Source organism: Streptomyces sp. CLV115 (genome assembly GCF_038448545.1).
In the GTDB taxonomy this organism is placed as follows: domain Bacteria; phylum Actinomycetota; class Actinomycetes; order Streptomycetales; family Streptomycetaceae; genus Streptomyces; species Streptomyces sanglieri.
Genome location: NZ_JBCEWQ010000051.1, coordinates 1 through 51,036, shown reverse-complemented (window position 1 = coordinate 51,036; position 51,036 = coordinate 1). Strand labels below are relative to the sequence as shown.

The following is a 51,036-nucleotide window of genomic DNA, read 5'->3' as shown; positions in this document are numbered from 1 at the left end:
GAACGGACGCTTCCTTTGTACTCACCCGCAGAACACTCTCTGGGGCTTTCCTCCGGGCTTTTCCCTTCGGTCTTGCGTTTCCGACTCTATCAGACTCTTTCGTGTCCGATTCCCGGTCGAAGCGGGACCCTACTTTTTCGCTTTCCAGTTCTTCGCTTTCGCGTTTCCCTTTCCGGCGGTTCCAACCTTACCAGACTCTTTTCGTTCCGTTTCCGGTCCGAATTTGAATTCCGGTGGCCTTTGGAGTGACCTTGCCTTTCGGCGGATCCGACTTTATCAGAAGTTCTGAGTCGGAATTTCCGCCCCGTCCTGGACGCCCGGCGCACACGAGTGTGCGCGGTGCTTCCCGGTCAGGCGGAGCCGTAAACGTACTGGAGCGGGGCGCCCCGATGCAAATCGGGGGCCCCGCTCCGGAGTTCGCGCCTGTCGGCGTCAGACCTCGACGACGACCGGAAGGATCATCGGGCGCCGGCGGTAGGTGTCGGAGACCCACTTGCCCACCGTGCGGCGGACGAGCTGCTGGACCTGGTGCGGCTCCAGCACGCCGTCCTGGGCCGACCTGTTGATCGCTTCCTCGATCTTCGGCACGACGGCGCCGAACGCCGAGTCGTCGATGCCGGAGCCGCGGGCGTGGATGTCCGGTCCGCCCGTGATCTTGCCGGAGGAGCTGTCGACCACGATGAAGACGGAGATGATGCCCTCTTCGCCGAGGATCCGGCGGTCCTTGAGAGAGGTCTCGGTGACGTCGCCGACCGAGAGGCCGTCGACGTAGACGTAACCCGCCTGGACCTTGCCGACGATCTTGGCCCGGCCGTCGACGAGGTCGACGACGACACCGTCCTCGGCGATGACGATGTGGTCCTTGGGCACTCCGGTGAGCGCGCCCAGTTCGGCGTTGGCCCTCAGGTGGCGCCATTCGCCGTGGACCGGCATCAGGTTCTTCGGCTTGCAGATGTTGTAGAAGTACAGCAACTCGCCGGCCGAGGCGTGGCCCGAGACGTGGACCTTGGCGTTGCCCTTGTGGACGACGTTGGCGCCCCAGCGGGTCAGGCCGTTGATCACGCGGTAGACCGCGTTCTCGTTGCCCGGGATCAGGGACGACGCCAGGATCACGGTGTCACCCGGGACGATCCGGATCTGGTGGTCGCGGTTGGCCATCCGGGACAGGGCCGCCATCGGCTCGCCCTGGGAACCGGTGCAGACCAGCACGACCTCGTCGTCCGGCAGGTCGTCGAGGGTCTTGACGTCGACGATCAGGCCCGCGGGAACCCGCAGGTAGCCGAGGTCACGGGCGATGCCCATGTTGCGGACCATCGAGCGGCCGACGAAGGCGACCCTGCGGCCGTACTCGTGTGCCGCGTCGAGGATCTGCTGGATGCGGTGCACATGGCTGGCGAAGCTCGCCACGATGATGCGCTTCTGGGCGTTGGCGAAGACCGTGCGCAGGACGTTGGAGATGTCCCGCTCGGGCGGCACGAAGCCGGGGACCTCGGCGTTCGTCGAGTCGGAGAGGAGGAGGTCGATGCCTTCCTCGCTCAGCCGCGCGAAGGCGTGCAGGTCGGTGAGCCGGCCGTCCAGCGGGAGCTGGTCCATCTTGAAGTCGCCGGTCGCGACGGCCATGCCCGCGGGGGTGCGGATGGCGACGGCGAGGGCGTCCGGGATGGAGTGGTTGACCGCGATGAACTCGCAGTCGAACACGCCGATGCGCTCGCGCTGGCCCTCCGCCACTTCGAGGGTGTACGGACGGATGCGGTGCTCCTGGAGCTTCGCCTCGATCAGCGCGAGGGTCAGCTTGGAGCCGATGAGGGAGATGTCCGGCTTCAGGCGCAGCAGATACGGGACACCACCGATGTGGTCCTCGTGTCCGTGCGTGAGGACGATGCCCTCGATGTCGTCGAGACGGTCCCGGATCGTGGTGAAGTCCGGCAGGATCAGGTCGATTCCGGGCTGCTCCTCCTCGGGGAAGAGGACTCCGCAGTCGACGATGAGCAGGCGGCCGCCGTACTCGAAGACCGTCATGTTGCGGCCGATTTCGCCGAGGCCGCCGAGCGGGGTGACCCGGAGGCCGCCCTTCGGGAGCTTCGGCGGGGTGCCGAGTTCGGGATGCGGATGACTCAAAAGACTCTCCTTACCACGCACGCCACGTACCGCTTGGGCACGTGGCGCGCATGTCATTCGTGCACTTGCTGTTGTCTGTTTTTTCGCTCTTGCGAGTGTTTCTCGCGTATTCAGTTGTGAAGTCTGTGATTACAGCTCTACCCCGCCGGCGGCGAGATCGATCTTGAGCTGGGCCGTTTCCTGCTCGGTGAGCTCCACCAGCGGGAGGCGCAGCGGGCCTGCCGGCAGTCCCTGGAGGGCCAGGGCGGCCTTGGTGGTGATCACACCCTGGGTGCGGAACATGCCGGTGAAGACCGGCAGGAGCTTCTGGTGGATCTCCGTGGCCTTCTGGACGTCGCCGCCGACGTGGGCCTCGACGAGGGCGCGCAGGTCGGGGGTGACGACATGGCCGACGACGGAGACGAAGCCGACGGCACCGACCGAGAGCAGCGGCAGGTTGAGCATGTCGTCGCCGGAGTACCAGGCGAGGCCGGAGCGGGCGATGGCCCAGCTGGCGCGGCCGAGGTCGCCCTTGGCGTCCTTGTTGGCGACGATGCGCGGGTGCTCGGCGAGCCGTACCAGCGTCTCCGTGTCGATCGGCACACCGCTTCGGCCGGGGATGTCGTAGAGCATCACCGGCAGGCCGGTGGCGTCCGCGATGGCCGTGAAGTGGCGGAAGAGGCCTTCCTGCGGCGGCTTGTTGTAGTACGGCGTCACCGCGAGGAGCCCGTGGGCACCGGAGCGTTCGGCCGTACGGGCGAGCTCGACGCTGTGGCGGGTGTCGTTGGTGCCGATGCCGGCGACGACGTGGGCCCGGTCTCCCACGGCTTCCAGGACCGCCCTGACGAGCTGGTCTTTCTCCGCGTCGCTGGTGGTCGGGGACTCGCCGGTGGTGCCGTTGACGACGAGGCCGTCATTGCCTGCGTCCACCAGATGGGCGGCGAGCCGCTGGGCACCGTCGAGGTCGAGTGCGCCGTCCGCCGTGAAGGGCGTGACCATAGCGGTGAGGACCCGCCCGAAGGGGGTCTGCGGAGTGGAGATCGGAGCCATGGGTAACACGCTACTCGCTGCTCAGGGCCCAATGCCCCCTCGGGGGGACAAGCGATAGGAGCCCGGCACTGCCTGCTCGGGGGTTCAAGCAGTGCCGGGTCCGTTTGATCAGCCTAGATGAACTTCACGAAACGCCGCAATACGGACACCGCTTACGGGGCTACGCGTCCGTTCTTGTTGAAGGCTGCATGGGTGAGCGGCATCAGGCGGGCCCAGTGCTCCTCCATCTGCTGTCCGACCATCTCGATCTCGCGCTGCGGGAAGGACGGCACCTTCGCCAGCTCGTGCTGGGTGCGCAGGCCGAGGAAGTGCATCAGCGAGCGGGCGTTGCACGTGGCGTACATCGAGGAGAAGAGGCCGACGGGGAGCACGGAGCGGGCGACCTCCCGGGCCACTCCCGCGGCGAGCATCTCCTGGTAGGCCTCGTACGCCTGGCGGTAGGAGTCCTCCATGACGCGGCCGGTGAGCTCCTGCTGGGCCTGGGTGCCCTCGACGAACTCGTACTTGCCGGGGCGGCCCTGCTGGACGAGCTTGCGGGAGGCGTCCGGGACGTAGAAGACCGGCTCCAGCTCCCGGTAGCGGCCCGATTCCTCGTTGTACGACCAGCCGACGCGGTGCCGCATGAACTCGCGGAACACGAAGATCGGGGCGCTGATGAAGAAGGTCATCGAGTTGTGCTCGAACGGGCTGCCGTGGCGGTCACGCATCAGGTAGTTGATGAGCCCCCTGGAGCGCTCGGGGTCCTTGGTGACCTCCTCCAGGGACTGTTCACCGGCCGTGGAGACGCGGGCCGCGAACAGGACGTCGGAGTCACCCGCGGCGTGTTTCACCAGCTCAACGGTCACATCGCTGCGGAAGCTGGGCTTTGCGGGCTCGGGGGTCTCGGTCACCGGCGGGGTCCTTCCAGTTGCGTCGCTCGGGCGGCGCCCACTCTACGGGCCACCACTGACAACCGGGCCGGAAGGGCCGTCCAGGGATTTCTTCGACGAATTCGGTGATTCGGGGCACCGATCGGGCCCGTTGTGCGTCTGACTCAATAGCAGCATCCACAACAGAGTTCAAGGAGACCTTCCTCATGTTCCGCCGGCGTGAATCCGTCCCGTTCTCGTTCGTGGCCGAGAGCGACCGATTCCGCAGTAACGTCACACCCCCGCCCCGGCAGCGCGCCACCGTCTCCCAGCTGGCCGGGCGTTCCCTCGTCGGGCTGACCATGGTCGCCGGCCTCGTCGGGGCGCTGGTCCTCGGCCTGCCCGCGCTCGGCCCCGCGCAGAGCCCCTCGCACGCCGAGCAGACCGAGGCCACCCACGGGCGCTGACTCGTACGGGGCCCCTGGGGTGGTCGGGCCGGTGATCTCCTCGGTAGCCTCACCGGGCACAGCAATCGAGCGTGTTTGTGAGTGAGGATCAGTCGTGCCCCTGCCCTTCCTGACGGCCGACCGTGCGTTTGACGCGAGCGCCGAGGACATCGCGCTGCCGTTCGACGACCATGACAGCTGGCGGCGTCCGTACCGTCCCGGCCCCTGGCGGGTCGCGGCGGCGGCCTTCCTGCTGCTGCTCGCGTCCTTCGTACTGCTCGCGGGAATGATCATCGCGTTCGCCGGCGCGGTGCCGGGTTCGGCGGTGTGCCTGGGCCTCGCCCTGGTGGTCATCCTCAGCGCACTGCGGCTGCTGCGGGTCGGTACCTGGGTCAGCAGGCACGGCGTGCGGCGGGTGGGCTTCTTCACCAGCGTCACCGTGCCGTGGAACCGGGTCGCCGCCATCCGCACGGTGCAGCAGCCCGTGAAGTGGCTCGGGTTCCCCCGCACCGTCCAGGGGCAGGCGCTGATCCTGGTACGCCAGGGGGGCGAGCCGGTTCCGCCGCTGTTCACCGACAACAACGCCGACTTCCTGACCCGGAGCGAGGCGTTCGACCGCGCCGCCGACACGGTGGAGGCGTGGGGAGACGAGTACCGGGGGGTCTGACCCCCGCAACGCCGGCGGGACGCCCGGCCCGGCCCCTTCAGGGGGTGCTGGGCCGGGCGTCCTTCGTGTGCAGGGCGATCGCGCGCTGCATGGCCTTGCGGGCCCGCGGGGTGTCCCTGGCGTCCTGGTAGGCGACGGCGAGGCGGAACCAGCAGCGCCAGTCGTCCGGGGTGTCCTCGGTCTCCTCGCGGCGGCGGGCGAACACAGCGTCGGCCGAGTCGCGGTCGATCCGGCCGGACGGGGTGCGGACCAGCTCGTCGACCGGCAGGCCGCCCTCCGCGTCGAGCTCCGCGGCCAGCGCGTTCGCCCGCGACACGAACTGGGTGTTCTTCCAGAGGAACCAGATGCCGATCACCGGCAGGATCAGCACCGCGACGCCGAAGGCGACCGTCAGCAGCGTGCCGTGCCGGATGAGCAGTACGCCACGGCTGCCGACGAGGGCGAAGTAGAAGACCAGGACGGCAGCGGTGACGAAGTAGGTGATCTTTGCGCGCATGGCAGGCTCAGTCAGTTCAGGTCGAGGAAGTTTTCCAGGCCGAACGTGAGGCCGGGAGTGGTCACCACGCGGCGTACACCGAGCAGGATGCCCGGCATGAAGCTGCTGTGGTGCAGGGAGTCGTGGCGGATGGTGAGCGTCTCGCCCTCGCCGCCGAGCAGCACTTCCTGGTGCGCGAGGAGACCGCGGAGCCGGATCGCGTGGACGGGGACGCCGTCCACGTCCGCGCCGCGGGCGCCTTCCAGGGCCGTGGCGGTGGCGTCGGGCTGCGGGGCGCAGCCGGCCTTCCGGCGGGCGTCGGCGATCAGCTGGGCGGTACGGGTGGCGGTGCCCGAGGGGGCGTCCACCTTGTTGGGGTGGTGCAGTTCGACGACCTCGACCGACTCGAAGTAGCGGGCGGCCTGCTCCGCGAACTTCATCGTGAGGACGGCGCCGATGGAGAAGTTCGGTGCGATGAGCACACCGGTCTCCGGGGAGCCGGAGAGCCAGGTGTTGAGCTGCGCGAGCCGTTCGTCGGACCAGCCCGTCGTTCCGACGACGGCGTGGATGCCGTGCCGGACGCAGAAGTCGAGGTTGTCCATCACCGACGCGGGGGTGGTGAGTTCGACGACGACCTGGGCGCCGGATTCCGTGAGGGTCGCCGGCTCGTCGCCGCGGCCCAGCGCGGCCACCAGCTCCATGTCGTCGGCGGCCTCGACGGCTCGTACCGCCTCGGATCCGATCCGGCCCTTGGCGCCGAGAACGGCCACGCGCAGCTTGCTCATTGCTCTGGTTCCTTAACGGTGGGGTTAGGAGACCGCTTCTTCGAGGCGGTCGGCCTGCTTGTCCTTGAGCGGGCCTATGACGGAGAGGGAGGGGCGGTGTCCGAGGACCTCGGCCGCGACCTCGCGCACGTCGTCGGGGGTGACCTGTGCCATCCGGGCGAGCATGTCGTCGACCGACATCTGGTCGCCCCAGCACAGCTCGCTCTTGCCGATGCGGTTCATCAGCGCACCGGTGTCCTCCAGGCCGAGGACGGTGGAGCCGGAGAGCTGGCCGACGGCGCGGCCGATCTCCTCGTCGGTCAGTCCTTCGGACGCCACCCGGTCGATCTCGTCCCGGCAGATCTTGAGGACGTCGTGGACCTGGCTGGGCCGGCAGCCCGCGTACACCCCGAAGAGTCCGCAGTCGGCGAAGCCCGAGGTGTACGAGTACACGCTGTAGGCGAGGCCGCGCTTCTCCCGTACTTCCTGGAAGAGGCGTGAGCTCATGCCGCCGCCGAGGGCGGTGCTGAGCACGCCCAGCGCCCAGCGGCGATCGTCGGTGCGCGCCAGGCCGGGTACGCCGAGGACGACGTGGGCCTGCTCGGTCTTGCGGTTCAGCAGCTCGACCCGGCCCGCGGTGCGCAGGGTCCGGGCGCCCTCGCGCGGGGCGACCGGCACCGCGTCGGTGCGGGACAGCGCGCCCGCCCGCTCGAACGCGCGGCGGACCTGGCGTACGACGGTGGCGTGGTCGATGTTGCCCGCGGCGGCGACGACCAGGTGCGTGGGGTCGTAGTGCTTCTTGTAGAAGCGGGTGATCCGGCCGCGGTCGAGCGCGTTGATGGTGTCGACGGTGCCCAGGACCGGGCGGCCGAGGGGGGTGTCGCCGAGCATGGTGTGCGCGAACAGGTCGTGCACGCAGTCGCCCGGGTCGTCCTCGGTCATCGCGATCTCTTCGAGGATGACGCCGCGCTCGGCATCGACGTCCTCGGCGGTGATCAGCGAGCCGGTCAGCATGTCGCAGACGATGTCGATGGCCAGCGGCAGGTCGGTGTCGAGGACCCGCGCGTAGTAGCAGGTGTACTCCTTCGCCGTGAAGGCGTTCATCTCGCCGCCGACCGCGTCGATCGCGGCGGAGATGTCCAGGGCGCTGCGCTTGGCGGTGCCCTTGAAGAGGAGGTGTTCGAGGTAGTGCGTCGCGCCGTTCAGCGTGGGGGTCTCGTCGCGTGATCCGACGTTGGCCCAGATACCGAAGGTGGCGGAGCGTACGGAGGGCAGGGTCTCGGTGACCACCCGGAGACCGCCGGGCAGGACGGTACGGCGGACCGTACCGATGCCGTTGGTGCCCTTGAGAAGCGTTTGGGTACGGGCGACGGCCCGCGCCTTCGAGGAGGCGCGGGCCGTCGTCACGGAACTACGGGACGTCACTTGGCGGCGTCGTCCTTCTTCTCGTCCTCTTCACCCTCGATAACCGGGATCAGGGAGAGCTTGCCGCGGGAGTCGATCTCGGCGATCTCGACCTGGACCTTGGTGCCGACACCGAGCACGTCCTCGACGTTCTCCACTCGCTTGCCACCGGCGAGCTTGCGGATCTGCGAGATGTGCAGCAGGCCGTCCTTGCCGGGCATCAGGGAGACGAAGGCACCGAAGGTGGTGGTCTTGACGACCGTACCCAGGTAGCGCTCGCCGACCTCCGGCATGGTCGGGTTGGCGATCGAGTTGATCGTGGCGCGGGCGGCCTCGGCGGCCGGGCCGTCGGCGGCACCGATGTAGATGGTGCCGTCGTCCTCGATCGTGATGTCGGCGCCGGTGTCCTCCTGGATCTGGTTGATCATCTTGCCCTTGGGGCCGATGACCTCACCGATCTTGTCCACCGGGATCTTGACGGTGATGATCCGCGGGGCGTTCGGGGACATCTCGTCCGGGACGTCGATGGCCTCGTTCATCACATCGAGGATGTGGAGGCGGGCGTCGCGGGCCTGCTTCAGCGCGGCGGCCAGGACCGAGGCGGGGATGCCGTCGAGCTTGGTGTCGAGCTGGAGCGCGGTGACGAACTGCTTCGTACCGGCGACCTTGAAGTCCATGTCACCGAAGGCGTCCTCCGCACCGAGGATGTCGGTGAGGGCGACGTAGTGGGTCTTGCCGTCGATCTCCTGGGAGATCAGGCCCATGGCGATACCGGCGACGGCGGCCTTGAGCGGCACACCGGCGTTCAGCAGCGACATGGTGGAGGCGCAGACCGAGCCCATGGACGTCGAGCCGTTGGAGCCCAGCGCCTCGGAGACCTGGCGGATCGCGTAGGGGAACTCCTCGCGCGTCGGCAGCACCGGCACGATGGCGCGCTCGGCGAGCGCACCGTGGCCGATCTCGCGGCGCTTGGGCGAGCCCACGCGGCCGGTCTCACCGACGGAGTACGGCGGGAAGTTGTAGTTGTGCATGTAGCGCTTGCGGGTCACCGGGGAGAGGGTGTCCAGCTGCTGCTCCATGCGGAGCATGTTGAGGGTGGTGACGCCCAGGATCTGGGTCTCGCCACGCTCGAACAGCGCCGAGCCGTGCACCCGCGGGATGGCCTCGACCTCGGCGGCGAGCGTACGGATGTCCGTGACGCCGCGGCCGTCGATGCGGACCTTGTCCTTGATGACGCGCTCGCGGACCAGCTTCTTGGTCAGGGCGCGGTACGCGGCGGAGATCTCCTTCTCGCGGCCCTCGAAGGCCGGGAGGAGCTTCTCGGCGGCGATCTCCTTGACGCGGTCCAGCTCGGCCTCGCGGTCCTGCTTGCCGGCGATGGTGAGCGCCTGGGCCAGCTCGGACGTCACGGCGGCGGCGAGCGCCTCGAAGACGTCGTCCTGGTAGTCCAGGAAGACCGGGAAGTCGCCGGTGGGCTTGGCGGCCTTGGCGGCGAGGTCCGACTGGGCCTTGCAGAGGACCTTGATGAAGGGCTTCGCGGCTTCCAGACCGGCTGCGACGACCTCCTCGGTCGGGGCCTCGGCGCCGTCCTTGACGAGCTGGATGGTCTTCTCGGTGGCCTCGGCCTCGACCATCATGATCGCGACGTCGCCGTCCTCCAGGACGCGACCGGCGACGACCATGTCGAAGACGGCGTCCTCGAGCTCGGTGTGCGTCGGGAAGGCGACCCACTGGCCCTTGATCAGCGCGACACGGGTGCCGCCGACGGGGCCGGAGAAGGGCAGGCCGGCCAGCTGCGTGGAGCAGGAGGCGGCGTTGATCGCGACCACGTCGTACAGGTGGTCGGGGTTGAGCGCCATGATCGTCTCGACGATCTGGATCTCGTTGCGCAGGCCCTTCTTGAAGGAGGGGCGCAGCGGGCGGTCGATCAGGCGGCAGGTGAGGATCGCGTCCTCGGAGGGCCGGCCCTCACGACGGAAGAAGGAGCCGGGGATCTTGCCGGCGGCGTACTGCCGCTCCTCGACGTCCACCGTGAGGGGGAAGAAGTCGAGCTGGTCCTTGGGCTTCTTGGAAGCGGTGGTGGCCGACAGCACCATGGTGTCGTCGTCCAGGTACGCAACGGCGGAGCCGGCGGCCTGCTTGGCCAGGCGGCCCGTCTCGAAGCGGATGGTGCGGGTGCCGAAGGTTCCGTTGTCGATAACGGCCTCGGCGTAGTGGGTCTCGTTCTCCACTAGCGTTTTCTCCGATACATAGCGTCTTCTCGCCCCCACGCCCGTGTGGCGGGGGACGGTAGCGGAGAAGCCCTCCATCGGCGGGCCGGTCTTCGATCGAAGCACCCGGGTCGATGAGTCCGGGGGCCACTACCGAGGACCGGCGGCGGGGAGGTCTGCTTCTCGCTCGTCTGTCGGTCGTTCTCCGACCAGGTTACTGAGATTCGGTTCTGCTTGGCATTTCCGGCCGTGCGGGCGGACCCGTCACGTCCGGATCCTGCCCGCGTACGCACAATCGTACGTACAGCAAAGGGAGCGGCCCCCCTCAGTGGTGGGAACCGCTCCCTTCACGGCGAACTACTTGGCGCCGCCGGCCGCACCGCGGCGGATGCCGAGGCGGTCGACCAGGGCACGGAAGCGCTGGATGTCCTTCTTGGCCAGGTACTGAAGGAGGCGGCGACGCTGGCCGACCAGGATCAGCAGACCACGACGGGAGTGGTGGTCGTGCTTGTGCGTCTTGAGGTGCTCCGTCAGGTCCGAGATCCGGCGGGAGAGCATGGCGACCTGGACCTCGGGGGATCCGGTGTCACCCTCCTTCTGGGCGAACTCGGACATGATCTGCTTCTTCGTAGCGGCGTCGAGCGGCACGCGTACTCCTCTTGATGTTCGATGCGCCCCACGAGTGCCCCTGGTCTTGATCGCAGGGGAGCTTCCATGACTCGGAGGCGAAGGTCCGATGAGCGCAGATCCCAGGATGATCCGGGAGCGCGTACACAAACGGCCGTCACACAGCGTACCAGTCCCGCGCAGCCGGTCCGGCCGGGCGGGTGCGCGGGGTCAGCTGGTGAGAGCGCGGATCGATCGGTAGAGGTCGAAAACGGCGAGGCACAGGGGGATCAGTGTCAGGAGCACGCACGCTTCGGCGATCTCCAGGAAGCGCCCCCAGAACGGGGTCACACCCTTGCGCGGCACGATCAGCCCGATGGCGGTGATCAGGGCGGCGGCGCCCGCGACGGCGGCGGCGAGCCAGATCGTACGGATGTCGAGCGCGGTGCTGTCCCCCATGGCGGCGTCGCGCAGCATTTCGACCGGCGGGTTGAGGGAGAGGCCGAGGCCCAGGAGCACGAGGGCGCCGAGACCCGCCGCCAGCGCGCACCCGACCTGGGCGGTGTAGCGGAACAGGTGGGAACGCATCAGCATGGCCACCCCGGTGGCGAGCGCCAGCAGCTGGCCCCAGATGTTGTCCGAGAACCCCAGGACGGCCGCGGCGCCCACGGCCACCAGCGCGCATCCGCCGACCAGGCCGACGAGCAGTTCATGGCCGCGCCGCGCCTGGGCGGCGATGCGGTCGGCGTCGACCGGGCCCTGCGGGGCCGGTTCGGACGTCCCGTAGTCACCGACGGTGGTACGGGGCGGCTCGAAGCCGATGGGGAGGCGGGCGAAACGGGTGGAGAGACCGGGCAGGAAGGCGAGGACGCCCACGGAGAGCGGCGCGCACACCGCGGCGGTCTCGGCGGGCTCCATGCCGGCGATGATCGCGGCGAAGGTCACCAGTACACCGACGGCGGCGGCGAACACGAAGGCGACGAAGATGCCGTCCCCGCCCGGGGCGGCGATCATGAGGATCACCGCGACCACCAGCACGGCGGCGCAGGCGAGCAGGAACTGGAGCCTGCCGATGCCCTGCCCCGCGCCGAGCGGCAGCAGCCCGGCGCCGGAGACCGCGGCGTTGGCGAGCGCGCCGATGCCCAGCGCCGTGCACGATCCCCGGTCGTCGTACACCCGGGCACGAACGCAGGCGAGCGCGAGGGCGAGCACGGCGACGATCGCGGCAAGGGCGCCCGGCAGCCCGTGCATGTCGTGCCTGGGTCCGGAGTTCCACAGCACGAAACCGAGCAGGACCAGCAGGAGCGACCCCGCGAAGAGCCCGGCACCGCGCATGAGGCTGTCGCCCCACAGGGTGCGGTCGCGGGCGACGGCGGTGGCGACCGCGTCGGAGACGTCGTCGAAGACCGCGGGCGGCAGCGACTCGGAGAAGGGGCGCAGGGACAGCAGCTCGCCGTCGAGGATGCGCTGGCCGGCCAGGCTGCGCCCGCTGTCGAGGACGGTGCCGTCGCGGCGTACCAGGTGATAGCCGACCGGAGCGCCCTGGGCGGGGCTCTGTCCCGACAGCCGGAGGATCTCCGGGTACAGGTCGGCGACGGGGATGTCCTCCGGCAGCGCCACGTCGACGCGGCTGTCGGGCGCGACGACCGTGACCCGGCAGAAGCCGGTTCCGTTGCCGGCCGGAACTCCGGGACCGGGCCGACCTTGTCCGGTGGCTGCCGTCTGGGCCGTCATAGTCACCTGTTGCTCCCCCTCATCGTTCTCCTGACACGAACCGGGGACCGCGGACCTCGCTGAGGGCCGCCCCGTGATCCCCGTCGGGCGCGGGACGACAACCACGGCGCCTCGCCGCGTTGCCGGGACGCCCGGTCGCATCCACTGCTCGGGGCGCCCCTCCGCCTTGCGGTGCACCGCATCCGACGACGCACGCCGATCCACCGGGGCCCCGGAGCGGCCTACGCGCCCCGAACGGCCGTTTCCTTGCGGTAGTTAGCGAATGCTTACGTGCGTTGCGACACCCTACCGCTCTCGATGTCATTCCATACGCCAGTAGGATCCTCCCGCGGATGGAGCCCGTCGCCACGGGGGCGCCGATACGAACAGTTCTGTCCGGCAAGGGAATTGGTGAGCTGTGAGCCAGATTGTCGTCAAGCGCCCACCGCGGGCCCTGCCCTCCGAAGTGCCGGACGAGCAGGTGCAGTTGCAACCTCCGCCCGAACTGCCCCGCGGTCAGCAGGAGGGGGTGATGATGCAGTTGCTGCCGATGCTCGGCATGGGCGGCTCCGTGGTCTTCTTCTTCATGACCCCGAACCCGATCATGCGGATCATGGGCATGATCATGATCGCCTCGACGGTCGCCATGGCCGTGGCGATGATGGTGCGCTTCCGGCGGGGAACCCAGGGGCAGCTTGCCGACATGCGGCGGGACTACCTGAAGTACCTGACGCAGACCAGACGTGCCGTGCTGAGGACGGCCCGGAAACAGCGCGACGCGCAGTTCTATCTCCACCCGTCCCCGGACCAGTTGTGGGCGCTCGTCGCCGAGGGCAGCCGGGTCTGGGAGCGCCGCGTCAGTGACGCCGACTTCGCGCAGGTGCGCATCGGCCTGGGCAGTCAGGAACTCGCCACTCCGCTGATCGCCCCCGACACCGCGCCGGTGGACGAGCTGGAGCCACTGACCGCGGGGGCGATGCAGCAGTTCCTGACGACCCACAGCACGCTCGACGGCCTGCCCATGGCGGTCTCGCTGCGTGCCTTCTACCACCTGACGATCAGCGGCGAGGCGGAGTCCGTCCGTTCCACGGCCCGCGCGATGGTCGGTGCGCTGGCCTCGCTGCACTCCCCCGAGGACCTGGTCGTCGCCGTCGCGACGGACCGGGACGCCGCCCCGCGCTGGGAATGGGCGAAGTGGCTTCCGCACGTCCAGGCCCCGGATCTCCTCGACGGTGCCGGCGTCCGCCGGCTGATCACCACGAGCGTCGGGGAGCTGGAGGAGATGCTCGCGCCCCGGCTCGACGGCCGGCCGCGTTTCCAGCCCGACGGCCAGCCGCTCATGGACCAGCCCCATGTCGTCGTCGTGCTCGACGGCCGGTCCGTGTCGCCGGTGTCCGCGCTCGCCGCGGCCGAGGGCCTTCAGGGCGTGACGGTCATCGAGGTCGTACCGGGCGAGGTCAACGGGGCGCGTGGTGGCCTGTCGGTCGTGGTCCAGCCGCATCTGCTCCAGCTGGAGTCGGGGCACGGACTGGTCTACGACGGGGTTCCCGACCTGCTCAGTCATGAGGCCGCCGAAGCGCTGGCCCGGCAACTGGCGCCGCTCCGTGTGGCCTCGGGCGGGGACGACGACGAGCCACTTCTCGCCAATCTCGAATTCACCGATCTGCTCAACCTCGGAGACGCCGCCTCGATCGACGTCGCCAGGACCTGGCGGGCCCGCTCCCAGGCGGAACGGCTGCGCGTCCCGATCGGGGTCGGCGAGGACGGCAGCCCCGTGATGCTGGACCTCAAGGAAGCGGCGCAGGAGGGAATGGGGCCGCACGGACTCTGCGTCGGCGCCACCGGCTCCGGAAAGTCCGAGCTGCTGCGCACGCTCGTGCTCGGCCTCGCCGTCACCCACACCTCGGAGACGCTCAACTTCGTACTGGCGGACTTCAAGGGTGGCGCCACCTTCGCCGGCATGGCGCAGATGCCCCATGTGGCGGCGGTGATCACCAACCTCGCGGACGATCTGACGCTGGTCGACCGCATGGGCGACTCCATCAGCGGTGAGCTCAACCGCCGGCAGGAGATGCTGCGTGACGCGGGCAACTACGCCAACATCCACGACTACGAGAAGGCGCGTGCCGCGGGTGCCCCGCTGCAGCCCATCCCCTCTCTCGTCCTGGTCATCGACGAGTTCAGCGAACTGCTGACCGCCAAGCCCGACTTCATCGAGATGTTCGTGCAGATCGGACGCATCGGCCGTTCGCTGGGCGTCCATCTGCTGCTGGCCTCGCAGCGCCTGGAGGAGGGACGGCTGCGCGGTCTGGAGACCTATCTGTCGTACCGGATCGGCCTGCGCACGTTCTCGGCGGGCGAGTCCCGGGCGGCGCTGGGTGTGCCGGACGCCTACCACCTGCCCAATGTCCCCGGTTCCGGCTACCTGAAGTACGGCACGGACGAGATGGTGCGCTTCAAGGCCGCGTACGTCTCCGGGGTGTACCGCTCGGGCCCCCAGACGGCCGTCCCCTCGGGCCCCCTGCCGGTGGACCGCAGGCCGGTGGTGTTCACGGCGGCTCCGGTACCGGTCCGCTACGTACAGCCGAGCCCGCAGACCGGCGCCGCCGTACCCGACGCCCGTACGTCGGAGGACGACGCCCTGGCCGACACGGTGCTCGATGTGATCGTGCGCCGGCTGGAGGGCCGGGGGGCCTCCGCGCACCAGGTGTGGCTTCCTCCGCTGGACAACCCGCCGTCGCTGGACGAGCTCCTGCCGGGGCTCTCCGCGGTCGAGGGCCGCGGGCTGACCCAGCCCGGATTCGAGGGTTCGGGCCGCCTCGTCGTGCCACTGGGTGTGGTCGACAAGCCGTACGAGCAGCGGCGCGACACCCTCTACCGGGACTTCTCCGGTGCGGCGGGTCACATGCAGATCATCGGCGGTCCGCAGTCCGGCAAGTCCACGCTGCTGCGCACGCTCATCGCGGGTTTCGCACTCACCCACACGCCGCAGGAGGTCCAGTTCTACGGACTCGACTTCGGTGGCGGCGGCATGGCCTCGGTCTCCGGTCTGCCGCACGTCGGCGGGATCGCCTCCCGGCTCGACCCCGAGCGGGTGCGGCGCACGGTCTCCGAGGTGTACGGGATCATGGCGCGGCGCGAGGAGTACTTCCGCAGCGCCGGCATCGACTCCATCGCCACCTTCCGCAGGCTGCGGGCGCGCGGCGACATCTCGGTCACGGACCAGCCGTGGGGCGACGTGTTCCTGATCATCGACGGCTGGGGCAACTTCCGTACGGACTACGAGGCCCTGGAACCGGCGGCGTTGGACATCGCGGCGCGCGGCCTCGGGTACGGCATCCACCTGATCGTCACGGCGTCGCGTTCCATGGAGGTCCGGGCCACCCTCAAGGACCACCTGATGAACCGGCTGGAACTGCGGCTCGGTGACGTCATGGACTCCGAACTGGACCGCAAGGCCGCGGTCAACGTACCGGCCGGCGTGCCCGGCCGCGGTCTCACGCCGGAGAAGCTGCACTTCATGGCGGCGGTACCGCGGATCGACGGCATCAACTCCGACAGCGACCTCTCCGAGGCGACCGCGGCCATGAACCAGGAGGTCGCCCGGCACTGGACCGCGGCGTCCGCCCCGGCGGTCCGGCTGCTGCCCCGCGAACTCCCGGTGCACGAACTGCCCGCGGGTTACGCGCAGCCGGAGCGGGGCGTCGCGTTCGGCATCGACGAGAACAACCTGGAGCCGGTCTTCCTCGACTTCGAGCGCGACCCGTTCTTCCTGGTGTTCGGCGAGAGCGAGTCCGGCAAGTCGAATCTGCTGCGGCTGCTCATCAAGCAGCTGAGCGAGAGGTACGACGGGAACACCTGCAAGTTCTTCGTCATCGACAACCGTCGAGCGCTCCTGGACGTCACCCCCACGACGCACCTGGCGGAGTACGTGCCCATGTCCAACAACATGGAGCACCACGTGGACGCGCTGTACGACCTGATGAAGCGTCGTACGCCGTCGCCCGACGTCACGGCGCAGGAACTGCGCGAACGCAGCTGGTGGAGCGGCCCGACGGTGTACGTGGTCGTCGACGACTACGACCTGGTCTCCACCTCCAGCGGAAACCCGCTGGCCAAGCTCACGGAGATGCTGCCGTTCTCACGTGACGTCGGCGTCCGGTTCATCATCGCCCGCAGCACGGCGGGTGCCGGACGGGCCCTGTACGAGTCGTTCATGCAGCGCATCACGGAGCTGGGCGCGCAGGGCGTCATGCTCTCGGGCGACCCCATCGAGGGCGACGTCCTCGGCAACGTACGCCCGCGGCCGATGCCTCCGGGGCGCGGGGTCTTCGTCACCCGGCGGCGCGGGAATCCGCTGGTGCAGACGGGGCTCATGGACGGGCAGCGGTAGGACGCCGCGGGCGCGGAGGGCGGGGCGGCGCGGCTCGTCCTGTCCTCTTCGTACGCCTCATGCGCCTCGCGCGCACTCCGCGCCGGGAACTGTGCGTGGCCTCGCGCGCTGCCACCCCCTGGGCTGAGGTGATTCAGCAGTCCGGCGTTCGCGTCATGCGGGAGGCGCAGTCCGACGACCGCGCCATCGGTCGGCGGGACCAGCAGGATCGTCACGTCGTGGTGACTGAGCGGCTGACGGGCGGACGTTAAGCTTCCGCCAAGTTCGATTGTCAGATCGGTTTTCAAGTGAAAAATCGAATCCTCTCATCCAGCTCGGCGGAACAGGCAGCACGGGGGAAGGGGTCAGATGACCTGGGACGAATGGGAGCAGCTCAAGACAGCGGCTGCCGAGAAGAATTCCGCAGCGATGCAGCTGAATCGTGTGCCGGACGAAAGCGGCGGCTCACCTGCCCCTGGGGGCGACCTGAAGGTCAATCAGCAGGACCTCGCGGCCGTCGGTGACGCCGCTTTCAAGCTCTTTGACAATCTGGGCAAATACGGCCGTGACGCCTGGTCCATCAGTCAGACGGCCGCAAAGGATCTGAGCACCCAGGGCTTCGCGCTGGGAGGCGCGCTCGACCATGTGCAGGAGCGGTGGGAGGAGCAGCTCAAGACCCTGCTGGACGCCTGCGCGCACATCTCCAACCACATGGATTTCACCAAGGGTGCACACGCAGGTGACGAGTACTACATCTATGGCGTCGTGAGCAGCATTTCGACGCTGGACGACGGTTTCACGGAGAGGACGCAGCGCTGATGGACTTCGAAACGCTGCTCCATGGCAGCTTCAGCCAGCTCGGCCAGGCCATCACGGCCTGGAACGGGGTGGTCGGCAAACTCGAAACGCTGGAATCGGACGCACGGGACGATCTGAAGGCGAAGGCGGACAAAGCCAACTGGGCCGGTCTGAATGCCACGGTCTCTCGTGAATTCATCACCAAGACAGCGGGCGAATTCTCTGACGCCCACACTCAAGCGAAGACCATCCACGACATCCTCAAGGACACCTACGGCGAGCTGGTGAGCTACAAGGAGCAGCTGGATCAGGCCTTGGAGCGGGGTCGCAAGAGGAATCTCACGGTGACCCAGACCGGCGGTGGCGGCTTCACCGTGACGATGCTCATCCACCCGGACCGCGCCGCCAAGGGCCACGACGTTCCGGACCACTCCCCGCAGGACGCGGAGCAGCTGCGGGACGATGTGCAGCGCATCCTGAACCGGGCGACGGAAAGTGACACAACCGCTTCGACCGTCCTGCGCGCCATCGTCGACCAGGCCGAGGTCGGCTTCTCCGGCGCCTCGTACAGTGACCGTGACACCGCGATCGAAGCCGTGCGCAAGGCGGAGGAAGCAGCCAAGCTGATCAAGGAGAAGGGCGACGAGATGTCGCCCGAGGAGTTCCAGAAGCTGAACGGTCTGCTCAGCTCGTTCAAGAACGACCCGTTGTTCCAAGAGAAGTTCGCCACCCAGCTGGGCCCGAAGGCGACGCTGGAGTTCTGGGCGGACCTCTCAAGCCCGGACAGCCCCAATGACCTGACCCGCACGCAGCTCAACCAGCTCGGTGACTTCCAGAAGAACCTGGGTGATGTCCTGGGCGGCGCCACCCAGTCGGACAGCCCTGCCATGCGGCAGTGGGAGAACAACATGGTGAAGCTCGCGGGCGAGCGGTACCGCACTCACCAGGGTGACGTCTGGGGCTTCCAGATCATGAGCAACCTCATGCGCACGGGCGACTACGACGATCAGTTCCTCAACAAGTACGGCGACTCACTGGTTGCCAAGGAGAAGGAGATGAGGCTGCCGGACCACTACTGGAACCAGCCGCCGAAGCCGAAGCTGAACTTCATCGGTGACGAGGAGTTCGGCCGGGATCCGATGACGGGCTTCCTGACGGCACTCTCCAACAGCCCGGACGCCTCGACGGACTTCTTCAATTCAAAAGAGCCGCAGGACAACGCGCAGTGGGTACTGAAGGACCGTCCGTACTTCGACGACACTCCGCTGACTGATGGCCCGAACCCGGCCCAAGACGCGGCCGGCAAGGCCATGTTCGCGGCGGTGTCGGGCGTGTCCAGCCCAGATGCTCCGAGAACGGAATTCCTGCCGCACACTCCCGAGCAAGAGGAGGCCATGAAACGGTCGCTGAAGTTCCTCGCGGCGACGGGCAACGACTTCCCGCCGGAGATGCGAGACGACATGGCGCACGCCATGGGCAGCTACAGCAAGACCGTGCACGAGGCGATGAGCGATCCGCTGGGGTCGCATGGACTGGATGGCGACCAGCTCATGGAGGTCAGTAAGCAGATCTCCCGCAACAAAGACTCCTATGCCGAGCTCGTGACGCAGATGCACGGCGCGATCGTCGCCGACATCAACACGGAGACAAAGCATCCGGAGGACAGCTTGGACAAGGCTGGCCGCACGATCGGCTTCCTGGAGGAGGCGCGCTATCAAGCGACGAACGACAAGAAGGACGGCGACCTGACCGACGCCTCGTGGAAGAAGATGTGGACATACCACGTTGTCGGTGGCCTGCTCACACCCTGGCATCCAGCCGGCGACGCGGTGCAGCGCGGCGTGGACGCGATTACCGCGGCCTGGCTCGAGGACAAGCAGAACGAGATCAACTCCACAGCCACTGCCAACCACAAGGACACTTACGAGGCTCGTAACGACGAGTTGCGCGCTCTGGCGGACATCTGGTACGCGAAGAACGAGAATTGGGCTGAGGACCCGGCGCACGAGGGGTATTCCAAGGGGCACGGCGTGTACTCCACCATCGGCGCCTCAGCCAATGACGGAAACAAGAAGGCCGAAGGCGTCGTGGGGGACCAGTGATGAGAACGAGTGCGAGATGCCTCGCCGCTTCGGTGCTCAACTGCTGCCTCGCGCTGTCCCTCACGGCTTGCGGCGGCGGACGGGGGTACGCCGTTCCGAAAGAGGCCTGCGGGGTCCCGCTGAGCGAAAAGAAGATCGACCCGTTTTTGGTCGACGGCAATGAACTCAAGGTCGTCGGTGATTCACTCCTCGACACCAAGGGGAAGAGCCAGGGGCGCTGTGAGATTTCGGTGGACGACTGGCTGGTGGCAAACCTTGAAGTGGACAAGGTAGACAAGCTCTACGACCCCATGGGAGACCTGGACAGCTTCCGATTCCGGAATCGGGAGAAGATCGAGGACCTGCCATTCAAGGGCCTGGGGGCAGTGGGCGACTACAGCGCCATGGTCAGTACGGGCTGCGCGGCCTCGACGGCAGACCACCTCGTCGTGCTGGTCACCATCAGTCGCAAGAGCGGCGGCGACGTTGCCGAGCGCCGTAAGCGCATCAAGGACTTCACCCTCGACTTCGTACCAAAGGTAAAGAAAGCGCTCAGCTGCACGGCCTGACGCCCAGTCCCACGGCCAGCTCCCTCATGAGACGGCCGTGGGGCTGGGGTTCACTCCCCTCTCTGACAGCCTCCGCTGAGACACTCGCGCTGAGGTCGCCCAGTGCCCGCACTCCGCAACCTCGCCCACTCCGTGGGCAACAGCTCACCGCGCTCGTCCCACCGACCGCATTTTCGGCCGCTCGCCATCCCTGGGGCGATGCCTCGAACTGAACCCTATGCCTACCGAGGAGTTCGGAAGCATCCAATGCCGAAGGTACTTCGCCGCACGGCGGTCTCCACCCTCACCGCATGCCTCGCGCTGTCCCTCGCCGCGTGCGGCGGCGGCCGCGAGTACACCGTTCCGAAGGCAGCATGCGGGGTGTCTCTGGACGAGAAGGTGCTCGAACCGTTCCTCGTGGACGGCGAGAAGCTCGAGGCCAAAGGTGGCTCCGTGATCGAGACCGGCACGAGCACCCAGGGGGCATGCGCGATCCGGGTGGACGGCAAACTGGTGCTCCACCTTCGGGTCGACAAGGTGGACAAGATCTACGACCCGATGGACCCGTCGGAGGAGTTCCGGTTCACCAACCGGACGAAGATGCGGGGCCTGCCATTCGCCGGACTGGGGGCACTGGGCGACGCCATCTCCATGGTCAGCACCAGCTGCACCGGACCCGAGGCCGACTACCTCATCGCATACGTCAGTGTCGACAGTCAGGCCGGCGGTGACGTTGCCGAACGCCGCAAGCACATCAAGGCCTTCACCTACGACTTCGTGCCGAAGGTCAAGAAGGCTCTTCGCTGCACGGCTTGACACCCTCTGCCCATGACCCGCTCTCCCAAGAGACGGCCATGGGCAGGGTCTCCCAGCCGCACCCCCTTTTTCTGATTTCGCCCGATGCCCACGCTCCGCAACCTCGCCCGATCCTGCGGGCAGCAATTCGCCATGCTCATCCCGCCGACCGTCATCCCCGGGTCGATGCAGCTGAACCGTGTGCCGACCGAGAAGATCAGAAGCATCCGGTGACGAAGGTACTTCGCCGCATGGCCGTCTCCGCCCTCACCACATGCCTCGCCCTGTCCTCACCGCGCGTGGCGATGCACGGGGGGGACACCGTTCCGAAGGCGGCATGCGGGGGCGCACTCGACAAGAGGGCGCTCGAACCGCTCCTGGTCGACGGCAAAGAACTGGAGGTTGTGGGTGATTCCCGCATCGACACCAGGGGGAAGAGCCGGCGTCGCTGCGAGATCTCGGTGGGCGACTGGCCGGCGGTCGGCCTTGAAGTCAAAAAGATCGACAAGGTCTACGACCCCATGGGCAACTTGGACAGCTTCCGGTTTGAGAACCGGGAGGAGATCGAGGACCCGCCAGGCCCGCGACGGCGTCGGGTGAGTCGGCCGAGCTGCGCGAGGCTCGCAAGCGCATCCGGCTGCTGGAGCTGGAGAGCGAGGTTCTGCGGAGGGCTGCGGCGTATCTGTCGCAGGCGAACCCACCGTCAAAATAACGTACCCGCTCGTCCGCGAGCCGGCCGCCGCCGTTGCCCCTGGCCGGATGCCGGTGGCGGTGACGTGCCGGGTGCTCGGGCCGGCCCGCCGGCCCTACTCCCGGTGGCCGGCCTCACCGGTCACCGATTCTGAGCTCGCCGAGGCATACCGGGCCAACGCCCTGTTCGACGCGCATCGCGACGATCCCGAGTTCGGCCACCGCTTCCTTCTTGACGAGGCCGGGGCCGCCGGTGAGTCGATGGCCGAGCGGACCGCCTGGCGGATCTGCCGGAACAACCGCTGGTGGGGTGCCTTCGGAAAGCGCAAAGGCCGGGCCGCCTGTCCATGGCGATCTGATGCGGCGGGACTTCACCTGCACACCGACGTTCTCTCTCCCCACTGCCCACACACACTGCCCCCCTGACCGCTTCGCCGACGAGGTCCGCGCCCTCGTCGAAGCCACCGCACCCCACCTCTTCGCCGTGGTCGAGCAGTTCGAAACCGACAGCGGCGAGCCTGACGGCCCATGTCGCCGATTGGGGCCTCGCACACGACGACGGGAGCACCCAGGTCACCGCTGCGGACGACTGGTTCCGGATGTCGCTGTGCACTCCCGAACGTGCGACCCAGCTGATTTCCCTGCGCCCGGGAAGCGTTGGATATCTGGTGCGGCCGGGGCCAACCGGCTCCGCTGTGCCCACGGATTGACAGGAAGTAGCACTCTCAGCCCGCACCTGCTGGACTTCCGAGACTGGTGATGGCGCTGCTCCGCGGTCTGGTGACGGCTTCCCCTCCGCATAGTCGGCATGCCGCACTGGGCTCGGCCTGGTGTATGGGACACAGCTAGGGGTGGGCACCTCCCGTGCGTGCCCACCCCTAGCTGTGATCTGCCGCGTTCTACTCGAAGTTGGCCCTCGCCCGCTTGTCGCCGGCGTGGTAGGAACCACCGGCTTCGCGCACCTTGCGCGAGATCTCGCTCAGGGCATTGTGAATCGCCCTGGCGTCGTCGTCCCAGCCCTTCTGAGCGGTGTCGTAGGCGCTCTTGGCCTCACCCACCCAGAGCTCGGACACGTTGGCGATCATCCGCTTGATGGACGCGAGGTCCTCCTGGAGCTGCTTGCTCTGCCGGTCGATGGCGCCGGCTGCGAGGTCCAGGCTCGCGTAAGTGACAACCATCGTGCCGTCGTTGTTGCCCGACATGCGGTCCTCCCGTGTTATCCAGATTTGGTATGCAGGCCTCGTACGTGAAACTGCGCGCCGAGGTCAGAAGTTGTTGAGGTTCGAAATCCTGGCCTCTGCACCGGCGTCACCCGAGTAACCGCTGACGACGTCGACGCCCTGAAGAGCCTGCTTGATCTCGTCCTCGGTGTTGTCCTTGATGGTGCGCGCTGCCTTGATGGCCTCCTGGAAGTTGAGCAGCCGATGGGCAATGCTGACCATCTTCCGGTTGACCTCTTCCTGCTTCGTGTTGAAGGCGCCGGCGCCGATGCCCTTCCAGTGACCTTCCAGGCTGTCGATCGTCCCCTGGAGCGTCTTCAGCTGGCCCTTCACTGAGTCGAAGCGCGTGCCGAGCTCGCCCTCCAGCTTGAGGAGTGCGGCATCTGAGAGCTTCTGATCAGCCATGATCTCGGCTTCCTTCCTGGTGCTCTTGTTCGACCCGGCTTCGCTTGCCGGTGGGTATGGGTGGAGAAAGTACGGTGGGTCAGGCAGTGCGGCGCTTACGAATGAGCGCGAAGGCTCCGCCGCCCAGCACGACGACCGCTGCCGCTCCGCCGATGATCAGGCCGAGCGAACTGCCGTTGTCCTTCTCGTTGCTGGAGCCTGCCACGACGGCGTCGTCAGCCGTTTCCTTCTTCTGGGGCTGTGACGAGCCTGGTGCGGAGGCGGCTGGGGAGGCCGAGTAACCGGACGTCTTTTCCTTGGTGAGGGGGCTGATGTCCGGGGCGCCGGGGTTTCCCTTGCTCTTGAGGATGTTCATGGAGGGGCGGATCAGGCCATGACCGAGGTACTTGCTGAGCGTGCCCTTCTCCCAGTCACGGCCTGCTGTGTCAAAGAGGACGTTGAGAACCTGGTTCGCGGTCCAGTCTGGGTGAGCGGACCACACCAAGGCTGCGGAGGCAGACGCGATGGCAGTGGCTGCACTGGTGCCGCCGTCGCCGTCGCAGTAGCTCTGAAATTTAGTGTCGCACCAACGCGGGATGTCATTCCCGGGAGCTGCGATATCTACGATGTTCCCGTGTTGGGAATATTCGGCCACCTTGCCGTTGCGGTCGGCCGAGGCGACACCGACTACCTGTGGATAAGCGGCAGGAAATTGCTCCTTGTTTCCTTCCCCGGCATTGTTTCCAACTCCGGAAAAGAAGAGCTTTCCCTTACTTTCTGCGTACTTGACAGCTTCCCGTTCTCCCCGGCCTGGGAAGTCGCTCGCCATCGACATGCTGATAATCCGCGCATCGCTGTCCGCTGCGGCCCGGATAGCATCTTCGGTGTCGTTGGCGTTCACCGAATGCTTGTTCTGAAACTCCGTGTCGGTGACTCGAAACGGAATAATTTTCGCGCCTGGAGCAAGGCCTTGAAGCCCTCCCTCCTTGCCCGTTCCGGCAATCAGCTCAGCCATGTCCGTGCCGTGCCCGGCATAGTCGTCGTACTCGTCGCCATCGGCTCCTGTGGCGTCGAACCCTTTCAGAACCTGCCCCTTCAGGGACGGTGTCGACGGGTTGACACCGGTGTCGATGACAGCAACCTTGATGCCTTCACCCGTGGTGACCTTCCACATCTCCTCCGCCTGCATGGCGCTGAGATACCACTGCTTCGATTGCACATCTGCGGCCATCGCAGAGGGGGCAACCCCCGCAATTCCCGCACTCCAAGCAACAACCACAGCCATCGTGCCGAGCAGACGTCCTGGCAATCCGACAGGCATGCAGTGCTTCCGGGTCTGGCTCATTCCAGCTGTCATCCTGACTTCCGAACCTTCCCTGTACCTACTCGATCACCGGAGGTGCGACTCCACGCCGTCCGGCCTCCCACGTCTCTCTGTCTTCCACCAGGTAGTCCGGGCGCGGAGTGCCGCCGTCCTGGTTCTCGTCGTCGGAGTCCTGTCGGCCTGCGGGACCACGTACGAGGCCCGCACCCCCAGCCGTGAAGCCCCTCGGGCCCGAGCCGGATCCGGCAGTGCCACGAGGCGTCCCCACGACACCCTTCGAGCTGGGAGTCCCCCGCCCGCCAGATCGAGTCACGCCGTTCGTTCCGCCAGCGCCGATAACCGTTCCGCGCGGAACGCCACGAGCCCCTCCGAACGAGTCAGCGCCTGGAACGGTGCGCTGTGGGGTTCCACCCACGATGGCCCTGGCACGCCCGGTACGCGGAGCGGGGGGCTTGGAGGTATTCGAAGAACCACCTGCCACGGGTCTGCCACCGGTCACGCCAGTCCGACCAGCAGCGGGTGGCTGACTCCCCCCTCCACCAGGGCGTTCATGCGTGGCTGAGCCCGGACCACCGCCAATGGGAGCCGGGCGCCCGACCGGAACTCCGGTGCGCCCAGTCCCCGTAGGCCCGCTGCTCGTAGGGCCGCTCTTTCCAGGCTGCCCAATAGCTCTCGGTAGATCAGTTGGTGGCGTGTACCGCCGCGAGCCACCTGCCACAGGGTTCACAAACTCATTCGCCATGGGCGGATTCGGACCTGTGCTCGGCCCAGTGGGATTTACAGTCGGCGGCGCGTGCGAAGCATCGGGGTTTGTCACAGGGGCCGGCGGCGCGTTCACACTGTCGATCTCCGTCGAAGTGCTTGTGTCCGGCGCGGGTGCAGTTCCGAGTGCCTCGATCGCAGCTCGATTGCCAGTGACGCCCTGCGTACCTGTTCCTGCCGCGGCAGCAGGCGCTGAGTGACCATGCGCCGTCCTGTTGCCCAATGTCTCGGAGCCTGCGGAAGAGACGCCGGGTTCGCTCCCCATTTCGATTCTCCCCAGCGGCTTCGGCATCGCAACATCAAGTTGCTTGTCAAACCGCGGCGGCTCCTGCGCCGCCAGCGTCTCCTCCGAAACCGAGTAGTACGACGCCAGCCGGTTCGCCTGGTTGATGGCCTCCTGGCGGTGCTTCTCGACCTTCACCGCCGCGGCGTACTCCGGGTTCCCGTCGATCCGCTTCGGGGTCTCGATCTCGTCGACTGACTTGCGTACCAAGCGGCTGTCGCGCGGCGGCAGGGACTTGCGCACGGAGGCCAGGCCGGCGCCCGCGACCGTGATCTGGGTCCCGGCCGCCTCTGCGAAATCACCCAGTTTCGTGGCATGGGCGACCAGGCCTTTGCCCCAGTCGCGGAAGGCAATGCCGGACTCGCCCTCCCAGTCGACATCCCTGAGGAAGTCGCCCAGCTCCTTTGCCGCGTCCTTGATGGCTGTCCTCGCCTTCAAGAGCGCCTCACCCGCGTTTTCGAGGTGCTCCGGATTGGAGTTCTCGATCAGGTCGATCATCGCGTTGAGCTCGTGGCCCTCGAACGAAGTCCGTCCTGAAGGGCCCGAACCTCCCAGCGGGAACAGGTCCATGACCTCTTGGACCTGCCGGTTGACGTCAGTGACGATCAACTGGTTCTGGACGCGCTGATGGTCCTGTGCCTGCTGTTCCTTGGGAGTCAGCTCCGGCTGCTTCGAATCACTCATTCGGCTGCCCACCCCGAGTCACTCTTGTTGTCAGTGCTTCCGTGCTCAGGCTTGACGGTCTTCTCCGCCTGCGCCTTCTCCTGCTCCTTGTCCAGGCGCGCCTGGATCTCGTAGAACCGGCGCCGCACCTCGTCGTCCACGTTGTCGAAGCCGACGGCCGCCGCGTGCACGCCCAGGCTCAAGTACTCGATCTGGTCACCGAGCGACTTGGAGAGCGAGACGAGCGCCTCGTGGACGCGGTTGTACTGCGTGTACAGCCCGTCCGCCTCCGCGAAGCACGCGTTCTGGCCGCTCAGTGCGGCGCGTGACACCGTCTGCGCCGCGATCTTCGACTTGCCGGCCGCCGACCCCTCAAGGTCGGCGAGCAACGCGTTGACACGACTTTGGAACTTCTCCAGCGCACCCACACCACGCCGGAGGTCGCCTGGACCGGCCACGATCCTGCCCTCCCCGTTTCCCCGATTCCCCGTTTGCTCGGACTGTCACTCGTTGCTTTCGCACTCACGTGAACAAGTCCGGCTCATCCCAAACCCTAGTCACTGGCCACGACAGGGCCAACCTTCTTATCCATCACGTGACTTCCGCGGATCGATTCCCGGCCGAGAACCGCCTGGACCGCCGACGGGCATCGCGCACGGCCACGGCGACGCCCGCTATCGCGGCGACCAGCACCGCTCCGCCCACCACCACATAGGTCGCCAGGCGTGCGTTGCGTTCGTCCGCCGTTTCACCCAAGTGAAGTTCGGCCGGCGTCGGCGCTTCGCCCTTGCTCACGCCCTCGTGCGCCACCGGGCGTTCGATGGGCTTGTCGTCCTCCGTCAGGGCCCGCACCGGGTCGACCACCCCCCAGCCCACCAGGTGGTCGTGGCCCGCCACCGAGCGTTCCGCCGTCTGCTCGATCTGGGCCACGATCTGTTCCTGCGTCCAGTCCCGGTGCTTGGCCTTGATGAGGGCGGCGACTCCCGCGACGTAAGGGGCCGAGAAGCTGGTGCCGTTGTCGGCGCAGTGTCCGCCGTCCGGGACCGTCGAGATCATGTCCACGCCGGGGGCGGCCACGCCCACGAAATCGCCGGACTGGGAGAAGGCCGCCCGCTCGTTGTTGCGGTCCGACGCGGCCACGGCCAGGACACCGTCGTACGAGGCCGGGTAGGTCCTCTTGACGTTGCCGCCGAGCCCGTCGTTGCCCGCGGAGGCGACGATCACGATGTCCTTGGCCAGGGCGGCGTCCACGGCCTTCTTCAGAATGCCCTCGGGCATCACCGCGTTGGCCGTGTCCTGGGAGATGTTGATGACGTCCGCGTGGGCGGTGTTGGCTGCGTGGTCGATGGCGGCGGCCAGCGTCTCCGCCGTGCCGTGGCCCTCCGCGTCGTTCTGCTGGATCGGGATGATCACCGCGTCGGGGGCCAGGCCGGTGAAGCCGGTGCCCTTCACCTCCCGTGCGGCGATGATTCCGGCGACCTTGGTGCCGTGCCCGACTCTGTCGGTGGTGCCGTTCTCGTTGCCGCGCTCGATCTTGTTGCCGTTGTCGTCCTTGATGCCCTTCTTCATGAAGTTGTGGCCGCTCTTGGCGTCCACGGCCCCCTTGAGCTGAGGGTTCTTGATGTCCACGCCCGTGTCGATGACCGCCACCCGTACCCCCTTGCCGGTGGACTGCTTCCACAATTCGTCCATCAGGACGCGCTGCAACGACCAGGGGCGGCCCGCGTACATCTTCGAGGGGAAGGTGCACTGGGTGGAGTCGTCCGCCGCCGCGGGCAGCACCGGCAGTGCGACGAAGAGGACGGCGGTGGCGGCTGCGGCCGCCAGCGGACGCCGGTACGGATGCGAAGAGGAGTGTGTCGTCATGTGGATACGCCCCCTCAGGAACCCTGCGGCTGGCGGGCCGCGCCCGTCGACAGGCGCGGTCCCGTGGGCAGGAACGCGGACCAGGCGGCCGGGACGGGAGCGGGCACGACGTCCTTGTAGCCGAGCCGGTTCTGCGCCTGTTGTGCCTCCTGCTGCCGCTGCTCCCGCTCCTCCTTCGTGCCCGATTCACCGATGCCCGAGTCGCCCTGCTCGCTGTCGCCGTTGGACTGCATGGCGTAGCGCAGACCGGTGTCGGTGACCAGGAAGAGCGGGCCGGACTCGGCGCTGGACCCCTTGAACTGCCGGAAGAGCTGCCCGGATCCGGGGGTGACGTAGGCGCTGCTGGAGCCCGTGGGAAGCGTTGCGGGGAAGCTCGTGCCGACCCATGTGCTGAGCGTGGTGGCGCCGTTCTTCGTGTCGACACCGCGCAGGACGTTGCACACGGTGTTGCGGCGGCCGGCCTTGGGGCTCGCGGAGTTGACGGGCTTCGGCTCGCTCCTGGGCCAGTCGAAGTTCTGCCCGAACCCCTTGCCGGGCACGAACGCTCCCGCGCTGACGGACCTCGCCTTGCCGTCCTGGCCGAGCTTGACCAGGTCCCGCCTGCTGAGCAGGAGCTTCGCGACGAAGTCCGACACGGGGGCGACCCGGCCGGGCAGCACCACGTACTTCTGGGTCCTGGTGCCGGAGGTCGCCGCGAGGACCATGCCCACCTTGTTCGCCTCGTGCGGCAGCTCCCCCTGGATGCCCGCGTCGTCGCCGGGGACTCCGCTGAGGGGCGGGAAGTCGACCGCGTCCCCGGTGTGCAGGGTGGCCAGCCACGCGGCGGACACCCGCTGCGGGGTGCGGCGGTTGTCGAGCAGGGCGCGCAGCAGCAGTTCGTCCTTCTTCACCTTGTACGCCTTGCCCTCGGCGTCCACGATGTAGCGGGTCCTGTCCGGTCCGGGCCCCTCGACGTACATCAGCTCACCGCCGTGCAGCCGCCCCGCGCCCTCGGTCTTCTTCCGGTCGCGCTCCGCGAAGACGAACGCCGCCTTCAGGATGGCCCTGCCGCCCTCGCCGGGCCGCTCGCAGACGGCCCACCGCTTCTTCGAACCGGCTTCGCCCTTGTCCGGCAGCCGGTCGGGGGCGTACGGGATGCCGAGCGTGGCGCCGTGCGGGATCTTGCCGTTGTCGAGCACGGATTCGTCGACGTTGATGACCTGGCCCTTGTCCGGGTCGAGCAGGAGCTTGGCGGAGGACATGTTCAGCACCGGGTGGAGCTGCGTCTTGCCGTCGGTCTTCAACACCACGTAACGCGTGGTGGATTTACTGGCGATGATGACGTTCTCGTAGGGCGTGTCCCACTTCTGGGGCGCCACGGGCTTGAACATCCCCCAGGCTCCGAACACCGCGATGATGACGACGCCGACGATCGTTCCGGGCACCACCGCACGCAGGGGGCGCGGCGCGCCCTCCTCCGAACCGCTGGGGTTGGGTTGCAGGAACTGTGCGATCAACCTCCGCTTCGCGAAGGTGTAGGCGTTGAGTTCGTCCCGCCGTGATGCCATCTGTCCGCTGCCCCTTTTCCCCAGTGAGCGACCAGGTTCCCACACGCACCGTGGGCCGCTGCCGCCGACTGGGCTCCCCGCTATGCCTGTTGGCAGTCGGCCTTCACTGCTCGGGTAGGGTGATCGCCCGGTCAACACCCGTGAAAAAACTGTACATACGGATACAAGGGGGCAACGCGGCGATGGGTGCAGCGACGCGCGAACGCACGGGGCGGTCTACCCATCGAGCGTCCGGCCCTTCACTACGGCAACGCGGCAACGAGCCGGCCGGCGCCGCTCCCGTCCCGTCGGCGAGCGCGCCCGCGAAGACGACTCTGCGGTCGGTCTCGCGGACCGGCCGCCCCGCCGGTCTGCTGCGGCGGATGGTGCTCGTCGAGGCGGCCCTGGCGGTCGCCGCGGCGGGTTTCGTGCTCGGCGGTCCCTGGCCGGTGCCCATGGTCACGGTCGCCTGTCTGCTGGTGCTGCTCGCGGTGGTACGCCGCCGGGGCCGTGCCGTGCAGGACTGGCTGTCGACGGCGCTCGCGCTCCGCGACCGCAGGCGAACGGCCGTGGCGTCCGACGCGGATACGGAGCCGCAGCTGGCGCCGGTGGCGGAGAGCGTGCCGGGCTTCGCTCCGTACATCCATGTCGACCGGGACCGCCGCACGGTGGGCATGGTCGGGGACGGTACGTTCCTGACCGCTGTCGTACGGGTGGAGGCCGGCGGTGAATCGCTGCGCCAGGCGCGCGGGGCACGGGCGCTGCCGTTGTCCCTGCTGGGCGATGCCCTTTCGGTGGACGACATCGTGCTGGAGTCCGCGCAGCTCGTGCAGCAGGTACGCCCCGCTCCGGCGCAGCACCTGCCGCAGCAGTCGGCGGCACGGCTCTCCTACGGCCCGCTCCAGGAGCAGGTCGGTGCGCCCGCGCTGCGGATGACCTGGGTGGCCGTGAAGCTGGATCCGGAGCTGTGCCGGGAGGCGGTCGAGGCGCGCGGGGGCGGCATCGGCGGTGCTCAGCGGTGCCTGGTCCGGGTCGCGGACCATGTGGCGAGCCGGATCACCGGGGCCGGCTTCCGGGCCGTGGTGCTGGACCAGGAGGAGTTGCACTCCGCCGTGGCCACGTCCGCCTGTGCCAATCCGATGCTCTCGGCCCGCGCCGGACGCCCGGACGCCCCGGCGCAGCGGCGGACGACGGAGACGACGAGGGTCTGGCGGTGCGACGACCGCTGGCACACCGCCTACGCGGTGGACCGGTGGCCCGAGTTGGGCCGAGGGGCGACCCCGCTGCCGCGCCTCGTCTCGCTGCTGACCTCGGTTCCCGCGTATGCGACGACCTTCAGCCTGACGGTGCGGTCCGGTTCGCACCAGGGCGAGGTGTCGGTGTCCGGCCATGTGCGGATCACGGGCGGGTCCGATACGGAACTGGTCGGAGTACGAAGGACGTTGGAGCAAGCCGCACGGCACGCCAAGGTCGGTCTGGTGCGGCTGGACCGCGAGCAGTTGCCGGGCGTGCTGGCGACGCTCCCGCTGGGAGGCGCACAGTGACGCATCGCATCGGTCCCAGGCGGGGGCTGCGCGGCCCGCGCCACGCGGGGCACACTCTGACGGCGGACCACCTGGGCGCGCTGTCGTTGCCGGTCGGGGACGACGGCGTCATCATCGGCACAGACACCGAGGGGCACCCGCAGTTGATCGGGTTCCACCGCCCCACACCGTATGACGTGCTGCTGATCGGCGGTCTGTGGACGGCCCAGGTGCTGGCGCTGCGCGCGGCGGCCACCGGGGCACGGGTGGCGGTCGAGACCGGGCGGACCCAGGCCTGGACGACGCTGGCGCAGGCCGCGGGAGCCGGTCTTGAGTGTGTCTCCCTCCACGACGTGGGACGCGTTCCGCCGACCGGGGCGACCGTGGGCAGTCCCGTGGTGGTCGTGCGGGACTGCGGGATGCGCCCGCCCCGTGGCCGGGTGGTGTCCTCGCCCTGGCAGTCGGTGCTGACGCTGCTGCCCTATCTGAGTCCGGTGGCGCCCCGGCTGATGCGGTCGTCGACACTCGTGGGTGTGCAGCGGGTCTCGCCCGAGGAGGCGGCCCAGATCGGCCGGATCCTGGGGCTCGCCCGGGCGGAGGTCGAGGCCCTGCCCACCCTGGCGGACGGTGTCACGCTCTGGGTCGCGGGCGGCGAGCGCCACTGGGTGATGACCGGTGCGACGGACATAGAGACCGGGCTGCTCGGAACTGCCCGCCGGATGGACTGAACTCTTCCGTTCGCGACCCTCGGCCTTCCGCTTCCGGGAGGATGGCGGGGAACGACACGGTTCGATCGAAGGGACGCCGACATGGGCACCCAGCAGGAAAAGGAAGAGCTCTACGCTCTCGACATCTCCGATGTGGAGTGGCTGAGCGCACCGGGGACCGAGAACGTCGAGGAACGGGTCGAGATCGCACACCTGCCGGGCGGCGCGGTCGCCATGCGCTCTTCGTTGGACCCGGGGACCGTGTTGCGGTACACGGAGGCCGAGTGGCGGGCCTTCGTACTGGGTGCGCGGGACGGTGAGTTCGACCTCAAGTAGGCAACGGTCCGGTGAAAGGGTGGCTGCCCCGACTGGGCGGTCACCCTTTCATCGCACCTGGATATGTTCACAATCGACCGCTTTGGCCTGCGTGCGCTGCCGCAGTCGGGGCGCTCGGCGGCAGCGCGTGACCTACTGGACAGTTCTGCCGTGCGATACGGCCTGCCGCAGTGAGCCCGATGACGATTAGGGTGGGTCGGGGCGCAGCGGAAGAACCTGCGGGCAAGCGATGCGCGTCCCAAGGGGGAGAGCCGGGCGGATCACACAACGGGAACGGTCGCCCCCACCCACCACGGCACAAGGGTGCTCGACCACACCAGGAGGCAAAGTGAACGGCGATCGGGACGAGATCCGCGGGGGCTGGAACAAGCCCGTCGACGAGTCGTCCGACGCGGAGCCCGCCGAGATGACGGGTGAGTTCACCATCGACTACACCCCGCCCGCCTGGTACACGCAGAACGCGCCGGGGGACTCGTCGGGCGGTGCCGGTACGCATCTGGCGCCTCCGCCGCCGAGCGGAGCACCGCTGTCCGTGCCCGCGCCGTCCACCGGGGGCGGTTTCGACTCCGACTGGACGCCGGCGCCGCCCCAGCCCATTCCCGCGCCGTCCGTTCCCACGCCGCCCGCGCCCTCCGCCCCCACTCCGGTGCCGGTTCCCGCCCAGTCCTCGACGGGTGACGCCGCGCCCGCGGGCGGCACGGGGGAATCCGGCGGTGCGCCGGACCCGTTCGGGGGCGGCGACGTGGAGAGCGGCTCCACGATGCGCTTCTCGCCGGCCTCGTTGAAGCGGCAGATCGCGGAGATCGAGGGGCGTTCGGTGGACGAGGCAGGGGACGGGAGCGGCGCGGGGGACGAGTCCCGGGCCGCGTCGGGGCCGGGTGTCGCCGAGGCCGGTGCCGGTGGTGGTGATGCCGGTGGTGGTGACGGTGGTACGGGTACGGGCGACGCGTCCGACGCCGGCTCTGCCACGACCCCCGACGCGTCCGCCGAGGAGCCCGATGGCGCCCCGGACCCCGGCGCAGATCTTGCCGCTGCCCCGGCGGACGGGCCGCAGGACTCCGCCCCCGCCCCCGCCGACGCCGTCGCGGACGCGGCGCCCCAGGACGTACCGCCCACCGACGTACCGCAGAGCACCGTCGCGCCGAGCCCCTGGACCCCGGCACCGCCGCAGGGCGGTCTGCCGCCGCTGCCGCCCGCCTTCCAGCCCGCCGCGCCGCAGCCCACCGCGCCCCAGCCGGCCCAGCAGTGGCCCGCTCCGGGCCCGACCGGCCAGGCGGCTCCCGGCGGCTACGGCTTCCCGCAGGGCCAGGCGCCGCAGCAGCCGCAGGCACCCGTGCCGGCGCAGGGCGGCTACGGCTTCCCGCAGCAGCCCGCTCCCCCGGCTCAGCAGGCCCCGCCGCCGGGCGGTTACGGCTTCCCGCAGGGCCAGGCACCTCACCAGCCGCAGCCGCAGGCGCCGCACCAACCGCAGGCACCTCAGCCGCCGCACGCACCTCATGCACCTCATGCAGCCCAGCCTCCGCAGGGGGCTCAGGCGCCTCAGCCCTCCCAGCCGGCTCAGCCCTCCCAGGGTGCTCAGTGGCCCGCGCAGCCGGGCGCACCCCTGCCGCCGCAGGCCCCCCAGGGCGCCCTGCCGCCGGCCCAGCCCGCGCCCCACCTCCCCGCGCAGGTCACCCCGCAGCAGCAGGCCCAGCCCCAGGCTCCCCAGCAGCCGCAGCAGCCCCAACACCCGCAGCAGGGGCAGGCGGTGGACCCCCGTACCGGCGGTGCCTGGCCGACCCCGGTCACGCACGATCAGCGCGAGCGTTCCGTGCCCGGCGCCCCGCTCGGGTACACGGCGGCCGTGGAGCTCTCCTCCGACCGGCTGGTCCGGGGCAAGCAGAAGGCTAAGAGCAGCCGCAATCCGTCCGGCGCGTCCCGCTTCAAGCTGGGCGGCAAGAAGGAGGAGGCCGAGCGGCAGCGCAAGCTGGAGCTGATCCGTACGCCCGTGCTGTCCTGCTACCGGATCGCGGTCATCAGTCTCAAGGGCGGCGTCGGCAAGACCACGACGACCACCGCGCTCGGCTCGACCCTGGCGACCGAGCGGCAGGACAAGATCCTCGCGATCGACGCCAACCCGGATGCGGGCACGCTCGGCCGCCGGGTGCGCCGCGAGACCGGTGCCACCATCCGCGACCTGGTCCAGGCGATCCCGTACCTCAACTCGTACATGGACATCCGCCGGTTCACCTCGCAGGCGCCCTCCGGTCTGGAGATCATCGCCAACGACGTGGACCCGGCGGTCTCCACGACGTTCAACGACGAGGACTACCGGCGCGCGATCGACGTGCTGGGCAAGCAGTACCCGATCATCCTCACCGACTCCGGCACCGGCCTGCTCTACAGCGCGATGCGCGGGGTGCTGGACCTCGCCGACCAGCTGATCATCATCTCCACGCCGTCGGTCGACGGCGCGTCCAGTGCGTCCACCACGCTGGACTGGCTCTCCGCGCACGGCTACGCGGACCTCGTGCAGCGCTCCATCACCGTCATCTCCGGGGTCCGCGAGACCGGAAAGATGATCAAGGTCGACGACATCGTGCAGCACTTCGAGACGCGTTGCCGGGGCGTGGTCGTCGTCCCGTTCGACGAGCACCTGTCGGCCGGTGCCGAGGTCGACCTCGACATGATGCGTCCCAAGACCCGCGAGGCGTACTTCAACCTCTCCGCGATGGTCGCCGAGGACTTCTCGCGCGCCCAGCAGCAGCAGGGGCTCTGGACCTCGAACGGCTCCACCCCGCCGCCGCAGTACGCCCCGCCGATGCCCGGCCAACAGCAGTACCCCCCGCAGCAGCAGCAGCCGTACCCGCCGCAGCAACAGCAGCCGTACGGCGGCCAGCAGCCCCCGCAGCCCTACCCGCCGCAGCCCGGCCCCGCCGGGCCGCAGCAGAACGGCTGGCAGCAGGGTCGGCCCGGCCTGCCGGGACAGCCGGTCCCGCCCGAGCCGCAGGGCCCCGTCCCGCCCGCCGGATGGCCGCAGCAGCCGCCGCCAGCGCCTCAGCAGTAAGGCATCAGAGGTCTAAACCAATGAGGGCCCGCACCGTCTCCACGGTGCGGGCCCTCATTGCATTCCCGCAGACCACACGCGGTTTCGATGACCGTTGACGCAGCTCGACCCCCGCTGATAAACCTTCGCTTCACCAGCTGGCGAACCACAGATCAACCCGCCTTCTCCGTGCGAGTCATGACGCGAGGTCCCTGACCATGGTCGAAAGAGTTCCACCACGCTCCGCCCAGCCACGCTCACGCCTGCGTGTCCTCCTGGCCTCCGGTGCCGCCGCTCTGGCGCTGGCCGCCGGTTCCGTCGTCCCGGGTGTGCCGCTCGGTTCCGCACCGCAGCAGGCGCAGGCCGCCGACAGCGGAAAGTCGACGCTGACCGTCGCCGTCGCGCAGAGCGTCGACTCGCTGAGCCCGTTCCTCGCTCAGCGGCTCATGAGCACCAGCATCTCCCGGCTCATGTACGACTTCCTCACCAACTACGACCCCAAGGACAACCACGCGATCCCCGGCCTCGCCACCAAGTGGGAGCCGTCCGCGGACAAGTTGACCTGGACGTACACCATCCGGTCCGACTCCAAGTGGTCGGACGGGCAGCAGGCCACCGCCGAGGACGCGGCCTGGACGTTCAACAAGATGATGACCGACGAGGCCGCCGCGCAGGCCAACGGCAACTTCGTCGCGAACTTCAAGAAGGTGACGGCTCCCAGCCCCACACAGCTGGTCATCGAGCTGAAGGAACCGCAGGCCACCATGGCGGCACTCGATGTGCCGATAGTGCCGAAGCACATCTGGGAGAAGGTCGGTGACTTCTCCAAGTTCAACAACGACAAGGCGTTCCCGATCGTCGGCAACGGGCCCTTCGTCGTGACCGACTACAAGGTCGACCAGTACGTGAAGCTCAAGGCCAACAAGGACTTCTGGCGTGGCAGGCCGAAGTTCGACGAGCTGATCTTCAAGACGTACAAGGACCAGGACTCGGCGGTCGCCGCGCTGCGCAAGGGCGAGGTCTCCTTCGTCGCCGGCTCCCCCGCGCTGACGCCCGCTCAGGCCGCGTCCCTCAAGGGCGACAAGAACATCAAGGTCAACGAGGGTCCGGGCCGCCGCTTCTTCGCGCTGGCCACCAACCCCGGCGCGCGGACCAAGGACGGCAAGAAGTTCGGCAACGGCAACAAGGCCCTTCTCGACCAGAAGGTGCGCCAGGCCCTCTTCCTGTCCATCGACCGCAAGACCATCATCGACAAGGTCTTCCAGGGCCACGCGGTCGAGGGCCAGGGCTACATCCCGCCGCGCTTCTCCGCGTACCACTGGCAGCCGACCGCCGAACAGAGCCTTGCCCACGACCCGGCCAAGGCGGGCAAGCTGCTCGACGAGGCGGGCTACCGGCTCAAGGGCGACCAGCGGATCGGCAAGGACGGCAAGCCGCTCGACCTGCGCATCCTCTGCCACGCCACGGACCCCAACGACAAGGCGATCGGCAAGTACCTCAAGGAGTGGTGGGGCAAGCTCGGCATCGGCCTGAAGGTCGACTGCCTCGACAACGTCTCGGTGCCCTGGTACGCGGGTGAGTACGACCTCGCCTTCGACGGCTGGTCCGTCAACCCGGACCCCGACTTCGTGCTCGGCATCCACACCTGCGCCGCGCTGCCGGCCAGGGCGAAGGACAGCGCCACCACCGACAACTTCATCTGCGACAAGAAGTACGACGAGCTGTACAAGAAGCAGCTCGCCGAGTACGACCCGGCCAAGCGTGCCGGAATCGTCAATGAGATGCAGTCGTGGCTGTACGACTCCGGGTACATGAGCGTCATCGCGTACCCGAACGCGGTCGAGGCGTACCGCACCGACCAGATCAAGTCGATCACCACCATGCCCGAGGCAGCCGGCAACATCTACGGCCAGGACGGCTACTGGAGCTGGTGGTCCGCGGCTCCCGCTTCCGGCGGCAGTTCGGACGGCTCCGGCGGGTCGGGCTCGACCGGCGTCGTCATCGGCATCATCGTGGTGGTCGTGGTACTCGCCGGTGGCGGGTTGTTCATCGCGAAGCGGCGCCGCAACACGGCGGACGACCGCGAGTAGTCACCCGGACGGGTCGAGAGAGGGGCCGGCCGGGGAACACTCGCGTCGTCGGCCGGCCCCTCCACGTGCAGCACGAGTAACGAGAGTTCCCCATGACAGCTGACAGCACTCCGGCGCTCGTGCAGGTCGCGGACGCGGACACCGAAGGCCCGGCTCCGGCCGGACCCTCGGCCGCCCGCGGTCCACGGGCGCGCAACACCAAGGCCTATCTCCAATACGTGGCGGCCAAGATCGCGGGAGCAGCGGTCTCGCTGTTCGCGGTCCTGGTCACCAGCTTCTTCCTGTTCCGGCTCATTCCCAGCGACCCGGTGAAGCAGATGACGGGCGGCCGGCCCGTATCCACCGAACAACTCGCCTCACTGCGGCGTCAGTTCGGCCTCGACCAGCCGATGTGGCAGCAGTTCACCACGTACGTCGGCGACGCCCTCACGGGCGATTTCGGCACCTCGTTCCAGTTCCACGCGCCGGTCATCGACAAGATCACCGAGGCGCTTCCGGCCACCCTGCTCCTCACCGGCACGTCGTACGTCCTGTACACCGCGCTCGGCATCTGGCTCGGCACCCGTACCGCCTGGCGCAACGGCTCCCCGAGCGACCGGTTCAACACCGCGTTCGCGCTGACGCTCTACTCGATCCCGGCGTTCTGGCTGGGCCTGCTGCTGATCATCGTCTTCGCGGTGGGTATCGGCCCGCTCCCGGGGATGTTCCCGACGGGCGGCCTGGAGTCGGGCAACGAGACCGGCTTCGCCTACGTCCTGGACGTGGCGCACCACCTGGTCCTGCCGGTGGTCACACTGGTCGCCGTCGGATACGCGCAGACGCTCCTGGTGATGCGCTCCTCGCTGCTCGACGAGATGGGCAGCGACTATCTGACGACGGCCCGCGCGAAGGGGCTGCGGGACGACGTCGTGCGCCGCAAGCACGCCGTGCCGAACGCGATGCTGCCGACCTTCACCCTGATGTTCGTGAACCTCGGGCATGTGGTCGCCGGACAGATCCTGGTCGAGACGGTGTTCTCCTGGCCGGGCCTCGGCGGCCTCTTCTACCAGGCGCTCAGCGTGCCCGATCTCCCGCTCGTGCAAGGGCTGTTCTTCGTCTTCGCCACCGCGGTGATCCTGGCGAACACCCTTGCCGATGTGCTCTATCCGCTGCTCGATCCCCGGGTGGGCCGATGACGACCGAATCCATGCCCACGCCCACGCCCACCGAGGCGGAGGCCGTGCAGAATCCGCGTGCGCTGGCCCGTGCGCGCAAGCGCCGGTCCATGGCCCGCTTCTGGCGGGAGTACCGGAGCCACCGCAGCGGGCTGTGGGGGCTGGGCGCGCTCGTCCTGATCGCGCTGGTCGCCGTGTTCGCGCCGCAGATCGTCGGCGCCGACTCGCAGAGCGTCACCGACGCCCCCGGCGGCGCGCTGGAGTCGCCGAGCGGCGAATTCCCGCTCGGCACCGACCAGTTCGGGCGCAGCGTGCTGGCGCTGCTGGTGTGGGGCACCCGGGTCTCGCTGACGGTCGGCCTGCTCGCGGCGTTCCTGTGCGTCGCCATCGGTACGGTCGTCGGCATCGTCGCGGGCCATTTCCACGGCTGGTACTCGACGGTCCTGATGCGGATCACCGACTGGTTCCTGGTGATGCCGACCCTGGTCCTCGCGATCGCGCTCGCCACGGTGATGGACCGCTCGATGTGGACGGTCATCATCGCGATCGGGGTGACCACCTGGCCGACCACGGCCCGGCTGGTCCGGGCCCAGACGCTCGCCGTGGAGTCCCGCCCGTACATCGAACGGGCCCGTGCGCTCGGCGGCGGCCACGGGCACATCATGGTCCGGCACGTGCTGCCGAACGTGATGCCGCTGGTGCTCGCGCAGACCACTCTGGTGATCTCCAGCGCGATCCTCACCGAGGCCACCCTGGCCTTCCTCGGGCTCAGCGACCCGACCACCACCTCCTGGGGCGGCATGCTCCAGGACGCCCGCGAGGCGGGCGCGGTCAGCGCGGGCGACTGGTGGTACCTGGCACCGCCCGGCATCGCCATCGCCCTGGTGGCACTGGCCTTCACACTGTGCGGCCGCGCCATCGAGTCCGTCCTCAATCCCAAGCTGGGGGTGGCCCGTTGAGCACGACGAGCATCCAGAAGACACCGCTTCTCGACGTGCGGGACCTCACGGTGACGTACGCCGGCGGAGCACAGGCCGTCCGTGGTGTGAACCTCTCCGTCGACGCCGGGCAGAAGCTCGGCATCGCCGGTGAGTCGGGCTGCGGGAAGTCGACGCTGGCGCTCGCGCTGCTGCGGCTGCTGCCCGCCGGTACCAAGGTGTCCGGCCGGATCCTGCTGAACGGCGAGGACGTCCTCACCATGAAGTGGGGGCAGGTCCGGGCGGTGCGCTGGGCGGGGGCGTCGATCGTCTTCCAGGGCGCGATGCACTCGCTCAACGCGGTGCACCGCATCGGGGACCAGATCGCCGAACCGATCCTGCTGCACCGGAAGGCGACGCAGGCCGCGGCGGCGAAGCGGGCGGGCGAGCTGCTGGAGCAGGTGGGACTGCCCGCCGCCCGCGCCACCGCCTACCCGCACGAGCTCTCCGGCGGTCAGCGGCAGCGCGTGATGATCGCGATGGCGCTCGCCTGCGACCCGGGGCTGATCATCGCGGACGAGCCGACCACGGCCCTCGACGTGATGATCCAGGCCCAGATCCTGCGTCTCATCGAGCAGCTGGTGTCCGAGCAGGAGCTCGGTCTGATCATGATCAGTCATGACCTCGCGGTGCTCTCCGACACCTGCGACCGGCTCGCGGTGATGTACGCGGGCCGGGTCGTCGAGGAGGGCCCGGCGTCCGAGGTCTACGAGAACGCACACCACCCGTACGGCAAGGCCCTGTCCGGCGCGTTTCCGCGCATCGGCGACCCGGCCTCCCGGTTCGCGCCCCGCGGGCTGCCTGGCGATCCGCCGGATCCCTCGGCGCTGCCCGGCGGCTGCACCTTCCACCCGCGCTGCCCGGTGGCCCTGGAGTCCTGCGCGAGCGAGGATCAGGAGCTGCGGGACGCGGGGCCGCAGCGGCGGGCCGCCTGTGTGCTGGTGGAGCCGGGGGCGGCCGCGGTGCCGGCCCTGCCCGGCGCCGAGGAAGCAAGGAGCACACCATGACACCCACCACTCCCCTGCTCAGCGCCCAGGGGCTGCACGTCACCTTCCCCGGCCGGCGCGGAGCCGCCCCGGCGCGCGCCGTGGACAGCGTCGACCTGGACATCCGGCCCGGCGAGATCGTCGCGCTGGTCGGCGAGTCCGGCTGCGGCAAGACGACGCTGGCCCGTTCGCTGCTGGGCCTGGTCCCGCCGACGTCCGGGCGGGTCACCTTCGGCGGCAAGCCGCTCGACTACGCGAGCCGGGCGCTGAAGACGTATCGCAAGCGGGTCCAGCTGGTGCTCCAGGACCCCAGCGGTTCGCTCAACCCGAGGCACACGGTGTACGACGCCGTCGCCGAGGGCCTGCGGATCCACGGGTACGCGGGGGACGAGCGGGCGGCGGTCACCGAAGCGCTTTCCCGGGCCGGTCTGCGGCCGCCGGAACGATTCTTCCTGCGGTATCCGCACGAGCTGTCCGGCGGTCAGCGCCAGCGGGTCGTGATCGCGGGGGCGCTGGTGCTGGAGCCGGAGCTGATCGTGGCCGACGAGCCGGTGGCCTCGCTGGACGCCTCGGTGCGCGGCGAGATCCTGGCCCTGCTGCTGCGGCTGCGCGACGAGCTGGGTCTGTCCGCACTGGTGGTCACGCACGATCTCGGCCTGGCGTGGAACATCGCGGACCGGGTCGCGGTGATGTACCTGGGGCGGATCGTGGAGACGGGCGGGGTCGAGGAGATCCTGACCGCTCCGCAGCACCCGTACACCCAGGCACTGCTGTCGGTGCTGCCGGAGTCCGGGGCGGAGCCGGTGATCCTGACCGGCGAGCCGCCGGACCCGTCCAGGGTGCCGTCCGGCTGCCGGTTCCACGCCCGCTGCCAGGTGCTGGCCTCGGGCGAGGCCGAACGGGCGGGCGTCGCGGACGACTGCCGCACGAAGGATCTTCCGGTGCTCGCGGGCGGCGGCGAGACGCAGGTGGCGTGCCACTGGGCGATCGCGGCCGCGAAGGCACGGGCCTAGTACGGCGTCGGAGCAAAAACGCGGGGCCGGGACCGTGCGTACGGTCCCCGCCCCCCGTCGTCCCGCGAGGGAGGAGGTTCAGCCGCGCTCGTACGCGGAGACCAGCTCGCTGCACCGCTTCACATCGGCGGCCATCGCGACGAGCAGATCGTCGATCGAGTCGAACTTCAGCATCCCGCGTACGTACGCGAGGAAGTCCACCGAGACGTGCAGCCCGTACAGGTCGAGGCCGACACGGTCGATCGCGTACGCCTCCACCGTCCGCTCCGTGCCGTCGAACTGCGGGTTGGTGCCGACCGAGATCGCGGCGGGCATCGCCTCGCCGTCCACGTTCAGCCAGCCCGCGTAGACGCCGTCGGCGGGGATGGCGGTATGCGGCAGGGTCTCCACGTTGGCCGTGGGGAAGCCGAGCTCACGGCCGCGCTGCGCGCCGCGGACCACGATGCCCTCGACCCGGTGCGGGCGGCCCAGGATCTCGGCGGCGCCCGCGACGTCGCCCTCGGCCACCAGTCGCCGGGTGAGGGTGGAGGAGAACGGCTCGCCGCCGCCCGCCTCGCCGCTCACGTACAGGTCGATGACCTCGACACGGTAGTCGTAGGTCTCGCCGAACTCGGTGAGCAGCTCTACGTTGCCGGCCGCCCTGTGGCCGAAGCGGAAGTTCGGCCCTTCGATGACCAGCTGCGCGTGCAGCTTGTCGACCAGCACCTTCACGATGAAGTCGGCCGGGGCCAGCTTCGAGAACTCGGTGGTGAACGGCAGGATGAGCACCGCGTCCACGCCGAGCTCCGCCATCAGCTCGGCACGCCGGTGGTGCGGGGCGAGCAGCGGCGGGTGGCTGCCGGGCCGTACGACCTCGCTGGGGTGCGGGTCGAAGGTCACCACGACCGACGGCACCCCCAGCTCGTGGGCGCGCTCCACGGCCCGGCCGATGATCACCTGGTGTCCGCGGTGCACCCCGTCATAGGAGCCGATGGTGACGACGCTGCGTCCCCAGTCCTGGGGGATGTCCTCCAAGCCACGCCAGCGCTGCACTCTGACCGCTCCTCGCCCGAACCTGTGTACGTGGGTTTGTCTCTTACGCAGGTCTAAGACTGCCATGCTCACGCCGCGCGGCCTGCATCGGCATCGCCTTCGGGCTTCCCAGCGCCTCCACCGTCCGCCGTGCGCCGGGGCCGACGAGCGCCGCCCATTCCTGTGGGGCGTCGGCCAGCCAGCCGGTGACCAGGGCGGCGAATCCGGGCACGTCACGGGCGAGTGCGACCAGCCCGCGGTCGAAGCGGGCCGCGCCCTCGGGGGTGCGGACCAGCAGCGTCCCGGTGCGGTGGACCAGGGCGCGGGTACGGGCGGGGGCGCGGGTGCCGGAGCCGGCCGCGGCGGCCCGCAGCAGCGCGTCGAGCACGGCCGGATCCCGGTGGGCGTCCTGCTCGAAGTCCAGCAGGACCTCCAACAGCTGTTCCCGCAGCGGCCCGGAGGCGGGGCTCCCGGGCGCGGCGAGCACCCCGGCGAGCGCGCCCCGTACCGGCGGCGGGACGGGGCGGTCCCGCAGCAGCCCGGTGAGCAGCGGCAGCAGCAGGGCGCGGGCCGCGGGGCCGCGCTCCATCCTGCGGTCGAGGTACGAGGCCGCGTGCACGGCGTCGTCGGGGTGGCTGTCGATGTAGGCGCGCACCAGCCCGGCGGTGTGCAGGGCGAGCGCGGGGGCGTCGATCCCGGCGAGCGCGCACAGCGCCTCGCCCGCCCCGTCGTCGGGCCGGGTGAGCCGTTCCCGGTACGCGGCGAGCACCGGCTCCGGGTGGGAGGGCAGGGCGGCGGCGAGCGCCTCGGCGGACGGCGCGGGCCCGCCCGCGACGAAGGCCCTCAGCGCCTGCGGGAGGTGGCGGCCCCTGGTCTCCGGATCCTGCACGAGGAAGGTGAGCGCGGCCCCGTGCAGAGCGGTGTCCGCCGGGCGGGCCAGCAGGGCGAGGACCGATCCGCGCAGCAGCGCGCGGTCCGCGTCGAGGGTGGCGTGGGCGGCGGTGACCAGGGCGTACGAGGCGGCTGCGGCGCGGCGGGCGCTCCGGTCCTCGTCGTGGGCCCAGCGGTGGACGGCCCGGCAGAGCGCGGACGGCTCGTCCTCGGCCAGCGCGCCGAGCAGCTCCTCGGCCCTGGGGTGGGGGGTCGCCACGAGCGCGTCGGTGAGGTCGTCGACGGCCAGGTCCCGGCGGGCGTAGAGGAGCGCCTGGGCGGCGTCCGCCACGGTCGGCCGGAGCGCGTCGCCGTCCCCGGCGGGCAGCGGCCGCTCGTCGGTGAACCAGTCGCACAGCAGCGGCTGCACGGTACGGGGCCGGTCCACGAGCCGTCCCGCCACGGCGTCCAGGAACCGCTCGCCGCCGTCGCCGTCGGGGTACGTGCCGCGGGCCCGTTCCCCGTCGTCGCGCGCTTCGCCGCGGTGCGGGCCGTCGGCGGGGACGAGCCGACGGAACAGATCGATCCGGTCCTTCTCGGAGAGCCTGAGCCGCCGCCAGAACCACGGCCCGAACGCGGCGTACGTTCCCGGGCCCCCGGGCCCGCCGGAGGCCGCCCGGCGTACCACCCGGCCGGCCAGGAGCCGCAGCACGCCCAGGTACGGGCGGGCGTCGGGCACCCGGAGCAGGGTCTCGGAGAGCAGCCGGACCGCCCACCAGCGGGCATCGTGCCCCGGCGCCCCGGCGCGGCCGGGGGCGGCCTCCCGGACCGTTTCCGCGTCCGCCGGGTCCGCCGCCGGTTCCGTCCGCGCCGACAGCCGGTCCAGCGCCGCGATGAGATCGGCCAGCTGGTGGGAGAGCACGGCGGGGCCCTTCCGGCGGCCCAGGAGCAGCAGTGCCTGGATCACCGGGCCGATGCGGTGGCGGGGTACGGGCAGGGTGCGCGGCCCGGTCGCGGCCACCGGCAGGGCCGCACGGCCCTGTCCCGACACGGGTCGCCGGGGACGCGGGACACGGCGTTCGTCGGCCGCCGCCCCCGGCTGTTCGTTCCGCTTCTCCCGCGGGTGCCACCGGTGGACCAGCGCGTACAGCGCCGCGTCCACGTCCAGGTGGGCGCCCTGTACCCAGTCGCCCAGCTCCTCGTGCGCGAAGCGGTATCCGGCGCCCGCCGGGACGAGCAGGCCCTCGGTGAGGACGGCCGACGCCCAGCCCGTGCGCCAGGGGAAGACCTCCTCGAAGACCTCCCGGCCCAGCTCCCCCTGCCCGGGGCCCAGACAGCGCCGCGCCGCCTCGTGGACCTGCCCGGCCACCCGCGCGGCCAGCCTGCGGACGGCGCCGCCCCCCGGCGCGGGGCCCGAGGCCGCCGCGATCCGGACCGCGACGCGCAGACACATCAGGTCCAGGTGGGCGGCGAAGACCTCCTCGGTGTCGGGCTGCCCGTCGACGTCCCCGGGCAGTGCGGCGCGCACTTCCGCGAGCAGGCGCAGGGTGAGCGGGTGCCGGTCGTGGCCGGGGGCGAGCGCTCCGGGCGGGACGGCGTACCGCTCGGCGGCCCGTGCCGCCTGGTCCGCGGTGAGGTCGCCGAGGCGGACCGCCGGGGGCAGCCGCCCGGCCGGCCGGGCGGGGCGGTGCAGCGCGCCGGGCGGGCAGAGCGCCCCGGTGCTCTCCCAGTACTCGGGTCCGCAGGCGACGACCAGCCGTGCCCCGTTGTCCCGCAGCCATTCGACGGTGGCGGCGGTCCACCGGGCCGACTCGTGGGCCAGCGCGGGCGGCATCTCCTCGGGGCCGTCCAGCAGGACGAGCAGCGGGCTCCCGGACTCCTCGGCCAGCCGGGCCACCCGCTCGGGGCCGGCGGTCGACATGTCGCCCACGGCTCCGGCGGCGGTCACGATGCGTCCGGCCCGGCGCAGCGTACGGGCGACGGCGTCGGCCACCGAGGCGTCGTCGGCCAGCAGATCGGCGCCGCGCAGCCAGAGGGTGGGGGCGGGCACCGGGCCACGTGCCCGGCGTGCGGTGAGCGCCGCCAGTTCGGTGGTGCGGCCGGTGCCCGGAGCTCCGACGAGGGCGAGGACGACGGCGGGGCCGCCCGGCGCGGACGAGGGGCGGTCCGGGCCCGCGAAGGCGGCGAACTCGGCGCTGACGTCCGGGCGTTCGACCGGGTCGGCCCGGGCGTCGGGCCCGCCCGCCGAACCGATCGAGGTCGCGCTGAGGTGCAGGGCGCCCGCGAGATTCAGGTCGCGTCCGTATCCGGGAACGCTCGTCGCGTTGCGGCGCAGCAGATCGTCGAGCGGGCCACCGGTGCCGGCCGCCCGGAGCGGCACGGCGAACCCCGCGCCCTCGTGCCCGGCGCGCAGCGCGCCGCCCAGCACGGCGACGACCGCTCCGCTGGCCGGGTCGACGACGGGCCCGCCCACGGCCGTGCCGCCGAGCCGCAGCGCGTCCCTGCCGTCCGTGCCGAGCGCCAGTTCCAGGGCCGCGCCGATCCGGTGGCGGCGGCCGTTCGCGGTGTATGTCACGGGGGCGGTGCCGAGCACCCGGGCCTCGCGCCAGCCGTGCGCGGCGATCGTCACGTACGTACCGGCGTCGATCCGGTCCCGCAGGGCGATCGGGGCGGGCTCCACGCCCAGCTCGGCGGAGCCCCCGGGGTGCAGCAGGGCGAGGTCCAGTTCCGGCAGCGCGGTGATGTCGCCGGACTCGACGGTGCGGCTGCGGCCGTCCGCTCCGTGCAGGACGAGCCGGGTGGCGCCGTCGACGGCCTCGTGGCTGGTCAGTACCGTGCCCCGGTCGTCCGCGACGAACCCGGTCCCCCGCGGCCGACCGGCCGAATCGCAGATACGTACCAGCGCTGCCCGGTCCCCGCTTGCCATGGTCCGAACGTTAGGTCCGATGATCGGCGCCTGTGCCGCTCATGGTGAAAGCGCCCCCGAATGCACCCCTGATTCACTCCGAGCGCCTGCCCGTTGGGGTGAATTGATGGCGTCCGGTGGACAGAACACGTGAGGGGACCGTGGAGCGGGCGCAGGGATCTGCCCCGCCCGCTCCACGATGGGGTCACCGCTCAGGCGAAGACGGCGAGGCTCTTGGCCTTGCCCTTCTGCTCCTCCACCAGGACCAGGAAGCGCCCGTCGGGCCCGAAGACGCCGACCGGTCCCGGCGGGAAGGCCGGCATGTCCAGCCGTACGCCGTTCAGCAGCAGCTTGGCGCGCTTCTCGTCCACGTCCCAACGGGGGAACGCCGAGGCGGCGGCCTCGGCCACCGGCATCACGGTCAGCTCCTCCTGGTGCTGGTCGAGCGTCCGCGCCGCGTCCAGTCCGTAGGGCCCGACCCGGGTGCGGCGCAGCGCGGTCAGATGACCGCCCACACCGAGTCCGGCACCCAGGTCCCGGGCGATCGCACGGATGTACGTGCCCGAGGAGCAGACGACCGAGACGACCAGGTCGACGACCGGGGTGCCGTCCTCGGCGGTCTCCTGGCGGACGTCGTAGACGTTGAAGGACGAGATCGTCACCGGCCGGGCCGGGATCTCGAACTCCTCGCCGCCGCGCACCCGCGCGTAGGACCGCTTGCCGTCGATCTTGATGGCGCTGACCTTGGACGGCACCTGCATGATCGGTCCGGTCAGGGCCGCGACGCCGGCGTCAATGCCGTCCCGGGTCACCCCGGAGGCGTCGGCGGACGAGGTGATCTCGCCCTCCGCGTCGTCCGTGACGGTGTTCTGGCCGAGCCGGATCGTGCCGAGGTACTCCTTCTCGGTCAGCGCGAGATGGCCCAGCAGCTTGGTGGCCTTCTCGACACCGAGCACGAGAACACCCGTCGCCATCGGGTCCAGGGTGCCGGCGTGGCCGACCCGGCGGGTGCGGGCGATGCCGCGCATCTTGGCGACGACGTCATGCGAAGTGAAGCCGGACGGCTTGTCGACGATGACAAGGCCGTCCGGCGTTTTCTGCGGTGTCATTCGGAGGCGGTGTCCTCGTCGTTCTCGTCATCCGCCTTGCGGTACGGGTCGGCACCACCGGCGTACGTGGCGCCCGAGGACGCCTCGCGCACCCGTGCGTCCGAGGCACGCGCCCGGTCGAGGAGGTCCTCTATGGCCTTGGCGTTGCCCGGCAGGGCGTCCGCCACGAAGGCCAGCGTGGGCGTGAACTTCGTCCCCGCCGCCGCCCCGACCGCCGACCGCAGGATGCCCTTGGCGCTCTCCAGACCGGCCGCGGCGCTCGCCCGCTCCTCGTCGTCGCCGTAGACCGTGTAGAAGACCGTGGCCTCCCGCAGGTCACCGGTGACCCGGGTGTCCGTGATCGTCACGTGCGTACCCAGACGCGGGTCCTTGATACCGCGCTGCAGTTTCTCGGCGACCACCTCCTGGATGAGGTCCGCCAGCTTTTTCGCCCGCGCGTTGTCGGCCACTGGTCCGTCTCCTTCTTCGCCTTGCTCAATCGTCTTCGTCGCTGTGCAGCCGCCGTCGTACGGACAGCAGCTCCACTTCCGGCCGTGCGGCCACCAGTCGCTCGCACCGGTCCAGAACATCTGTGAGGTGTCCGGTGTCCCCGGAGACCACGGCAAGGCCGATCTCGGCCCTGCGATGGAGATCCTGACCGCCCACCTCCGCCGCGCTCACCGCGTATTTCCGCTGGAGCTCGGCGACGATCGGACGGACGACGGAGCGCTTCTCCTTCAACGACCGTACGTCGCCGAGAAGCAGATCGAAGGACAGTGTCCCCACATACATGTATGTCCGGATGTCCCGCCGGTTCGGGTTCGCGCCCTGCCAGTGCTTGGCAGGGACACCAGAACCGTACACGGAACGGCCGGGGCCGATCGACGGAAATACGACCCGTCGACCGGCCCCGACTGTTGAGGAGAGGTCCGGGGGTGTCCCCCGGAATCCCCCGTTGATCAGCCTCGCGGCTTCTCGCGCATCTCGTACGTCGCGATGACGTCGTCGATCTTGATGTCGTTGAAGTTTCCGAGGTTGATACCGCCCTCGAAGCCTTCGCGGATCTCGGTGACGTCGTCCTTGAAGCGGCGCAGACCGGAGATGTTGAGGTTCTCCGCGATGACCTTGCCATCGCGCAGCAGGCGCGCCTTGGTGTTGCGCTTGACCTCGCCGGAGCGGACCAGCACACCGGCGATGTTGCCCAGCTTGGACGAGCGGAAGATCTCGCGGATCTCCGCCGTACCGAGCTCGACCTCTTCGTACTCCGGCTTGAGCATGCCCTTGAGGGCCGCCTCGATCTCCTCGATGGCCTGGTAGATCACCGAGTAGTAGCGGACGTCGACGCCCTCGCGCTCCGCCATCTGCTGGGCACGCCCGGCAGCGCGGACGTTGAAGCCGATGACGATGGCGTCGGAGCCGGTCGCCAGGTCGATGTCCGACTCGGTGACCGCACCCACACCGCGGTGCAGGACCCGGATGTCGACCTCGTCGCCGACGTCGAGCTGGAGCAGCGAGGACTCGAGAGCCTCCACCGAACCGGACGCGTCGCCCTTGATGATGAGGTTGAGTTCCTGGACCAGACCGGCCTTGAGCGCCTCGTCCAGGTTCTCCAGGGAGAACCGGACGCCCTTGCGGGCGAAGTTGGCGTTGCGCTCACGGGCGGCACGCTTCTCGGCGATCTGACGGGCCGTACGGTCCTCGTCGACCACCAGGAAGTTGTCGCCGGCGCCCGGGACGTTGGTGAGACCGAGCACGAGGACGGGGGTCGACGGACCCGCTTCCTCGACGTTGTTGCCGTTGTCGTCGAGCATCGCCCGGACCCGGCCGTACGCGTCGCCGACCACCATCGTGTCGCCGATGCGCAGCGTTCCGCGCTGGACGAGGACGGTGGAGACGGCACCGCGGCCACGGTCGAGGTGGGACTCGATCGCAATGCCCTGCGCGTCCTGCTCCGGGTTGGCCCGCAGGTCGAGCGAGGCGTCGGCGGTGAGGACGACGGCCTCCAGGAGGGACTCGATGTTGAGGCCCTGCTTGGCGGAGATGTCGACGAACATCGTGTCGCCGCCGTACTCCTCGGCCACCAGACCGAACTCGGTGAGCTGACCGCGCACCTTGGTCGGGTCCGCGCCCTCGACGTCGATCTTGTTGACCGCGACCACGATCGGCACGTCGGCCGCCTTGGCGTGGTTCAGCGCCTCGATCGTCTGGGGCATCACACCGTCGTTCGCCGCCACCACGAGGATCGCGATGTCGGTGGACTTCGCACCACGGGCACGCATGGCGGTGAACGCCTCGTGACCCGGGGTGTCGATGAAGGTGATCCGGCGGTCCTCGCCGTTGACCTCGGAGGAGACCTGGTACGCACCGATGTGCTGCGTGATGCCGCCGGCCTCGCCCGCGACGACGTTCGTCTTGCGGATCGCGTCCAGAAGCCGGGTCTTACCGTGGTCGACGTGACCCATGACGGTCACGACCGGCGGACGGGAGACCAGAGCCTCTTCGCCGCCCTCGTCCTCGCCGAACTCGATGTCGAAGGACTCGAGCAGCTCGCGGTCCTCCTCCTCGGGGCTGACGATCTCAAGGACGTAGTTCATCTCGTCCGCGAGCAGCCTGAGGGTGTCGTCGGAGACGGACTGCGTCGCCGTGACCATCTCGCCGAGGTTCATCATCACGGCGACGAGCGACGCCGGGTTGGCGTTGATCTTCTCCGCGAAGTCGGTGAGGGAGGCACCGCGCGACAGACGGACGGACTGTCCGTTGCCGCGAGGCAGCATGACGCCGCCCACCGACGGGGCCTGCATGGCCTCGTACTCCTGGCGCCTCTGCCGCTTCGACTTGCGACCACGACGCGCGGGACCGCCGGGACGGCCGAACGCACCCTGTGTGCCACCACGGCCGCCGGGGCCGCCGGGACGTCCACCGAAGCCGGGACGACCGCCGAAGCCGCCGCCACCGCCGGGACGACCCGCGCCGCCACCGCCGCCACCGGGACGACCGGCGAAACCGCCGCCACCGCCACCGGGACCGGCCGGACGGCCCGCGAAGCCACCGCCGCCGGGACGGCCCGCGCCGCCACCGCCGGGACGACCGCCGCCACCGGGACCACGGCCACCGCCGGGGCCACCACCGGGACGCGGGCCGGCAGCGGGACGCTGCGGCATCATGCCCGGGTTCGGACGGTTACCACCCGGGGCACCGCCCGGACGGGGAGCCTGCGGACGGGGCATGCCGCCCGGGGTCGGACGGGCGCCGCCCTGACCTTGGGGCCGCGGAGCGCCACCGGGGCCGCCCTGCGGACGCGGGGCGCCCGGACGGTCCTGGCCGCCACCGGGACGCGGGGCGCCGCCGGGACGGGGCGCCTGCGGACGGGCCATGCCCGTCGAGCCGCCGGAGGTGAAGGGGTTGTTGCCCGGACGGGGACCGGCCGGACGGGCGCCGGGGCGCGGTGCGCCCTGGCCCGCGGGACGTGCGGGGCGGTCGCCGCCGCGCTCGCCGCCACGGCCGCCGTCGCGCTGACCGCCGGCCGGGGCCGGACGGCCACCCGTCGGACGGGGCCCGGGAGTGGCACCCGCGGGACGCGGGGCCTGCTGCTGCGGGGCAGCCGGCTGGGCCGGAGCCGGAGCCGAGAACTCGGCGGCGGGCACCGGGGTCACCGGAGCGGGCTTGGGCGCGGGCTTCGGGCCCGGACGCGGGCCGGCAGACGGCGCGGAAGGCGCTGCGGGGGTGCTGCTCGCCGGTGCGGCGGGGGCCGGCTTGGGG

At 69.7% G+C, this 51,036-nt stretch carries 39 protein-coding genes; 16 read left to right on the top strand and 23 right to left on the bottom strand.

Annotated features, from left to right (window positions below; all coding sequences use genetic code 11):
• Nucleotides 1-432: 432 nt before the first annotated feature.
• The 3 genes from AADR41_RS19285 to thyX all read right to left on the bottom strand — a co-directional run bounded on the left by AADR41_RS19285 (nt 433) and on the right by thyX (nt 4,037).
• The gene (locus AADR41_RS19285; protein WP_342282659.1) at nt 433-2,118 is read right to left on the bottom strand and encodes a ribonuclease J; all 1,686 of its coding nucleotides are present in this window, start codon (nt 2,116-2,118) and stop codon (nt 433-435) included.
• A gap of 129 nt (nt 2,119-2,247) precedes the next feature.
• Nucleotides 2,248-3,147: a 4-hydroxy-tetrahydrodipicolinate synthase gene (gene dapA / locus AADR41_RS19280; protein ID WP_342282658.1), complete on the bottom strand. Its 900-nt coding sequence runs from the start codon at nt 3,145-3,147 to the stop codon at nt 2,248-2,250.
• A 152-nt stretch (nt 3,148-3,299) separates the two neighbouring features.
• A complete protein-coding gene (thyX, locus tag AADR41_RS19275) occupies nt 3,300-4,037 on the bottom strand; it encodes an FAD-dependent thymidylate synthase (RefSeq protein ID WP_342282657.1) in 738 nt (245 codons plus the stop codon).
• Nucleotides 4,038-4,222: 185 nt separating this feature from the next.
• On the opposite strand from thyX, the gene AADR41_RS19270 reads away from it, so the two are divergent.
• Nucleotides 4,223-4,462, top strand: coding sequence for a hypothetical protein (locus AADR41_RS19270; protein WP_342282656.1), 240 nt, complete (start codon nt 4,223-4,225; stop codon nt 4,460-4,462).
• 94 nt (nt 4,463-4,556) lie between these two features.
• Nucleotides 4,557-5,108, top strand: coding sequence for a hypothetical protein (locus AADR41_RS19265; RefSeq protein ID WP_342282655.1), 552 nt, complete (start codon nt 4,557-4,559; stop codon nt 5,106-5,108).
• A 37-nt stretch (nt 5,109-5,145) separates the two neighbouring features.
• On the opposite strand, the gene AADR41_RS19260 is transcribed toward AADR41_RS19265, so the two are convergent.
• The 6 genes from AADR41_RS19260 to eccD all read right to left on the bottom strand — a co-directional run bounded on the left by AADR41_RS19260 (nt 5,146) and on the right by eccD (nt 12,301).
• Nucleotides 5,146-5,604 carry a tetratricopeptide repeat protein gene (locus AADR41_RS19260; protein ID WP_342282654.1) on the bottom strand — a complete coding sequence of 153 codons (459 nt, stop codon included), beginning with the start codon at nt 5,602-5,604 and terminating at the stop codon, nt 5,146-5,148.
• 11 nt (nt 5,605-5,615) lie between these two features.
• Entirely contained in the window at nt 5,616-6,368 is a 753-nt protein-coding gene (gene dapB / locus AADR41_RS19255; protein ID WP_342282653.1) for a 4-hydroxy-tetrahydrodipicolinate reductase, read from the bottom strand.
• A 24-nt stretch (nt 6,369-6,392) separates the two neighbouring features.
• Nucleotides 6,393-7,772, bottom strand: coding sequence for a M16 family metallopeptidase (locus tag AADR41_RS19250; RefSeq protein ID WP_342282652.1), 1,380 nt, complete (start codon nt 7,770-7,772; stop codon nt 6,393-6,395).
• On the bottom strand, nt 7,769-9,982 hold the full coding sequence (locus AADR41_RS19245) for a polyribonucleotide nucleotidyltransferase (protein ID WP_329813688.1): 2,214 nt from the start codon (nt 9,980-9,982) through the stop codon (nt 7,769-7,771). Before AADR41_RS19245 ends, AADR41_RS19250 begins: the two co-directional genes overlap by 4 nt.
• A 336-nt stretch (nt 9,983-10,318) precedes the next feature.
• Nucleotides 10,319-10,609 carry a 30S ribosomal protein S15 gene (rpsO, locus tag AADR41_RS19240; RefSeq protein WP_003965855.1) on the bottom strand — a complete coding sequence of 97 codons (291 nt, stop codon included), beginning with the start codon at nt 10,607-10,609 and terminating at the stop codon, nt 10,319-10,321.
• 189 nt (nt 10,610-10,798) lie between these two features.
• Nucleotides 10,799-12,301 (bottom strand): type VII secretion integral membrane protein EccD, encoded by a 1,503-nt coding sequence (gene eccD / locus AADR41_RS19235; protein ID WP_342282660.1) that lies wholly within the window; start codon nt 12,299-12,301, stop codon nt 10,799-10,801.
• 397 nt (nt 12,302-12,698) lie between these two features.
• Between eccD and eccCa the strand changes: the two genes are divergently transcribed.
• From eccCa to AADR41_RS19210, 5 genes are all read left to right on the top strand, one after another.
• Nucleotides 12,699-16,673 (top strand): type VII secretion protein EccCa, encoded by a 3,975-nt coding sequence (gene eccCa / locus AADR41_RS19230; RefSeq protein ID WP_342282651.1) that lies wholly within the window; start codon nt 12,699-12,701, stop codon nt 16,671-16,673.
• Nucleotides 16,674-17,021: 348 nt separating this feature from the next.
• Complete coding sequence (locus AADR41_RS19225; RefSeq protein WP_342282650.1) at nt 17,022-17,471, top strand: hypothetical protein; 450 nt, start codon at nt 17,022-17,024, stop codon at nt 17,469-17,471.
• Entirely contained in the window at nt 17,471-19,552 is a 2,082-nt protein-coding gene (locus AADR41_RS19220) for a hypothetical protein (protein WP_342282649.1), read from the top strand. Before AADR41_RS19225 ends, AADR41_RS19220 begins: the two co-directional genes overlap by 1 nt.
• Nucleotides 19,552-20,100: a hypothetical protein gene (locus tag AADR41_RS19215; protein ID WP_342282648.1), complete on the top strand. Its 549-nt coding sequence runs from the start codon at nt 19,552-19,554 to the stop codon at nt 20,098-20,100. Before AADR41_RS19220 ends, AADR41_RS19215 begins: the two co-directional genes overlap by 1 nt.
• A 246-nt stretch (nt 20,101-20,346) precedes the next feature.
• Nucleotides 20,347-20,895 (top strand): hypothetical protein, encoded by a 549-nt coding sequence (locus tag AADR41_RS19210; protein WP_342282647.1) that lies wholly within the window; start codon nt 20,347-20,349, stop codon nt 20,893-20,895.
• A gap of 804 nt (nt 20,896-21,699) precedes the next feature.
• Here the strand turns inward: AADR41_RS19210 and AADR41_RS19205 are convergent.
• The 8 genes from AADR41_RS19205 to eccB all read right to left on the bottom strand — a co-directional run bounded on the left by AADR41_RS19205 (nt 21,700) and on the right by eccB (nt 29,613).
• Complete coding sequence (locus AADR41_RS19205) at nt 21,700-21,945, bottom strand: hypothetical protein (protein ID WP_342282646.1); 246 nt, start codon at nt 21,943-21,945, stop codon at nt 21,700-21,702.
• A 518-nt stretch (nt 21,946-22,463) separates the two neighbouring features.
• Nucleotides 22,464-22,766: a WXG100 family type VII secretion target gene (locus AADR41_RS19200; RefSeq protein WP_342282645.1), complete on the bottom strand. Its 303-nt coding sequence runs from the start codon at nt 22,764-22,766 to the stop codon at nt 22,464-22,466.
• 63 nt (nt 22,767-22,829) lie between these two features.
• A complete protein-coding gene (locus AADR41_RS19195; protein WP_342282644.1) occupies nt 22,830-23,189 on the bottom strand; it encodes a WXG100 family type VII secretion target in 360 nt (119 codons plus the stop codon).
• Nucleotides 23,190-23,268: 79 nt separating this feature from the next.
• The gene (locus tag AADR41_RS19190) at nt 23,269-24,525 is read right to left on the bottom strand and encodes a S8 family serine peptidase (RefSeq protein ID WP_342282643.1); all 1,257 of its coding nucleotides are present in this window, start codon (nt 24,523-24,525) and stop codon (nt 23,269-23,271) included.
• Between the two features lie 25 nt (nt 24,526-24,550).
• On the bottom strand, nt 24,551-26,221 hold the full coding sequence (locus tag AADR41_RS19185) for a hypothetical protein (RefSeq protein WP_342282642.1): 1,671 nt from the start codon (nt 26,219-26,221) through the stop codon (nt 24,551-24,553).
• Complete coding sequence (locus tag AADR41_RS19180; RefSeq protein ID WP_446751072.1) at nt 26,218-26,661, bottom strand: hypothetical protein; 444 nt, start codon at nt 26,659-26,661, stop codon at nt 26,218-26,220. Before AADR41_RS19180 ends, AADR41_RS19185 begins: the two co-directional genes overlap by 4 nt.
• Before the next feature lie 130 nt (nt 26,662-26,791).
• On the bottom strand, nt 26,792-28,066 hold the full coding sequence (gene mycP / locus AADR41_RS19175; protein ID WP_342282640.1) for a type VII secretion-associated serine protease mycosin: 1,275 nt from the start codon (nt 28,064-28,066) through the stop codon (nt 26,792-26,794).
• 14 nt (nt 28,067-28,080) lie between these two features.
• A complete protein-coding gene (gene eccB, locus AADR41_RS19170; RefSeq protein WP_342282639.1) occupies nt 28,081-29,613 on the bottom strand; it encodes a type VII secretion protein EccB in 1,533 nt (510 codons plus the stop codon).
• A 182-nt stretch (nt 29,614-29,795) separates the two neighbouring features.
• On the opposite strand from eccB, the gene eccE reads away from it, so the two are divergent.
• The 9 genes from eccE (at nt 29,796) to AADR41_RS19125 (ending at nt 41,403) form a co-directional block, all read left to right on the top strand.
• Nucleotides 29,796-31,136, top strand: coding sequence for a type VII secretion protein EccE (eccE, locus tag AADR41_RS19165; protein WP_342282638.1), 1,341 nt, complete (start codon nt 29,796-29,798; stop codon nt 31,134-31,136).
• On the top strand, nt 31,133-31,843 hold the full coding sequence (locus AADR41_RS19160) for a hypothetical protein (protein ID WP_342282637.1): 711 nt from the start codon (nt 31,133-31,135) through the stop codon (nt 31,841-31,843). The genes eccE and AADR41_RS19160 overlap by 4 nt, the downstream gene beginning before the upstream one ends.
• A gap of 81 nt (nt 31,844-31,924) precedes the next feature.
• Nucleotides 31,925-32,158, top strand: coding sequence for a DUF397 domain-containing protein (locus tag AADR41_RS19155; protein ID WP_342282636.1), 234 nt, complete (start codon nt 31,925-31,927; stop codon nt 32,156-32,158).
• Between the two features lie 328 nt (nt 32,159-32,486).
• On the top strand, nt 32,487-35,204 hold the full coding sequence (locus AADR41_RS19150) for an SCO5717 family growth-regulating ATPase (protein ID WP_342282635.1): 2,718 nt from the start codon (nt 32,487-32,489) through the stop codon (nt 35,202-35,204).
• A 197-nt stretch (nt 35,205-35,401) separates the two neighbouring features.
• Entirely contained in the window at nt 35,402-37,273 is a 1,872-nt protein-coding gene (locus AADR41_RS19145; RefSeq protein ID WP_342282634.1) for an ABC transporter substrate-binding protein, read from the top strand.
• A 92-nt stretch (nt 37,274-37,365) separates the two neighbouring features.
• Entirely contained in the window at nt 37,366-38,448 is a 1,083-nt protein-coding gene (locus AADR41_RS19140) for an ABC transporter permease (RefSeq protein WP_342282633.1), read from the top strand.
• Nucleotides 38,445-39,386, top strand: coding sequence for an ABC transporter permease (locus tag AADR41_RS19135; protein WP_342282632.1), 942 nt, complete (start codon nt 38,445-38,447; stop codon nt 39,384-39,386). The genes AADR41_RS19140 and AADR41_RS19135 overlap by 4 nt, the downstream gene beginning before the upstream one ends.
• Nucleotides 39,383-40,411, top strand: a complete 1,029-nt coding sequence (locus AADR41_RS19130) for an ABC transporter ATP-binding protein (RefSeq protein ID WP_342282631.1) — start codon at nt 39,383-39,385, stop codon at nt 40,409-40,411. Before AADR41_RS19135 ends, AADR41_RS19130 begins: the two co-directional genes overlap by 4 nt.
• Nucleotides 40,408-41,403: an ABC transporter ATP-binding protein gene (locus AADR41_RS19125; RefSeq protein WP_342282630.1), complete on the top strand. Its 996-nt coding sequence runs from the start codon at nt 40,408-40,410 to the stop codon at nt 41,401-41,403. The genes AADR41_RS19130 and AADR41_RS19125 overlap by 4 nt, the downstream gene beginning before the upstream one ends.
• Before the next feature lie 78 nt (nt 41,404-41,481).
• Here the strand turns inward: AADR41_RS19125 and AADR41_RS19120 are convergent, their stop codons facing one another.
• The 6 genes from AADR41_RS19120 to infB all read right to left on the bottom strand — a co-directional run.
• On the bottom strand, nt 41,482-42,435 hold the full coding sequence (locus tag AADR41_RS19120; protein ID WP_342282629.1) for a bifunctional riboflavin kinase/FAD synthetase: 954 nt from the start codon (nt 42,433-42,435) through the stop codon (nt 41,482-41,484).
• Nucleotides 42,436-42,478: 43 nt separating this feature from the next.
• Nucleotides 42,479-46,210 (bottom strand): serine protease, encoded by a 3,732-nt coding sequence (locus tag AADR41_RS19115; protein ID WP_342282628.1) that lies wholly within the window; start codon nt 46,208-46,210, stop codon nt 42,479-42,481.
• Nucleotides 46,211-46,401: 191 nt separating this feature from the next.
• Nucleotides 46,402-47,298: a tRNA pseudouridine(55) synthase TruB gene (truB, locus tag AADR41_RS19110; RefSeq protein WP_342282627.1), complete on the bottom strand. Its 897-nt coding sequence runs from the start codon at nt 47,296-47,298 to the stop codon at nt 46,402-46,404.
• Complete coding sequence (gene rbfA / locus AADR41_RS19105) at nt 47,295-47,747, bottom strand: 30S ribosome-binding factor RbfA (protein ID WP_124716079.1); 453 nt, start codon at nt 47,745-47,747, stop codon at nt 47,295-47,297. The genes truB and rbfA overlap by 4 nt, the downstream gene beginning before the upstream one ends.
• 25 nt (nt 47,748-47,772) lie before the next feature.
• A complete protein-coding gene (locus AADR41_RS19100) occupies nt 47,773-48,069 on the bottom strand; it encodes a DUF503 domain-containing protein (RefSeq protein WP_072489324.1) in 297 nt (98 codons plus the stop codon).
• Nucleotides 48,070-48,236: 167 nt separating this feature from the next.
• Nucleotides 48,237-51,036, bottom strand: a 2,800-nt coding sequence (gene infB / locus AADR41_RS19095) for a translation initiation factor IF-2 (protein WP_342282626.1), incomplete at its 5' end; no start/stop codon positions are given.

Bases quoted from the DNA above. Each gene is read 5' to 3' on its own strand.
- AADR41_RS19100 (WP_072489324.1), bottom strand. From the start codon at position 48,069: ATGTATGTGGGGACACTGTCCTTCGATCTGCTTCTCGGCGACGTACGG.
- AADR41_RS19260 (WP_342282654.1), bottom strand. From the start codon at position 5,604: ATGCGCGCAAAGATCACCTACTTCGTCACCGCTGCCGTCCTGGTCTTC.
- AADR41_RS19135 (WP_342282632.1), top strand. From the start codon at position 38,445: ATGACGACCGAATCCATGCCCACGCCCACGCCCACCGAGGCGGAGGCC.
- AADR41_RS19200 (WP_342282645.1), bottom strand. From the start codon at position 22,766: ATGTCGGGCAACAACGACGGCACGATGGTTGTCACTTACGCGAGCCTG.
- AADR41_RS19115 (WP_342282628.1), bottom strand. From the start codon at position 46,210: ATGGCAAGCGGGGACCGGGCAGCGCTGGTACGTATCTGCGATTCGGCC.
- AADR41_RS19270 (WP_342282656.1), top strand. From the start codon at position 4,223: ATGTTCCGCCGGCGTGAATCCGTCCCGTTCTCGTTCGTGGCCGAGAGC.
- eccE (WP_342282638.1), top strand. From the start codon at position 29,796: ATGGGTGCAGCGACGCGCGAACGCACGGGGCGGTCTACCCATCGAGCG.
- AADR41_RS19215 (WP_342282648.1), top strand. From the start codon at position 19,552: ATGAGAACGAGTGCGAGATGCCTCGCCGCTTCGGTGCTCAACTGCTGC.
- AADR41_RS19185 (WP_342282642.1), bottom strand. From the start codon at position 26,221: ATGAGTGATTCGAAGCAGCCGGAGCTGACTCCCAAGGAACAGCAGGCA.
- eccB (WP_342282639.1), bottom strand. From the start codon at position 29,613: ATGGCATCACGGCGGGACGAACTCAACGCCTACACCTTCGCGAAGCGG.
- truB (WP_342282627.1), bottom strand. From the start codon at position 47,298: ATGACACCGCAGAAAACGCCGGACGGCCTTGTCATCGTCGACAAGCCG.
- AADR41_RS19220 (WP_342282649.1), top strand. From the start codon at position 17,471: ATGGACTTCGAAACGCTGCTCCATGGCAGCTTCAGCCAGCTCGGCCAG.
- dapB (WP_342282653.1), bottom strand. From the start codon at position 6,368: ATGAGCAAGCTGCGCGTGGCCGTTCTCGGCGCCAAGGGCCGGATCGGA.
- AADR41_RS19210 (WP_342282647.1), top strand. From the start codon at position 20,347: ATGCCGAAGGTACTTCGCCGCACGGCGGTCTCCACCCTCACCGCATGC.
- AADR41_RS19145 (WP_342282634.1), top strand. From the start codon at position 35,402: ATGGTCGAAAGAGTTCCACCACGCTCCGCCCAGCCACGCTCACGCCTG.
- AADR41_RS19225 (WP_342282650.1), top strand. From the start codon at position 17,022: ATGACCTGGGACGAATGGGAGCAGCTCAAGACAGCGGCTGCCGAGAAG.
- mycP (WP_342282640.1), bottom strand. From the start codon at position 28,066: ATGACGACACACTCCTCTTCGCATCCGTACCGGCGTCCGCTGGCGGCC.
- dapA (WP_342282658.1), bottom strand. From the start codon at position 3,147: ATGGCTCCGATCTCCACTCCGCAGACCCCCTTCGGGCGGGTCCTCACC.
- AADR41_RS19155 (WP_342282636.1), top strand. From the start codon at position 31,925: ATGGGCACCCAGCAGGAAAAGGAAGAGCTCTACGCTCTCGACATCTCC.
- AADR41_RS19190 (WP_342282643.1), bottom strand. From the start codon at position 24,525: ATGACAGCTGGAATGAGCCAGACCCGGAAGCACTGCATGCCTGTCGGA.
- eccD (WP_342282660.1), bottom strand. From the start codon at position 12,301: ATGACGGCCCAGACGGCAGCCACCGGACAAGGTCGGCCCGGTCCCGGA.
- AADR41_RS19125 (WP_342282630.1), top strand. From the start codon at position 40,408: ATGACACCCACCACTCCCCTGCTCAGCGCCCAGGGGCTGCACGTCACC.
- AADR41_RS19140 (WP_342282633.1), top strand. From the start codon at position 37,366: ATGACAGCTGACAGCACTCCGGCGCTCGTGCAGGTCGCGGACGCGGAC.
- AADR41_RS19195 (WP_342282644.1), bottom strand. From the start codon at position 23,189: ATGGCTGATCAGAAGCTCTCAGATGCCGCACTCCTCAAGCTGGAGGGC.